49 protein-coding genes, 1 tRNA gene, 1 rRNA gene, 2 pseudogenes and 1 riboswitch (2 of these 54 cut by a window edge) are annotated in these 51814 nt (G+C 47.1%); of the genes and pseudogenes, 47 read left to right on the top strand and 6 right to left on the bottom strand.

Translation table 11 applies throughout. The features are described 5' to 3' along the window. From QOX44_RS03555 to QOX44_RS03545, 3 genes are all read right to left on the bottom strand, one after another. Window positions 1–587: ribosomal RNA gene (locus QOX44_RS03555) — 16S ribosomal RNA — on the bottom strand; it reaches 945 nt to the left of the window's first position. Window positions 588–883: 296 nt separating this feature from the next. Further along, a tRNA-Ser gene (locus QOX44_RS03550) sits at window positions 884–971 on the bottom strand. 263 nt (window positions 972–1234) lie between these two features. Then, on the bottom strand, window positions 1235–2347 hold the full coding sequence (locus QOX44_RS03545; RefSeq protein ID WP_283681300.1) for an ABC transporter ATP-binding protein: 1113 nt from the start codon (window positions 2345–2347) through the stop codon (window positions 1235–1237). A 244-nt stretch (window positions 2348–2591) separates the two neighbouring features. Here QOX44_RS03545 and QOX44_RS03540 point away from each other — a divergent pair, with 244 nt between their 5' ends. Further along, window positions 2592–3551: a 3'-5' exonuclease gene (locus QOX44_RS03540; RefSeq protein ID WP_283681299.1), complete on the top strand. Its 960-nt coding sequence runs from the start codon at window positions 2592–2594 to the stop codon at window positions 3549–3551. Between the two features lie 86 nt (window positions 3552–3637). Here QOX44_RS03540 and QOX44_RS03535 read toward each other — a convergent pair whose 3' ends face one another. After that, entirely contained in the window at window positions 3638–4375 is a 738-nt protein-coding gene (locus QOX44_RS03535; RefSeq protein WP_283681298.1) for a tyrosine-type recombinase/integrase, read from the bottom strand. Window positions 4376–4416: 41 nt separating this feature from the next. Further along, window positions 4417–6135, bottom strand: a complete 1719-nt coding sequence (locus tag QOX44_RS03530; protein WP_283681297.1) for a serine hydrolase — start codon at window positions 6133–6135, stop codon at window positions 4417–4419. A 546-nt stretch (window positions 6136–6681) separates the two neighbouring features. Here QOX44_RS03530 and QOX44_RS03525 point away from each other — a divergent pair. The 33 genes and pseudogenes from QOX44_RS03525 (at window position 6682) to QOX44_RS03365 (ending at window position 41986) form a co-directional block, all read left to right on the top strand. Beyond that, a complete protein-coding gene (locus QOX44_RS03525; RefSeq protein ID WP_129900155.1) occupies window positions 6682–7203 on the top strand; it encodes a DUF5720 family protein in 522 nt (173 codons plus the stop codon). Window positions 7204–7232: 29 nt separating this feature from the next. After that, the gene (locus QOX44_RS03520; protein ID WP_283681296.1) at window positions 7233–8105 is read left to right on the top strand and encodes a DUF6017 domain-containing protein; all 873 of its coding nucleotides are present in this window, start codon (window positions 7233–7235) and stop codon (window positions 8103–8105) included. A 10-nt stretch (window positions 8106–8115) separates the two neighbouring features. Further along, complete coding sequence (locus QOX44_RS03515; RefSeq protein WP_283681295.1) at window positions 8116–9159, top strand: DUF3991 domain-containing protein; 1044 nt, start codon at window positions 8116–8118, stop codon at window positions 9157–9159. Window positions 9160–9172: 13 nt separating this feature from the next. After that, entirely contained in the window at window positions 9173–9397 is a 225-nt protein-coding gene (locus QOX44_RS03510) for a hypothetical protein (RefSeq protein ID WP_029731778.1), read from the top strand. Between the two features lie 31 nt (window positions 9398–9428). Continuing rightward, entirely contained in the window at window positions 9429–9710 is a 282-nt protein-coding gene (locus QOX44_RS03505; RefSeq protein WP_005361060.1) for a helix-turn-helix domain-containing protein, read from the top strand. A 3-nt stretch (window positions 9711–9713) separates the two neighbouring features. Next, complete coding sequence (locus QOX44_RS03500) at window positions 9714–10484, top strand: DUF6674 family protein (protein ID WP_283681294.1); 771 nt, start codon at window positions 9714–9716, stop codon at window positions 10482–10484. A 31-nt stretch (window positions 10485–10515) separates the two neighbouring features. Next, window positions 10516–11418 (top strand): hypothetical protein, encoded by a 903-nt coding sequence (locus tag QOX44_RS03495; RefSeq protein ID WP_283681293.1) that lies wholly within the window; start codon window positions 10516–10518, stop codon window positions 11416–11418. A gap of 126 nt (window positions 11419–11544) precedes the next feature. Continuing rightward, window positions 11545–13473, top strand: a complete 1929-nt coding sequence (locus QOX44_RS03490) for an LPD1 domain-containing protein (RefSeq protein WP_283681312.1) — start codon at window positions 11545–11547, stop codon at window positions 13471–13473. A gap of 18 nt (window positions 13474–13491) precedes the next feature. Further along, window positions 13492–14322: a hypothetical protein gene (locus QOX44_RS03485; protein WP_283681292.1), complete on the top strand. Its 831-nt coding sequence runs from the start codon at window positions 13492–13494 to the stop codon at window positions 14320–14322. Further along, the gene (locus QOX44_RS03480; RefSeq protein WP_283681291.1) at window positions 14319–14735 is read left to right on the top strand and encodes a DUF3846 domain-containing protein; all 417 of its coding nucleotides are present in this window, start codon (window positions 14319–14321) and stop codon (window positions 14733–14735) included. The genes QOX44_RS03485 and QOX44_RS03480 overlap by 4 nt, the downstream gene beginning before the upstream one ends. A 17-nt stretch (window positions 14736–14752) precedes the next feature. Beyond that, window positions 14753–15568: a hypothetical protein gene (locus tag QOX44_RS03475; RefSeq protein WP_283681290.1), complete on the top strand. Its 816-nt coding sequence runs from the start codon at window positions 14753–14755 to the stop codon at window positions 15566–15568. 51 nt (window positions 15569–15619) lie between these two features. Further along, on the top strand, window positions 15620–16090 hold the full coding sequence (locus QOX44_RS03470; protein WP_029731785.1) for a PcfB family protein: 471 nt from the start codon (window positions 15620–15622) through the stop codon (window positions 16088–16090). Continuing rightward, entirely contained in the window at window positions 16087–17931 is a 1845-nt protein-coding gene (locus QOX44_RS03465; protein WP_283681289.1) for a VirD4-like conjugal transfer protein, CD1115 family, read from the top strand. Before QOX44_RS03470 ends, QOX44_RS03465 begins: the two co-directional genes overlap by 4 nt. A 245-nt stretch (window positions 17932–18176) precedes the next feature. After that, window positions 18177–18392 (top strand): Maff2 family mobile element protein, encoded by a 216-nt coding sequence (locus tag QOX44_RS03460; RefSeq protein WP_005361081.1) that lies wholly within the window; start codon window positions 18177–18179, stop codon window positions 18390–18392. A 10-nt stretch (window positions 18393–18402) separates the two neighbouring features. Continuing rightward, window positions 18403–19068: a VirB6/TrbL-like conjugal transfer protein, CD1112 family gene (locus tag QOX44_RS03455; RefSeq protein WP_118447554.1), complete on the top strand. Its 666-nt coding sequence runs from the start codon at window positions 18403–18405 to the stop codon at window positions 19066–19068. 575 nt (window positions 19069–19643) lie between these two features. Then, window positions 19644–21476, top strand: a complete 1833-nt coding sequence (locus QOX44_RS03450; RefSeq protein ID WP_283681288.1) for a reverse transcriptase/maturase family protein — start codon at window positions 19644–19646, stop codon at window positions 21474–21476. 102 nt (window positions 21477–21578) lie between these two features. Beyond that, window positions 21579–21854: pseudogene (locus QOX44_RS03445) on the top strand (VirB6/TrbL-like conjugal transfer protein, CD1112 family); the annotation flags it as partial. A gap of 38 nt (window positions 21855–21892) precedes the next feature. Next, the gene (locus QOX44_RS03440) at window positions 21893–22345 is read left to right on the top strand and encodes a SpoVG family protein (protein WP_283681287.1); all 453 of its coding nucleotides are present in this window, start codon (window positions 21893–21895) and stop codon (window positions 22343–22345) included. After that, window positions 22345–22902 carry an MT-A70 family methyltransferase gene (locus QOX44_RS03435; protein ID WP_283681286.1) on the top strand — a complete coding sequence of 186 codons (558 nt, stop codon included), beginning with the start codon at window positions 22345–22347 and terminating at the stop codon, window positions 22900–22902. The genes QOX44_RS03440 and QOX44_RS03435 overlap by 1 nt, the downstream gene beginning before the upstream one ends. A gap of 2 nt (window positions 22903–22904) precedes the next feature. Next, complete coding sequence (locus tag QOX44_RS03430) at window positions 22905–23645, top strand: hypothetical protein (protein WP_331488303.1); 741 nt, start codon at window positions 22905–22907, stop codon at window positions 23643–23645. A 36-nt stretch (window positions 23646–23681) separates the two neighbouring features. After that, window positions 23682–24116 (top strand): PrgI family protein, encoded by a 435-nt coding sequence (locus QOX44_RS03425; RefSeq protein WP_283681284.1) that lies wholly within the window; start codon window positions 23682–23684, stop codon window positions 24114–24116. Continuing rightward, a pseudogene (locus QOX44_RS03420) lies at window positions 24016–25038 on the top strand (VirB4-like conjugal transfer ATPase, CD1110 family); the annotation flags it as partial. The gene QOX44_RS03425 and the pseudogene QOX44_RS03420, both read left to right, overlap by 101 nt. Window positions 25039–25871: 833 nt before the next feature. Next, window positions 25872–27683 carry a group II intron reverse transcriptase/maturase gene (ltrA, locus tag QOX44_RS03415; RefSeq protein ID WP_442955375.1) on the top strand — a complete coding sequence of 604 codons (1812 nt, stop codon included), beginning with the start codon at window positions 25872–25874 and terminating at the stop codon, window positions 27681–27683. Between the two features lie 18 nt (window positions 27684–27701). Beyond that, window positions 27702–29228: a VirB4-like conjugal transfer ATPase, CD1110 family gene (locus QOX44_RS03410; protein ID WP_442955373.1), complete on the top strand. Its 1527-nt coding sequence runs from the start codon at window positions 27702–27704 to the stop codon at window positions 29226–29228. Between the two features lie 33 nt (window positions 29229–29261). Then, on the top strand, window positions 29262–31940 hold the full coding sequence (locus tag QOX44_RS03405; RefSeq protein WP_283681283.1) for a CD1108 family mobile element protein: 2679 nt from the start codon (window positions 29262–29264) through the stop codon (window positions 31938–31940). Between the two features lie 18 nt (window positions 31941–31958). Next, window positions 31959–32204, top strand: a complete 246-nt coding sequence (locus QOX44_RS03400) for a DUF4315 family protein (RefSeq protein WP_025577937.1) — start codon at window positions 31959–31961, stop codon at window positions 32202–32204. Beyond that, window positions 32194–33306 carry a DUF4366 domain-containing protein gene (locus QOX44_RS03395; protein ID WP_283681281.1) on the top strand — a complete coding sequence of 371 codons (1113 nt, stop codon included), beginning with the start codon at window positions 32194–32196 and terminating at the stop codon, window positions 33304–33306. Before QOX44_RS03400 ends, QOX44_RS03395 begins: the two co-directional genes overlap by 11 nt. A 39-nt stretch (window positions 33307–33345) precedes the next feature. Beyond that, window positions 33346–38247 carry a class B sortase gene (srtB, locus tag QOX44_RS03390; protein ID WP_283681280.1) on the top strand — a complete coding sequence of 1634 codons (4902 nt, stop codon included), beginning with the start codon at window positions 33346–33348 and terminating at the stop codon, window positions 38245–38247. Window positions 38248–38309: 62 nt separating this feature from the next. After that, window positions 38310–38792 (top strand): hypothetical protein, encoded by a 483-nt coding sequence (locus QOX44_RS03385; protein WP_283681279.1) that lies wholly within the window; start codon window positions 38310–38312, stop codon window positions 38790–38792. A 291-nt stretch (window positions 38793–39083) separates the two neighbouring features. Further along, complete coding sequence (locus tag QOX44_RS03380; RefSeq protein ID WP_283681277.1) at window positions 39084–40430, top strand: RNA-binding domain-containing protein; 1347 nt, start codon at window positions 39084–39086, stop codon at window positions 40428–40430. 65 nt (window positions 40431–40495) lie between these two features. Then, window positions 40496–40813 carry a hypothetical protein gene (locus QOX44_RS03375; RefSeq protein WP_334305519.1) on the top strand — a complete coding sequence of 106 codons (318 nt, stop codon included), beginning with the start codon at window positions 40496–40498 and terminating at the stop codon, window positions 40811–40813. Continuing rightward, window positions 40809–41576, top strand: a complete 768-nt coding sequence (locus QOX44_RS03370) for an FAD-dependent thymidylate synthase (protein ID WP_283681310.1) — start codon at window positions 40809–40811, stop codon at window positions 41574–41576. The genes QOX44_RS03375 and QOX44_RS03370 overlap by 5 nt, the downstream gene beginning before the upstream one ends. Then, window positions 41573–41986 carry a dUTP diphosphatase gene (locus tag QOX44_RS03365; protein WP_005361111.1) on the top strand — a complete coding sequence of 138 codons (414 nt, stop codon included), beginning with the start codon at window positions 41573–41575 and terminating at the stop codon, window positions 41984–41986. Before QOX44_RS03370 ends, QOX44_RS03365 begins: the two co-directional genes overlap by 4 nt. A gap of 119 nt (window positions 41987–42105) precedes the next feature. Here QOX44_RS03365 and QOX44_RS03360 read toward each other — a convergent pair whose 3' ends face one another. Continuing rightward, window positions 42106–42420, bottom strand: coding sequence for a helix-turn-helix domain-containing protein (locus tag QOX44_RS03360; protein WP_005361112.1), 315 nt, complete (start codon window positions 42418–42420; stop codon window positions 42106–42108). A 149-nt stretch (window positions 42421–42569) separates the two neighbouring features. Here QOX44_RS03360 and QOX44_RS03355 point away from each other — a divergent pair, with 149 nt between their 5' ends. The 13 genes from QOX44_RS03355 to QOX44_RS03295 all read left to right on the top strand — a co-directional run. Beyond that, on the top strand, window positions 42570–43079 hold the full coding sequence (locus tag QOX44_RS03355) for an SLOG family protein (RefSeq protein ID WP_283681274.1): 510 nt from the start codon (window positions 42570–42572) through the stop codon (window positions 43077–43079). A gap of 65 nt (window positions 43080–43144) precedes the next feature. Beyond that, window positions 43145–43300: a DUF3789 domain-containing protein gene (locus QOX44_RS03350; RefSeq protein WP_283681273.1), complete on the top strand. Its 156-nt coding sequence runs from the start codon at window positions 43145–43147 to the stop codon at window positions 43298–43300. Next, on the top strand, window positions 43297–44316 hold the full coding sequence (locus QOX44_RS03345; protein WP_283681272.1) for a DUF5688 family protein: 1020 nt from the start codon (window positions 43297–43299) through the stop codon (window positions 44314–44316). Before QOX44_RS03350 ends, QOX44_RS03345 begins: the two co-directional genes overlap by 4 nt. A 19-nt stretch (window positions 44317–44335) precedes the next feature. Next, the gene (locus QOX44_RS03340) at window positions 44336–46444 is read left to right on the top strand and encodes a DNA topoisomerase 3 (RefSeq protein ID WP_283681271.1); all 2109 of its coding nucleotides are present in this window, start codon (window positions 44336–44338) and stop codon (window positions 46442–46444) included. Continuing rightward, window positions 46441–46824 carry a hypothetical protein gene (locus tag QOX44_RS03335; RefSeq protein ID WP_283681270.1) on the top strand — a complete coding sequence of 128 codons (384 nt, stop codon included), beginning with the start codon at window positions 46441–46443 and terminating at the stop codon, window positions 46822–46824. Before QOX44_RS03340 ends, QOX44_RS03335 begins: the two co-directional genes overlap by 4 nt. A 5-nt stretch (window positions 46825–46829) precedes the next feature. Next, window positions 46830–47198 (top strand): cysteine-rich VLP protein, encoded by a 369-nt coding sequence (locus QOX44_RS03330; RefSeq protein ID WP_283681269.1) that lies wholly within the window; start codon window positions 46830–46832, stop codon window positions 47196–47198. 192 nt (window positions 47199–47390) lie between these two features. Next, window positions 47391–47984: a hypothetical protein gene (locus QOX44_RS03325; RefSeq protein WP_442955374.1), complete on the top strand. Its 594-nt coding sequence runs from the start codon at window positions 47391–47393 to the stop codon at window positions 47982–47984. A gap of 13 nt (window positions 47985–47997) precedes the next feature. Beyond that, on the top strand, window positions 47998–48918 hold the full coding sequence (locus QOX44_RS03320) for a DUF4316 domain-containing protein (protein WP_283681267.1): 921 nt from the start codon (window positions 47998–48000) through the stop codon (window positions 48916–48918). After that, window positions 48918–49616, top strand: a complete 699-nt coding sequence (locus QOX44_RS03315; protein ID WP_283681266.1) for a hypothetical protein — start codon at window positions 48918–48920, stop codon at window positions 49614–49616. Before QOX44_RS03320 ends, QOX44_RS03315 begins: the two co-directional genes overlap by 1 nt. Next, window positions 49613–49957 (top strand): plasmid mobilization protein, encoded by a 345-nt coding sequence (locus tag QOX44_RS03310; protein WP_283681265.1) that lies wholly within the window; start codon window positions 49613–49615, stop codon window positions 49955–49957. Before QOX44_RS03315 ends, QOX44_RS03310 begins: the two co-directional genes overlap by 4 nt. A gap of 85 nt (window positions 49958–50042) precedes the next feature. Then, on the top strand, window positions 50043–50333 hold the full coding sequence (locus QOX44_RS03305) for a CD1845 family protein (protein ID WP_283681264.1): 291 nt from the start codon (window positions 50043–50045) through the stop codon (window positions 50331–50333). Between the two features lie 297 nt (window positions 50334–50630). Then, window positions 50631–50746, top strand: a riboswitch (FMN riboswitch). A 118-nt stretch (window positions 50747–50864) separates the two neighbouring features. Further along, the gene (locus QOX44_RS03300) at window positions 50865–51509 is read left to right on the top strand and encodes an ECF transporter S component (RefSeq protein WP_069423984.1); all 645 of its coding nucleotides are present in this window, start codon (window positions 50865–50867) and stop codon (window positions 51507–51509) included. Between the two features lie 8 nt (window positions 51510–51517). Beyond that, a protein-coding gene (locus tag QOX44_RS03295) for a riboflavin kinase (RefSeq protein WP_283681263.1) crosses the window boundary here: on the top strand, window positions 51518–51814 show its 5' end (the start). 396 nt of this gene lie beyond the right edge of the window; 297 of the gene's 693 nt are visible here — the first part of the coding sequence; it begins with the start codon at window positions 51518–51520; its stop codon lies beyond the right edge, outside the window.

The following is a 51814-nucleotide window of genomic DNA, read 5'->3' as shown; positions in this document are numbered from 1 at the left end:
ACTTGCTAAGCCGTCTACGCTCCCTTTACACCCAGTAAATCCGGATAACGCTTGCTCCATACGTATTACCGCGGCTGCTGGCACGTATTTAGCCGGAGCTTCTTAGTCAGGTACCGTCATTTTCTTCCCTGCTGATAGAGCTTTACATACCGAAATACTTCTTCGCTCACGCGGCGTCGCTGCATCAGGCTTTCGCCCATTGTGCAATATTCCCCACTGCTGCCTCCCGTAGGAGTTTGGGCCGTGTCTCAGTCCCAATGTGGCCGGTCACCCTCTCAGGTCGGCTATGGATCGTCGCCTTGGTGGGCCGTTACCCCTCCAACTAGCTAATCCAACGCGGGCCCATCTTACACCACCGGAGTTTTTCACACCGTACCATGCGGTACTGTGCGCTTATGCGGTATTAGCAGCTATTTCTAACTGTTATCCCCCTGTGCAAGGCAGGTTGCCCACGCGTTACTCACCCGTCCGCCACTCAGTCATCTCAAAAATCCACCGAAGTCTCATTTTAAAATGCTTCGTTCGACTTGCATGTGTTAAGCACGCCGCCAGCGTTCATCCTGAGCCAGGATCAAACTCTCATAATAAATGTGTTTGATTCGGTCAGATAACGTCTTGGCTATCTTTCCTTTACTGTTTTTAAAGGTCAGTTCCTTGAAATCTTACAGAAAACCGCTTCGCGCTTTCCCATAAGCATGAATAAAACTTTTTCAAGAATTTTTCAAGGTTGTTTCACTGTTCAGTTATCAAGGTTCTTTGTTGTTGTCTCTTGCGAAGCAACTCTGATATATTATCATATGTTTTTTCGTTTGTCAACAACTTTTTCAAGTTTTTTTGATTTTTTTCAAATCTTTTTTCTTTCATATTTACTGGAAATATGAAACGGAGAAAGAGGGATTTGAACCCTCGCGCCGCGTTAACGACCTACACCCTTAGCAGGGGCGCCTCTTCAGCCTCTTGAGTATTTCTCCATGATTCTGAATTTCTGTTTCTATTAACTTGCCGCCTCACAGCGCATGTATTATTATATGCAGAATATCTCTATTTGTCAACTACTTTTTTATCACTTTTTTATTTTTTCTCTTTCACCTACATATTGTATCTGCACAAGTATATATACACTATATAGTGATATCCTGTCTAAAAATAAACTGTCGCTGTAAAATTCAGTATTTTAAATATGGGGGATTGCCAAACAGCAATCCCCCAATACCTGCTCAACATTTAACGGGTATTAGTTTGTAATTGTAAGCTCTGTCTCTTTATCGAAAACATGAATCTTCTCAAGATCCAGTGCAAACTTAACAACATCCCCTGTTCTGGTAGTTGTACGCGGATTTACTCTTGCTGTAAAGTTGCTTCCTTCTACTGTAAAGTACAGATAAACCTCTGCACCAAGCAGCTCATATACCTCAATCTTTGCTTCCAGTACGCCTGCGCCTGCTGCTGCAATTGCATCCGGATCATCTGAGAGATCCTCCGGACGGATACCCATGATGACAGTCTTGCCATTGTATCCTCCATCGATCAGCTTCTTAGCCTTTGCCTCCGGAAGCTTGATCGTTGTCTTGCCAATCTTCAGATATGCGTCGTTGCCCTTAACGTCAACAACTGCATCTACCATATTCATCTGCGGAGATCCGATAAATCCTGCTACAAACAGATTGCCTGGTGCATTGTAAAGATTCTGCGGTGTATCTACCTGCTGAATAACGCCATCCTTCATAACAACGATCCGGGTACCAAGTGTCATGGCCTCTGTCTGGTCATGTGTTACATAGATGATCGTAGCGCCCAGTCTCTGATGAAGCTTGGAGATCTCTGTTCTCATCTGTACACGAAGCTTTGCATCAAGGTTTGACAGCGGCTCGTCCATCAGGAACACCTTCGGTTCACGGACAATCGCACGTCCCATAGCAACACGCTGTCTCTGTCCACCGGAAAGAGCCTTCGGTTTACGATCAAGCAGCTTCTCAAGATCGAGGATCTTGGCAGCCTCTCTTACCTGTCTGTCGATCTCTGCCTTCGGAACCTTTCTCAGCTTAAGACTGAATGCCATGTTATCATATACTGTCATATGCGGATACAGAGCGTAGCTCTGGAATACCATTGCAATATCTCTGTCTTTCGGCTCTACATCATTTACAACTCTGTCACCAATCTTCAGCTCACCGCCGGTGATCTCCTCCAGACCTGCGATCATACGAAGTGTTGTGGATTTACCACATCCAGACGGTCCTACGAAAATGATAAACTCTTTATCCGCAATCTCGAGGTTGAAATCTTTTACTGCCTCAAAACCATTCGGATATGTTTTGTTAATATGTGATAATGATAAACTTGCCATTCTGACATCCTCCTACATCAGCTTACATTAGCTTTGATAGTAAAAAGTATACTAAATTTTTTCTTTTTCCGCTATACCACAACTACACAAATATTTTTCCTCCTCCTTGGTGTTTCTGCCTATGTTATTTTATAAATTTTGATAATAATAGCACAATGACGAAAATCGTTCTTTTTTCTATACAACTTGACGAAACACAAAAATTATGGGTATACTATCGTCAGCAACATACAGGAGACCGGATATGAATTATATTATTTTGGATTTGGAGTGGAATCAATGTCCTACCGGAAAAGAAGATGAAAACTCCTCCCTTCCATTTGAGATTATTGAGATCGGCGCCGTCCGACTTGATGAAACCTTTACTGAAACAGGGCAATTTCATGAAGTCGTCAAGCCCTCTGTTTATAAAAAACTTCATTATAAGACAAAAGAAATCGTTGCTCTTCGCTCCATTGATTTTGCATCAGCAAGAACCTTCACCGAAATTATCCCTGAATTTCTAAGCTGGTGCCAGGATGCCCTTTTCTGCACATGGGGTCCTGCTGATCTGACAGAGCTTCAGAGGAATCTTGCATATTACCATATAAAATCACCATTTCCATTTCCTCTGATTTATTTCGACATTCAGAAAATATTCAGCATTGTATACGAAGACCGGAAAACAAGGCGTTCCCTGGAATCTGCCGTTGATTTTCTCCGTCTCCCAAAAAACATTGCCTTCCATAACGCTCTGAGCGATGCATATTATACTTCTCTTATTATGAAGCATCTGACTGCAGAGCAGGTGAGAAATAATTCTTCCGTGGATTATTACCGGACGCCTCAGAACCGCCGGCAGGAAATCTATCTGACCTATGAAACCTATGTGAAGATGGTGTCTAAACCGTTTGACACAAAAACACAGGCCATGAAAGACCGTGTAGTTGCTTCTACAGTCTGTTATAAATGTAAAAAAAATGCACAGAAAAAGGTGCGGTGGTTTCCGGCCGGAAGCCGCAACTATCTGTGTCTTGCATACTGTGAAAAGCACGGATACTTAAAAGGTAAAATAAGGCTGCGTCAGCGCTCTGACGGCAAGTATTACGCGATCAAAACCTTAAAGGCAGTCTCACCTGAGGAAGCCTACGAAATCATCGAAAAAAAGGAAATTATAAAGCTAAAACGAAAACTCAAAAAAAGCTTTACAAACGGACAGAACTGACGCTGCCCTTTACAAAAAAAGAAAAAGCCAGAGATCTGCAATTTGCAGCATTCTCTGGCTCATCTTTTGCCTTATATATGGAGTACCTATTTTGTTCTCTTAAAATTCTCCACAAGCTCTTCCATTTCTTTTAACAGACAATCAACCTTTCCAAAATATGCGTCATTATTGAGTGGGTTATCCATTTCAGAGCTGATTTCTGAAAGCACATTTTGAAGCGTTTCAATACGCTTTTTACCGTTCCCGTTTTTATAAAGGATATAACGGCTCCTCTCATTCTCTTCCGGAGTCATTTTTCGCAGATACACCTCTACATTTGGTTTCTCCCCAATATAACGGTAAGTAATAGACGGTGATGCATGATTCAGCAGATTCTGAAGGTAATAAATATCCCCTGTTGATTTATAATATCTCCATGCAAATGTCTTTCTCATCGTCTGCGCGCCAATCGAAGTCAGCCCCATACTCTTCCCCGCACTCTTTAATGCACGGTAAGCCTGCTCTCTGGACAGAGCCGCCGGTGAACTGGCATGTCCCAGAATCAGGAATGCCTCGGGATCTTTTCCTTCTGTATATTTATTGATGATTTCTTTTAATTCAGGCGGTATTAAAAATGTCCTCTTGATATTTTTTGTACCTATATTTGCTTCAATGCTGTCTTTCCCTCTTATATCTTTATTTTTAAATTTGAGTATTTCCTGAAGCTGAAGCCCGGTTCCCACCCCGATTTCAAACATAATATAGTATTTATCATCCATCTCTCTTAGCTTTGCTTTAAACTTTTCCAGCGTTTCTTCATCTTTGATCGGCGCAACCCAGTTCATAATTTACCCATCCCTTCTATTAACTATTTATACTTCCCTTATTACTTTGATGCCCTTCGCTCCATGCGCTCCTTTTCCAGCTCATCGATCAGCCTCTCCGTCTCGTGAGCTTTCTCTTCCATAAGCCTGTCGTATTCTGCAGCCTTCTCTGCCTCTATTTTTGCAAGCTCCTCGCGTTCTTTCCTCTGACGCTCCTGCTCCATCACTGCCCGCAGCTCGGCCTCGATCTCTGCTGCAGTCATTCTTTCGATCTCTTCTTCCCGCTTTTTCCGTTCTTTTTCTTCCTGTATCCTGCGCCTCCTGATTCTGGATTCTGCTGTACACCGGAAAAACAGGACAATAATAAATATGATCAAAAGCACCAGCAATAAAGCCCCGCCCACTAAAACAATAAGAGGATTCCTTTGCGCATAGCGAACAGCTAATTCATATCCTGTCCGAAATACCTGGGTAGTCTGCGTCAGTACCTCATCCAGACTCTCAATCTGTATATTATCAGAAGAAGTCTGCTCTGCCTTCGGAAGTATTTCGACATCCCTTTCACAGATCAGCTGTGCCGGCGCATAAACCGCGCCGAATTTCCCCTCTGCTGTTCCTACTGGCACATCATTATATTTATAAGAAATTACTGTCTTATCAGAGGACTGTTCCCGTACCTCATACGACAGATCTCCCGTATCTGCCGTCTTGGGAACTGTAATAAGAACCGCTGCATTTTCTGCCGGATACCGTTTCCAGACATCAGACTGCAGATTGCCCGCTGTTCCCAGATATTTCAGACCCATTATATCATAAAAATTTCTGTTTGCACTGTCTGTTTTTCGATTCTCTGTCAAAAAATTTTTAAACCCATATTCCAGTATCTGCGTCGATTCCAGATACGCCTTATCTGCACCATTTACACGAAAAACAACGCTGACAAGACGCTTTCCTCCCTTTTCTCCGTAAGTTACAAGAGTGTTCAGACACTGCGATGTGTACCCTGTCTTTCCGGCTGTACACCACTTTTTATAATACGACTCATCCTTTTGCATCATTTTATGGTGATTTAAAAAGGATCTCGGCTCTTCCGTGAGATTTGTCTCCGGAATCGTATACTCCCGCGTAGTCGCTATCTCACGAAAAACAGGATTTTTATATGCAGCCTGCGCGATCAGGGCCATATCATAAGCACATGTATAATGCTCATCACTGTACAATCCATGCGGATTGGAAAAATGTGTATTTACGCACCCAAGCTCCTCCGCCTTCTGGTTCATCATATCTGCGAAACCACTCAGACTGCCCGCCATATATTCCGCTACACCATTTGAAATATCATTTGCAGAAGCCAGCATGATACCATATGCGGCGTCCCTGAGCGTCATCTTTTCTCCCGGCTGGATACCCAGATGGGAGCTTCCCTCTTCCAGATCATATACAATTTCTGAAAATGTAATTTCATCATCCAGATCACAGTTTTCCACAAGCAGGAGCGTTGTCATTATTTTTGTGGTACTGGCCGGATACATCTTCTCCGTTGCATTTTTACTGTAAAGAAATGTACCTGTATCTATATCCATCACCGCTGCCGCTGCCGACTCGATCTGCGGCCCCTGCGGCCAGCCTGGAATCTCATTTGATTCGATTGTATCATAATAAGCGTCCGGGAGCTGCTCCTCCTGCGTCTCTTCCTCCGCTGCAAAACCAACAGTGCCCGGTAAAAAAGGGATTAAAAACAGAACAAGCAGGCCTGTGATCAAATAGTTCCACTTTTTCATATCAACTCTCCTCATATTTCATTTTTCTTTTTATAGTTCCACTTTTTCATAAACAATATTAGTATAAAATATCACATAAAAAATTGCAAGATGCGTCATACGCCTTTTGCCGCGCAAAAAAACCGGAATCTCTGATTTTTCAAAGATTCCGGCAAACACAGCTTATTCAGACCGTTCCCTGCGGGAATCGAACCCACAACTACAGCTTAGGAGTATGGCATACCACCTTGCACGTCATACGGATATGTGACTTCCAATACTCTAAAAACCTTGTAACCACGGGCTTTTTCGAGCGTTCTATCTGTTAAAGAGTGCTTGCCTGTATAACGAGGTTTTTGCTAATTATACATCGTCCAATTAGCAAGGTATTAGCAAAATCCATGTGCTAATTATAATGCACTTTCTAACTTTGTATCAATCGTTACAGTAACGATTACTCTACCAAATACCTTATATTCGCAAATAAATCTGACTTTATAACGCCATAGGTTCATTTGAATCCTATGGCGTTTTATTATAAACATTTTCAAGAGAAAGGAGATCCACATGGAATTAAACGAAATGGAAAAAAAGCTGCTCTTTCAGGTGGAGGGCGATTATCAGACAAAGATCCTGAATGAACTTTATATGACCGTGCGGTATTCAAATAATTCCGAACAGCGGGAGGCGGCAGAAGGTCTTATGGCAAAACTTCGTGTTCTGTCAAATGCAGAGTGCATGGACTTGGTAAAAGATATTCAGAAGAATTACCGTCTGCCCTATCCAGCCCGGACGATTGGAGAAAAGATCGCCGAGGCCAGACAGCAATCAGGTGCAGAAAAATTGAAGGGGCATGACATCATGGCGCTTGAACGTTTTGACCCGGAGGTAAGGCACATGATCGTTTTTGATGTACTGTCTTACGATTCCCCTGTTGGCGACAAAGGCGATAAGATGCGCTTGTTCCTTACAGATGCCGGCTATCAGAAATTTTTAGAGAGCCAGGAACGGGGCGAAGTGAAACTGAAAAACCATGCGAAGGTCTCTGGTGGTCATCTCCATTATGACCACAGGGATCATGCCTTGTAACGGAATAATCGAAGAAAGGAGGCGATACAATGGCAGTATTCCGTGTAGAGAAAACAAAGGACTTTACGATAATGAGCAATCACCATCTGCGCAATACGGAGTTGTCCTTAAAGGCAAAGGGGCTTTTATCACTTATGCTGTCGCTGCCGGAAGATTGGGATTATACCACAAAGGGACTTGCCCATATCTGCAAGGACGGTGTGGATTCTATCACTACTGCCCTGAAGGAACTGGAGCGGCATGGTTATCTCACCAGACAGCGCCTCCGCTATGATAACGGGCAGTTGGGAGACATTGAATATACAATCCATGAGCAGCCTGTAAGTACCGAAAACACAGGGTTTTCACCTAAACGGGAAAATCCAAGACAGGTAAAACCTGAACAGGCAAAACCTAAACAGGTGGAACCTGAACAGGAAAAACCGGCACAATTAAATACTAATCCATTAAAAACAAAAAAATCAAAAAAAGATAAATCAATAACTTATCCATCAATCTATCCGGCAGAGCCGGAAACGGCAAGCCGCACGGATGGGATGGATCGGATAGAGCTGATAGAAGCCTATCGTGAAATCATCAAAGAAAATATCGAATATGACTTACTGGTCTTACGGTATGGCAGGGAACGTCTGGACGAAGCCCTTGAACTTATGCTTGAAGTGATTTTGTCGAAACGCCCTTACATTCGCATTGCCGGAGATGATTTTCCGAGGGAGATCGTCAAGAGCCGGTTCCTGAAGATCAATTCCGGCCACTTAGAGTATGTCTTTGACTGTATCGACAAGAACACGACGAAGGTCGGAAACATCAAAGCCTACCTGTTGGCGGCGCTGTATAATGCCCCGGCTACAATGGACAGCTATTACCGTGCCGAGGTCAATCACGATCTGTACGGCTATTAGGCACCTTTGGGTGTCTTTTTTCATTCCATCACAGGAGGTAAAGCACAATGAAAAGAAACACTGTGCCGGTACTATGCCCGGCGTAACCAAAGAACAGATTCAGGCAGCGCGGGAAGCTGACTTGTTTACTTACCTGCAATTCCATGAACCCGGCGTGCTGAAACGGGATGGACCTAATTTCCGGCATAAGGAGCATGACAGTCTGGTATATGTGACCGGGAAAAGGTACTGGTACTGGAACAGCCGTGGACGGAGTATCAATGCGCTGGACTACCTGATTCAGATTCGGGAATATGGTCTTGTGGATGCGGTTCATGCTCTGGTAGGTGGCGAAATCCGACATACACCGGCTTATCGAAATACGGCAGAAATACAGGTATCAAAAGAACCGGAAAAGAAAGCATTCTCTCTCCCCTGGGCCAGACGTTGCGCGACCGCTGCGGTCTCCTATTTGCAGAAACGGGGGATCAGCTCAGAAGTCATTCGCCAGTGTTTACAAACCGGGATTTTTTACGAAGCCCAGTATCATGGAGAACCGGTTTGTGTGTTTGTAGGGAAAGATGATTCCGGGAAAGCGAAGTTCGCCTGTATGCGCAGTATCAGCGGCAATCTCAAAAAGGATGTCTATGGCAGCGACAAAGGATATAACTTTTGTTATCCCCCGCAAAGTCCGGGCAGCCGGCATGTGGCAGTCTTTGAAGCCCCTATTGATGCGCTTTCCCATGCAACGCTTCAAGAGCTGGAGGGATGGAAATGGAATGGTTACCGCTTGTCTTTGGGAGGTACTTCCCATGTGGCGCTGACTTCTTTTCTGGAACGCCACCCGGAGATCCGGCGTGTTGCCCTTTATATGGACCACGACCTTGCCGGATTTGTCAATGCCCGGAAAATCAAGACCATGCTTCACGAGGATAAACGTTTCCGTCATATCCGGGTAAGTGTCAACCCTCCCCGGATAGGAAAAGATTACAATGAGAAATTGCTGCAGGTTCGGGAACAACTGCAAACCAGCCAGCACCAACGCCGCCTAAAAGAGGCGGCTGTTTCAATTTAGGGAGAATTTCAACATGAATGGATCTCAACAGATCTGCTTTACAGACAGCGCCGGAAAAGCGCTGTTTTCCATTCCTGACAATGGTTTACTCTGCCTGTTCTATGGAAACGGGGATAGGCACTTTGCTGTTTGCCATCGTCTGGATGACACCCATGCAGAAATTGACGGGGTAAATTATTCGCTGCCGGACTTTGCCAAAAGGATGAAACACAACCAAATCAGCTTTGCCCCGGCATAAGGCTGGCAAACAAATAACAGGAGGATTTGAAATGAAAAAAATTGAAAATACCGCTTTGCAGATGATCGCCGAGGCTTCCCGGTGTCCAGACTACGGCCCCGATATGGTGAAATCGCTGATGAAAAAGCTGGACATGAACGAAAAGGGCTTTGCGCTTTTGATGAATGTTGCCCCATCCACAGTGCGTCTTTGGACCAGCGGAGCTGCACAGCCCTGCGGCACAGCAAAACGCCTCATGCAGATTTATGAAACCGGTCCGGAAATTGTCGGCAAGATTGCCGGAGGGCAGCTACCGGCAGATGGGAGGGATTGATGAATGACGGAGACAGATAGCCAGCCGATTGCGGAAAATGAGCAGGTCAAAGAGCTGCTTGCTCTCCTAAAAGACAACAATACACCGGGATATGAAGAATTTGCCAAGCTGATCGAGCATGTGACCGGGATGGAGCAGCGTCTTTTGGAGGCAACCGAGGAATTAAAGGCAGTGCGTCAGGAAATGCAGGGATTACAGAACCATTCCCTGAAAGATGCTCTCCAAAAGAGCTATACAGCTATGGAGGCGAATATTTCCGTTATGCGTCACCGTCTTTCCGAACTCAAAGGCCAGATCATAAACGGGTGCAGGAATATCCTTGCCGATTTCAGGGAACGCGGTACTGTTGCTTTGAATGGGATCACACAGTTTTTACATGTCAGACCGGCGTTGGAATCCATTCAAAATGCAGCAGAAAAAAGTATGCAGGCCAGCAACAGGGCTGTTGCCAGAATTGACGCTTTCAGTACGGAATACCACGAAATGGGGCGGCATCTCAAAAATATGGGCCGTATCCTTCAAGGAAAACCTGCGGAGACAGACGCAAAAGAAAATGGGAAGATTGCCAGAGTGTTCAAAGGTGCTTTCAAAGTGGAGGGCGCCCTTATATCCTCCATTAACCGTAATGCGGAGTGGGCACTTAATACCCTTGCCCGGTTGGAACAGACTGCGGAAAGGCGCCCTTCTGTTTTGGAAGCAATGCGGGAACAGGCAGCAAAAACGGAACCGACAAAAAAGCAGCCGGCACCTTCCCATGATAAGGAAAGCCGGTAATTGTCAGGTTCACATGAAAGGAGGAATTTGATTGAATCAGGAACCACTACCGCAGATTTATTTGATCCGCGATACAGATTTATCCGTCTTTGCGTATGAGATCCATATTTTTGCCGGAGATTTTCTTAGGGAATGCGAATTTAATATGCGTTCTCTGGCGACAAATGCCGGGGCTGATTCCATTGCCATCATGGGGAAAAATCACATGTGGATTTCCGACACCTTGTTTGCTTATTGTTCTACGGCGGACCTTCATCAAATGATCTTAACAACGGAGTTCATCGGAGCGAGGGCTTTCCTGTTTCATACGGATCGGAGCGAGGGCGGTCACTTGTACGGGGATGTCCTGATGATGGATTTAGACACGCTACGGCAGGATATAAAAAGAAATATCCTCTATCCTTGCGGCGTCAATATCGAACGCAAAGATGGTTCAGCGGCCACGGTCAGCCTGAAAGAATGGACTGAAATGGAGCTTTACGAAAAAGATGCTCTGAAAAGCTGGGGATTTTCTTATGCCCCGAATCAAGTTACGGAATGGCAGTACCACTATTCCACGATGTTCAGACAGTGGATGGATCAGGCATTTCGTTATATGCCCCAGGATTTAGAAGAACGCCTGAATATGCAATATATGGAGGCAGCCCAGAACCCGGATATGGATAAGTACCGCATACCACAGGGAACGGCAAAGCAGATGCTTCTTTATGACGAAGCCCCTGTGTATCGGCTTCTTCCAGCCGGTTCGGAGAAAATTGCGCCCATCGCGGCAATCTCTACGGGCCTTTGGTATGAAAATTACCGGGAGTTTGCCATTGCACCGGAGGATTTAGGCGCTCTGGACAAACTGATCCGCAGGGAAACTGACCGGCTCACAGGAAACCTCCCACAACTTCACAAAAACGAAGAACGCCGCCCTGCCGCGGAGCGATAAGAATTTTACACTGACTGGAGGTGATGAAGATTGGCAGGGGTGCATGAAGATTTCGGCGAAAAGATTGGCGGTGCGAAAAAAGACCTGTGGAAAGACCGCGGGCTGTATGCAGATGATCTGGAAGCCATGAATGAGCGCGAAGCCGAAAAATTTGTGAAAAAGGATAATGTCTGGAAAAAGCCGGACTATGCAGCCATGATGGAGGAAGGGATTCCTCTTGGCGTGGTCTATTTTATTAAAAAAGCAAGGGACGGCTTAAACGCTTCCCCTCAGTATTACCGCACGGATGACACCCCGGAAAAACGGACCGCGAGGCAAAAGGAATATATAAAAACAGTCCGGGAATTGCAGACAGTGCTTTCAGATGTCCGTACTGTGGAGGATGCTGTGAGAGCTTATGACCGCTTTTTCGTTGACAATGGATATTTAGAAAAGGTACAGGGCTGGGGAAGCGGAATCCATTACCGGGCAACGAAAAAGGGACAGGAAAATACCGTGATTACAAACAAATTGTCCAATACCATGCTGATCCGCTCGGCTGAATATTTTGAGCGCAACTTTACTCAGAAAGCAAAAAAGGAACAGTTTTGTGTTTCCAAAGAGCAGAAAATACCGAAAGGTTATGCGATTCACTTCAACGACGGGAAACATACCTATTCTAAAAATGAGGACTGGAAACCCGGTACCTACTATGTGACAAAAGGCTATTCGATCCTGCAAACCAATTTTGAGACCAAAGAAGCTGCCCTGAAATGGGTGCAGGAACTTGCCAAAGACAGGAACAAAAACGGAAAGATCCGGTTTGTCCCTCCCCAGCTCGCCCATGTCAAACGTACCGGGCCGGATTACCGGAATGGTGTGGAGATCACCGGACAGCATTATCTTGATACATTTGGGTTCCGCGGCGGCGAGTTTGGAAACTGGATGAACCAGAACGACCGTCAGACCTCCTTTAACATGGGATTTGAAGCACTAAAGGATTTGGCGTCAGCCCTTAAGATCAGCGATAAAGATATTGCTTATCAGGGAACGCTTGCTATCGCTTTTGGTGCAAGAGGCAGCGGCAATGCTGCGGCTCATTATGAACCCTTGCGTACAGTCATCAATCTTACGAAAATGCACGGGGCCGGTTCGCTGGCACATGAATGGTGGCATGGACTTGACGATTATCTTGGTACAAAGATGGGCGCAAAAGGAATGCTGTCAGAACAGCCCCGCCTCTATGCGCCGTTCCAAAAACTCATTGACACCATGAAGTATAAACCTGAAACACCGGAACAGGCAGCAAAGCGCACGGAAGCACAAACAGAACGCACCCGGAAAAATGCGGCAAGCTGGCTGGATTCCTCGGTTCTTGCCTCCCTGAAACGGTATGGCAATGAGGAACAGATGGAAACCTACGCAGTCTTGCGGGAAGCATTTTTGTCCGGCGAACCCGGCTCTTTGGAACAGATCAGCGCATTTAAGAAGAATGTTACCGGCCGGGTAATTCCCAAAAGTGAACGGGAACGGCTGGAAATTTTTGAGCGTATGCTTTCCGGGATGCAGGCGCAGGAAGCTCCGCAGATTGGACGGACGGAAACTGATTTTTACTGTAATTCGGTACGCATGGGAAAAGAATGTGAAAAAGACGGCGGTTATTGGGACAGCAATGTGGAAATGACAGCCAGAGCCTTTGCCTGTTATATCAAGGACAAACTGCCCTACACATCGGATTATCTGGCAGGCCATGCCGACTGTGCCCTTACCCTGGTTTCCGGTAAAGACGGAGAAATGGAGGTATTGAAAGCCTTCCCTGTGGGGGAAGAACGCCGTGCGATTAACGCTGTTTTTGACGAGATTATTCAGGATTTGAAACGGGAACAGCTATTGACCCATGCCGATGTAACGCTTCCCCTCTCTGTTTCTGAACTTCGTGAGGCAGCGGACGGTCAGCTATCCATGTTCGGCGTCGGCCGTCCTTCCGTGATGGATCAGCTTGCGGCAAACAGACCGGCAGATAAAAAATCACTGGCACAGACGGTTTCCAGAAAAAACCATGAGCCGGAAATATAGCAGGAGGTGAACAGCATTTTGGAAGAAAATAAAGATTACCATGCCTACCGGTATGGCGACCACTTGACGCCGGGATCGGAGCTTAAAATTGAGCACAGCGTAGTTTGTGAAAATGTGGATATTTCTACACTGATCACAATGGGAACAGATAGCCTGGAAGCCATGCGCCAGGGAAGTATCGACGGGGAGCAGAAAGCCTATGAAATCGTGGTGGCTGCCGCAAAACAGTGGGAACAGCAGGCAGCGGCAACACAGACGATCAACCGGGCTTTGGAATATCTTCGTACACCGGAGATCGAACATACAGGCAACCAGTGGAAAGACACCGATAACTGGAGGGCAGATCAGAAAATCAGCAACCGGGTCTATCAGATGACCTGCAGTATTTGGGAAGATACGAAATATGACCGGGAAACCAAACAGAGTGTTCCGATTGCCTGGTATGTGACATGGGAAGTCCGTATTCATTCCCCGAAGCAGGGATATGGAGCAAAGATTGCCGGACAAAACCAGAAACGATATACAGATAAGAACGCAGCCATAAAATATCTGGACGGGCGAAAGAAAGCCTATTCCCATTTATTCACGGAAATTTCCCCGCCGATCCCGAAAGAATATGAGCACCATTTCATGGTTCACGGCACTCTTTTACCTGGCTATACGGTTGAAGGACTGGAACAGGCCAAAACGGAACATGCCGCCGCCGAGGTTTCGGAGGGCGGTATTTTTACACCCAAAAACCGGGAGAAGCCTTCCGTCCTGGGGAAGCTCTCTGTGGCAAAAACTCAGGAAAAAACGCCAACCGCTCCCGGTACGGCAATGAAAAAGAAGGAGGATATACAATTATGAAAGTGTTAATGGTAGAGCCGGGCAAGTCCCCTTATGCTGCGGAGATCGAAAGTGGTCTGAAATCCTTGCAGGCGGCAGTGGGCGGAGATATTCAAGCGGTCTATCCGTATGAGGACCCGGTGACTCTGATCTGTAATGAAGAAGGCAAGCTGATGGGGCTGCCTCTGAACCGAGCTCTCTTTGACGATGACGGCCACATCTATGATATTGTGTCCGGGAATTTTCTGATCGTTGGTCTTGGCGAGGAAGATTTTACAGATCTTTCCCCGGACTTGATGGAGAAATACGGGGAGCAGTTCAAGTACCCTGAAAAATTTGCAAGGATTGCCGGCGAGATCATTGCAGTCAAGCAGCCTGCAACCAATGAACACCGGGAAAAACCGATGATGCACCATTCCGGCCCGGATTTGTAGAAAGAAAGGAGCCAATTATGTTAATGGCAGTAAATGAACCTTATGCCCTTATGGTGCAGCCGGACGATATTCTGATCTCTCCCCGTGAGGTAGATGAACATTTTGGGACGATGGTATGCTTCCATCCCCGCTATGCGCTGGGCGACCATCACAACTATATGGACAAAGATGACTTCCTGCGGGAAATGTATTTAGATACCGTAGGACATGATGAAGCCGGCATGAAACGCTATGAACGGATGGTAAACATTGTAAGCAGCCGTTTCCGGTATGGACCAAAGACAGAGGAACGGGCGATCGATGAAGCAATGCAGAACGTAATTTCGGAAAAGTATCTGATGCTCCCCCTCTATCTCTACGACCACTCCGGTCTTGCCATGAGTACAGAAAGTTTCTCAGGCAGGGCTCCTCATGCAGAATGGGACAGCGGACAGGTTGGCTGGATCTATGTTTCCAAAGAAGATGCCCTAAAGGAATTTGACGCTGACAAGATGACCGGCGCCATCCGGCAGAAAGCGGACGCACTGATGCGCAGCGAAGTCGCCGCTTATGATTCCTATCTGCGTGGCGAATGTTATGGGTTTGAGCTTTATAAAAACGGGGAGCTGTCGGATAGCTGCTGGGGCTTTATGGGTAACTTTTCCGATGTGTTGAAAGATATGGCGGAATACCTCCCGGATGAGTGCAAAGGGATGGTCGATCATCTGGAGGAACAGGAACGCCCGGCTACGATCATCAAAACGCTTTTGAAACACGCTAAAATTCAGGTCGTTCAGGCAGCAAAAGCCTTTGAACACGCTTCCCGACAGCAGGTTCTTGGGGAAAGCCGGTAAAAAGTTATTTCCATATTATAAATACCGATTTTATCAGAAAGGAGGATGCTCTTGCAGGAAGATCTCGAACAACGAACGGTTTCTGTTTCTATACAGGCAGCAAAACTGTCAGGGCGGGTACTGCGTGCGGCTATTGCTGCGGTACTCCAAAAGATGGAACAGGAACGCACAATGCCAAAAGTCGGGCGCAACAGCATGAAGCGGCTGACTTATAAAGACCCCGGAGCCAATACCATTGAAGTTTCAGGGCGAATCCGCTCTTTTGAACGGTATGCCAGGAAACATCAGGTACGCTACCATATAGAAAAGGAACTTGGAACAGATCCCCCAAAATGGACGGTATATTTCAAGGCAAACCAGGCGGATGCACTGACGGCAGCTTTTAAGGAATATACAAAGAAAGACCTTACACGCAGCACCAGACCGTCGCTGCTTACACAGCTTCATAAGTTCAAAGAACTGGCGCAGTCGCTTGGCCGTGACCGTGTAAAGAACAAAGAACACGGAGGACCGGAACGATGAAAATCGATGCAGAAACACTGAAAAAACAGGTCATTCTCCATCTGCCTTATGTTCTGTTCCTTCTGGTATTTGCCAAGCTGGGCGAGGCGGTGCGTTTGGCTCCCGGAGCAGACGCTTCCCAAAAGCTGTTAGGACTGTCCGAAGGCTTTGCCCTTGCGTTTCAGAGTATGTGGCCGGGGGCGGCAATGGACTGGCTGATTGGTTTATGCGGTGCAGCCATTATGCGGCTGGCAGTCTATCTTAGAGGGAAAGACGCTAAGAAATACCGCAAAAATGTGGAATACGGTTCAGCCCGTTGGGGGACAGCAAAAGACATTGCACCCTTTATCGACCCAATATTTGAGAACAATATCATTCTTACCCAAAGTGAAGGACTGATGTTAAACGGAAGGCCCAAAAATCCGGCCAATGCAAGAAATAAAAATGTACTGGTAGTCGGAGGATCAGGTTCGGGAAAAACGCGCTTTTTCATCAAGCCCAATCTGATGCAAATGCACAGTTCCTACGTCGTCACCGATCCGAAAGGTACAGTCCTTGTGGAATGCGGAAAGATGTTGCAGCGAGGCATGCCAAAGCTGGACAAGGACGGAAAGCCTGTGCGTAATGAAAAAGGAAAGATCATCTATGAGCCCTATAAAATACGGGTATTCAATACGATCAATTTCCAGAAAAGTATGCACTTTAACCCGTTCGCCTACATTCATTCCGAGAAAGATATTCTGAAGATCGTCACTACCCTGATCGCCAATACCAAAGGCGAAGGAAAAGCCGGAGACGATTTCTGGGTCAAAGCAGAAACCCTGCTTTATACGGCACTGATCGGATATATCTACTATGAAGCTCCGGTAAACGAACAGAATTTTGCCACACTGGTAGAAATGCTGAACGCAATGGAGGTCCGTGAGGATGACGAGTCATTCAAAAATGCCGTTGACCTTCTCTTTGACGCTCTGGAACAAAAAGACCCGGATCATTTTGCCCTGCGTCAATATAAGAAATATAAGCTCGCTGCCGGAAAAACAGCGAAGTCGATCCTTATTTCCTGCGCTTCCAGACTGGCTCCTTTTGACATTAAAGAAGTCAGGGAAATTACCATGTATGACGAACTGGATCTGGATATGCTGGGAGATGAACGGACTGCTCTTTTCCTTATTATGAGTGATACGGACGGAACCTTTGCATTTTTGATCAGTCTGATCTATTCCATTTTGTTTAACCGCTTGTGCGAGCGGGCGGATGATGTGTATGGGGGCAGGCTTCCCATCCATGTGCGCTGCCTGATCGACGAGGCGGCAAATATCGGGCAGATCCCGAACCTGGAGCGTCTTATGGCGACCATCCGAAGCCGTGAGATCTCTGCCTGCCTGGTGCTGCAGGCGCAAAGTCAGCTCAAAGCCCTGTATAAAGACAATATGGACACCATCATCGGTAACTGTGACGCCTCTCTTTTCTTAGGAGGCAAAGAAGAAACCACCTTAAAAAGCTGGAACTCCCTATTGGGGAAAGAGACCATTGACCTGTATAACACCAGTGTCACAAAGGGCAATCAGGAATCCCACGGACAAAATTTTCAAAAGCTGGGAAAGGATCTGATGTCGGTGGATGAACTGGCAGTTATGGACGGGGGCAAATGTCTGCTGCAGATCAGGGGTGTGCGGCCGTTCCTCTCCCGGAAATACGATATAACCAAACACCCAAATTACAAACTGCTTTCCGATTTTAATGAGAAGAACGCTTTTAATATCGAAAAGTTTCTTTCTACCCGGATGCCGATGCGTCCCGGTGAACGATACCGTAATTATGAAGTCACAGCCGAAGATCTGGCTTCCCAGACTTTATAGAGTTGTTCCTGCCTGTCAAAGCATGACGCCCCAGCAGGCTTTGTTTTTGTCACGATGAAAGGAGGATTTTTTGAGGATTCGTGATTCTCCCTGAAAAGTAAATAACCGCAGGATTTTTCCTGTCCCATGCCGCCGTGCTGTTTGAAACAGATTTTTTTCTAAAAACAGTGCGGCGGCTTTTTTTGTTTCCGGCCTGATACGGCCATATCACAAATTAAAATTTCTGAAATTAAAGGAGGAACATTATGGCATTTTTTGCAAGCGCGATTGATACTTTGAAGATCCTTGTGATCGCCCTGGGCGCAGGTCTGGGCGCATGGGGTGTTGTAAACCTTCTCGAAGGTTACGGAAATGATAACCCAGGTGCAAAATCCCAGGGGATCAAGCAGCTTATGGCAGGCGGAGGTATCGCTCTGGTTGGTGCAACGCTGATCCCGCTGCTTTCCGGTCTGTTCGGTTAAGGGCTGACTTATGGGCAGTCTGTTTGAATGGATAACAGACTGGATTAAAGAGGGCCTGATCGATGCGATTACCGGACAGTACACCAGCATTTTCAACTCCGTCAACAACCAGGTTGCGGATGTGGCAAATCAGGTAGGACAGACCCCGCAGGGCTGGAATGGCGGCGTGTTTTCCATGATCCAAAATCTTTCGGAAACCGTCGTCATTCCCATTGCAGGCATGATCCTGACCTTTGTTCTGGTGTATGAACTGATCCAGATGATTCTCGAAAAGAACAACATGCACGAATTCGATACATTCAACATCTTCAAGTGGATTTTCAAGACTTTTGTTGCCACTTACCTGCTCACCAACTGTTTTACGATTGTGATGGCGGTCTTTGATGTGGCCCAAAATGTGGTGTCGCAAAGTGCCGGTGTCATAAACGGGAATCTGGATGTGCAGGCGGCGTTGTCTGATCTGGAAACCCAGCTTGAAGCAATGGGAATGTGGGAACTGATTGGACTGTGGCTGGAAACCAACATCATCAATCTGTGTATGTGGGTACTGTCCATCGTGATCTTTGTCATTGTATATGGCCGTATGATCGAGATTTATTGCGCGTCCAGAAGCGCCGCTTTTCATCCAAAGGCGGTGTGCGGGCATTTTGGGAACCCGGCTTTAGCAAGCCGGTAAAGAAAAGTATCAAAGACGTGAAAAGCGTCACTTTAGCGTCATCCGATTTACCCCGGAGGGAAACCACAAGGGGGACAATAGCGTATCGGAAAAATCGCAAGTTGGGAAAACCATCTACCCACGACTGAGCGGCAAGACGCAACATTGTGAATGAGGAGCAAGGCTAAACTGCTTTAAGGGCAGTCCGAGGCGGGATACTCGACCCGGCGGCGCAGGATGGTTGTATTCGCCGTATGTCATAGCGGAATGTGACAGGTAAACACAGACCGCACGATACTTATGACAGCCAGCCGCAGTAAGCGGAAAAGGACGAAAACCCACTACCGACATCACAATACGCTTTTTCCAAAGTGTCTAACTGGAGATTGCCTAAACCGGAACGCCGGAACTATCCGGCTATGCGTAATGCCGCAAGGCGATAAATTTCAAGGGGTAAAAACCCAAGAAAGATGACGCTGAATATCCGGCATGGCAACGGAGCCTCCGTAGTAGTCCGAGGGCGGGAAAGCCGTCTACATGGCGAAGGGAGGCAGGATGTCAACCAATTCATAAAAAGGAAAGGTGCGTGAGGCATTATGAGAAGTCCTGAAAATGTGTTGGAAAGCCTAAAATCCAAGGCGTGTAACAAGAGCTACAAGTACGAGCGGTTATACCGCAACCTGTACAATCCACAATTCTATCTGCTGGCATATCAGCGGATACAGGCGAAACCAGGCAACATGACAGCCGGAACAGACGGCAAAACCATTGACGGAATGGGAATGGCAAGGATAAACGCCCTCATTGAAAAGATGCGGGATTTTAGTTATCAGCCTAACCCGGCAAGGAGAACGTATATCCCGAAATCCAATGGGAAAATGCGTCCTCTGGGGATACCGTCATTCGACGATAAACTGATACAGGAGGTGGTGCGGCTCATCTTAGAGAGTATTTATGAGCCAACCTTTAGCGACTATTCCCACGGTTTCCGTATAAACAGAAGCTGTCATACGGCACTCAAATATGTGCAGAAATATTTTACGGGGACAAAGTGGTTCGTTGAGGGAGATATAAAGGGCTGTTTTGACAACGTAGACCATCATGTGTTGATTGCTATTTTGCGAAAGCGGATTGCAGATGAACATTTCATCGGTCTGCTCTGGAAGTTCTTGAAAGCTGGATATATGGAGGATTGGAATTATCACAATACTTATTCCGGCACTCCGCAAGGCTCCATCATCAGCCCTATCCTTGCAAACATCTACATGAACGAACTGGATAGCTATATGGCAGAGTATGCAGAGAAATTCAACTGCGGAAACCGCCGTAAAATCAATCCTGCGTTCAAGAAGAAGCTGGATGTCTGCCGGGGGAAAGAACAAAGGCTTAAAAGAAATCTCTCTAAAATGAGCGAGGAAGAAAAAGAGGGCTTAATTGCAGAAATCCGGGAACTGCGGCGTGGTCTGAAATCTATGCCGTATAGCGACCAGATGGACGATAGCTATAAACGGATTTGCTATATCCGATATGCCGATGATTTCTTAATTGGAGTTATCGGCAGCAAAGAGGACGCAGAACAGATTAAACAAGATGTAGGCTGCTTTATCCGGGACAAACTCCATCTGGAAATGTCCGAGGAAAAGACATTGATTACTCATGGACACGACGCTGCGAAGTTCTTGGGATATGAGGTCACAATCGCCAAAGGCGAACACAACAAAAAGACCAAAACCGGGGCTACCAGACGGGTAAACAATGGAAAAGTCTTACTTTATGTTCCCCATGATAAGTGGGTAAAACGACTGTTCTCCTACAATGCCCTCAAGATTAAATACGACAAACAAAATGGAAACAAAGAGGTTTGGGAACCTGTCCGGCGCACTCGCCTGTTGCACTTGGACGATTTGGAAATCCTAAACCAATACAACGCAGAAATCCGTGGATTGTATAACTACTACCGACTTGCAAACAACGTGTCTGTACTCAATAACTTCTACTATGTAATGAGATACAGTATGCTCAAAACCTTTGCTGGAAAATATCGGACACGAATCAGCAGAATTATCCGCAAGTACCGTCAAGGAAAAGATTTTGTTGTGGAATATCCGAAGAAAAACGGCAAGGTCGGAAAGGTATTGTTTTACAATAATGGGTTCCGCCGGGACACTAAAGTAGAAAGCGGAAATCCTGATATAGTAGCAAGAATTTTTGAGAATTATGGGCGTAATAGTCTTATAAAAAGACTGCAAGCAAACAGGTGTGAGTGGTGTGGCGCAGAGAATGTGCCGCTTGAAATACACCATATACGAAAACTCAAAGATTTAAGTGGCAGAAAACAATGGGAAATCGCCATGATTGGGCGTAAGCGCAAGACAATGGCACTCTGCGTCTACTGTCACGACAAGTTACACGCGGGGAAATTAGACTGACATCTGGAGAGCCGGATACGCTGAGAGGTGTAAGTCCGGTTCGGAGGGGAGTTCTCGGAAACCTGCCATAGTGATATGGTAAGGCGCCGGGTTCTTACCCTACTAACCGTGAGCCTTGCACCGATCCCGTTTTCCACAATGGCAAACCGGGAATGGGGACAAATGGGAACCGGGTATCTGCGTTCCCTTTTTGCCCTGGGTTTTCAGGGTTTTTTGATCCTGATCTGTGTTGCCATTTACGCAGTGCTGGTCCAGTCTATCCCATCGTCCGGCGACGTGCACGGCGCAATCTGGGGAACGGCGGGTTATACGGTACTGCTGGCCTTTGCCCTGTTTAAGACAGGTTCGTTATCCAAATCCATATTTAATGCAAGATAGCATGAACAAAACCAATTCTAAAAAGGAGGATTTTATATATGAGTAAAACCAATACAGAAAAAATGGTGCCGGAGACACAGACACCGGAAATGGCAAACGGCATGAAGCTGGATGTCCGCGTGCGTCCGATCGCCCCAATGGGAAACCTGCTGGCGTTTGCCAATGTTACGATTGGCGGATGCTTTAAGATCGACGGCTTCCGTATCTGTTCCAGTGAAAAGGGGCTGTATGTCAATATGCCCGCAACCCAGGATAAGGGAGGCAACTGGAAAGATGTCTGCTGGCCGGTTACGGCAGAGTTCCGCAAGCAGCTCAACGATGCCCTGATTGATGGGTACGGGCAGGCTATTGAAAATTTGCAGGCAACTCTTGAAGCAACAAAGGGAGCTGCGGAAAAGCCTTCCCTGACCGGTGCATTGAAGGAAAATGCCGGTAAGGTCAAGGAACAGCCGGCCAAACCTGCCCCAGCTAAGAATGAGCAGGCGCGCTAATGTCGGAAACGAAACAGTACGGCATTATCTATGCCGATCCGCCCTGGCGTTATGACCGGAAACATGGAAGCGGCGTTGCGGAGAACCATTACCCCACAATGAGCATTGAAGAAATCTGTGCCCTGCCGGTATCGGAACTTGCCGCAAAAGACAGCGCCCTCTTTCTGTGGGCGACCTTCCCGCAGCTTAATGAAGCCTTCCGGGTGATCGACGCCTGGGGATTCAAATATAAAACACTGGCTTTTCTATGGCTCAAACAGAACCGGAAAGCGGATAGCTGGTTTTATGGCATGGGCTTTTGGACCCGATCAAACGCGGAGGTCTGCCTGCTGGCAACCAGAGGCCGGCCGAAACGCCAGTGTGCGGGAATCCATCAGTTTGTGATCTCCCATATTGAGCAGCACAGCAAGAAACCGGACGAGGTGCGGGATAAGATCGTAAAACTCATGGGCGATCAGCCCAGAGTGGAACTGTTTGCAAGACAACAGACACCCGGCTGGGATGTATGGGGCAATGAAGTGAACTGTACGCTGACTATGCCGGAGCGAAAGGGGTGATTTTGGTAGAACAAGATGCAAAGCGGCTGCTTATGGAACGGCTGGACGAGTGTTTGAAGGTTCATGCGGATATGCTGGATGCACAGAACATCGGAAGTATTTACGAGTTGCAGGGACTTTCGGAACTCCACTATTATCTGAAGGTTGAGCATGTATTTACTCCGGCGGAAGTAGAGGCACTTCTTTCTTTTCAGGACCCGTTGGATGTAGCCCGATGGTGCTGGGAAGAAAATAACCATGAACATAGTTTCCCGATCTGCGATCTTCTCAAAGAAATTGATGCAGAGCAAAAATTTGAACATTTCACAAGCGAGCCTTCCGCACAGGACAAATATACGCTCCTGATGAAACGACTGGGACAGAATTACTTTGCCTACCGGGAAAGCCTTATGTCAAGGGATAAGGAATCCTTAATTGAAAAAGCTGCTGAAATTACAGCCATGCAGGAGGCGTATTCCTATCTGACAACAAAGTTTGAGTTCGGGGATGAAATGCTGGATGATGTGCTGGCGCTTGAGAATCCTTTGAAATACTTTGCAGACCGTTGGCTTTTACCGGTTTCGGATGTGTTCGACGTGGATATGGATATTCGGGAAAATATTGCCGGAATCCGAGATAGTCAGGAATACCTGTGTCAGAGAGGACCGGCTGTTTCTGTCCTGGCACGGCTGCAAAATGCGGCTCAGGAAGTGCGGGAATGTCCGGCTGCGGAGAAAGCGGTACGCGATTTTGGTGCACGGTAATGGACCGGAAACTATATTACGATGGGAGGTGTATAGATGCCTTATGTACCTGTACCAAAGGATTTAACCAAAGTTAAGACCAAGCTGGCCTTCAATCTGACGAAGCGCCAGCTTATTTGTTTCAGCCTTTCCGGGCTTGTCGGCCTTCCGGTGTATTTCTTTACCCGCGGGGCGATCGGCAATTCGGCGGCTGTACTTTTGATGATCGGGCTGATGATGCCCTTTTTCTTCTTCGCCATGTATGAGCGTGACGGGCAGCCGGCAGAAAAGATCTTGAAGAACCGGCTCCGTTATAAGCTCTGGCCGAAGGACCGTCCATACAGGACGGATAACCTGTATAAATCTATGTCAAAGAAGGAGGTTACAAAGATTGCCAAAAAACAAGCAGCAGGAAGCTCAGGAAAAGCGTCTGCAAAAAAATATCAGGCAGGCCAAAAAGACCAGAGCCGATGCAAAGCAGGGCAAAACTAAGTCTGCCCGTTCCAAGCCGTCTAAAAAAGGCGGCTTTTTTGCCGGGCTGAAAGCAGATGCCCCGCAGACGGTCCAGCAGAGCATTCCCTACCGTGAAATGTACCGGGATGGGATCTGCCGGCTGACCGATACCCTTTACACCAAAACGGTGCAGTTTTTTGATATTAACTATCAGCTTGCACAGGCAGATGATAAAGCACAGATCTTCGAGGGTTACTGCGATTTCTTAAATTACTTCGATGCCTCGATCCATGTGCAGCTTACCTTTATCAACCAGCGGGCCAATATGCAGGATTTTACGAAAAGCATTGACATCCCTCCCCGCGGCGACGAGTATGACGGAATCCGCAAGGAATACGGGGATATGTTAAAGAACCAGTTGCAGAAAGGAAATAATGGTCTCACCAAACGAAAATACATCACCTTTGGGATCGAGGCAGATGACCTGCGTACTGCGAAAATGCGTCTGGAACGCATTGAAACGGATGTGCTGGCAAATTTCAAGACCCTTGGAGTCCAGGCAAGATCCTTAAACGGACTGGAACGTCTGGAGCTTCTTCACAGCCAGCTTCACCCGGACGGTCAGGAAAAGTTTCATTTCCAGTGGTCGGATCTGCCTAAGACCGGTCTTTCTACCAAAGACTTCATTTCCCCATCCGGGCTGTCTTTTTCAAAGGATGGAAAGACATTCCGGGTAGGCGACCATTCCGGTGCTGTCTCCTTTTTGCAGATTTTGGCGCCGGAGCTTACCGACCGGCTTTTAGCGGATCTTCTTGACTTAAACGACGCCGTGACCGTCAACCTGCATATCCAGTCTATCGACCAGGCACAGGCAATCCGAAACATCAAGCGTAAAATGTCGGACCTGCAGAAAATGACCATTGAGGAACAAAAGAAAGCGGTCCGATCCGGGTATGATATGGGTGCGACACGTTCCTTGATAACTGCATAAGCAGGAAACAAGGCATATACAAAACTTTTGTATAGAGAACTGATATTCCAAAGAGTGGAATGAGGGGGTAACGTCCCGAAACGCTCTCCTTAATACTCCTACATGCTGTGCAACTGCTGAAATGCACAGTATGAAGCTAGGTGAAGTCGGCAGAGAGATACCGTAAGGCATGAAAATGCCACGAAAGCTGTCCAGCGGTGGGCGGTGTATCCTATATGCCGGAGGTCTATAAAATATCTATGGTGAGAATAACTTAGAGATAAGTTTGACGAACTTGTGAAAGTAAGGGTCTAAACGTAGCTTATGTAGAAATGCATAAACCGTGGTCACGGGGTATGTGGGGTAAAGTAAGAATCCATGTTATGAAATACCCTATTGTGTTACAGGCACAATCAAGCATACAGGCTCATAGCAAGCACCTACGGATATATGGACAGATAGGAATATCGGAACGTGGGAAGCTGTGAATACAAATGGTAAGGATTCAGCAGTCCAATGTTGTAGTGATAGAAAAAATCGAAAGCCAGTAGCAAATACTGGCAAGCCAATAGGCTTTCCGCTATCGAGATAATCTATCTTTATCACAGTGAAATTAGGGGCACGAGCATTGATATTTCCTGTAATGGGAAAAGGAGCAACAGCCCCAAGACAGGATTTAGTTTCATTATTATTTCTAAATCTTTCAAGGTTCTTGTATGACTAATAGAAACCAAGTCCGAAAGGAGGCGGTTGACTTGACTGTCGATACGAACTTAGAGAGGCAACCAAAGCAACAAAAACTGCGAAATGCCGAATATTACGATATGCAAGATGTTATGGATAAGCTATATGAGGAATCCTGCAAAGGAAAATCATTCCATAATCTAATGCATCTTATTACCAGTAAAAACAACATACTTTTAGCGTTCAGAAATATCAAAAACAACAAAGGCTCAATGACTAAGGGAACAGACGGCAAAACAATTATACAGTATAAAGGGTGGTCGGAAGAACAGTTTGTCAAATACTTTCAAAGTAAATTTGCAAACTATCACCCCAAAAGTGTACGCAGAACAGAAATTCCAAAGGTCGGACAGCCTGATAAAATGCGTCCGTTGGGTATTCCCTGTATGGACGACAGGATTATACAGCAATGTATTATCCAAGTATTAGAACCGATATGTGAAGCAAAGTTCCATGCTCATAGTTATGGTTTTAGACCCAACAGGTCGGCAAGTCATGCTATTGCAAGGGCACAATCCCTGATGAATGTCAGCAAGCTGCACTATGTTGTAGATGTTGATATAAAGGGATTCTTTGACAATGTAAATCATGGCAAGCTGCTCAAGCAAATGTGGGCAATGGGCATACGGGACAAAAATCTAATCTGCATAATCGGCAAAATACTAAAATCTGAGATTGAGGGAATTGGCAGACCAGATAAAGGAACGCCACAGGGCGGTATCATCAGCCCGTTACTCTCAAACATTGTTCTGAACGAACTCGATTGGTGGTTGAGTGACCAATGGGAAACCAAAAGCACAAGATACCCCTATACGCACAGTCACAAATATGAAGCCTTAAAGAAGTCCAAACTCAAAGAATTTTTCTTCGTGCGTTACGCAGATGATTTTAAGATTCTCTGTAGGGATTACAAAACAGCAAAAAAGATATTCATTGCTGTAAAGGAGTGGCTTTGGGAGAGACTGGGGCTTGAAATCAGCCCTGAAAAATCCAAAATCACAAATGTACGCAAAAAGAAAACGAATTTTCTTGGCTTTGCATTGTATGTGACGAAAAAGGGTAAGAAGTATGTATCAAAAAGTAATATTTCGGAAAAAGCGAAAAAGGCAATGAAAACCAAGCTCAAAGAGCAAATCAAAGTAATACAGCACGACACATCACCCCATCAGGTAAGTCAGTTGAATGCCATGATTCTTGGTATGCACAATTATTATAATACTGCCACAGGGTGCAGTCGTGACTTCCGAGAAATCAATTTCGTTGTCAGCAAGAGCCTAAAGCATAGGCTTAGAGTAAAAACCAAAAAGGCAAAGCGAAACAAAAATAGCAAATCGCCATTGCCTGAAAAAGTGCTAAAGTCCAGAACGTATCAGAAATTTTACGGCAGCTATGGCGGAAAGCCTAAAGTCGTGGCTGGTGTACAAATCTTCCCGATTTACGGTTGTAAGTTTGTTACTCCGAGAATGTTCACACGAGAGGTTAATAAATACACTCCACAAGGCAGACAGCTTATACACAAAAATCTGTCAACCGTTCACTCCCTTATCCAGTATCTATTGGAAACAAAGGAGTATGGAAAATCTGTGGAATATAACGATAACCGTATTTCACTTATGGCAGGACAAAACGGTAAATGTGCGGTAACAGGTGAACCACTCTGCATATTTGACATGGAATGCCATCATAAAAAGCCTAAAAAGCTGGGTGGTACGGACGAATATAGGAATCTTGTGTGGTTAAAATCCGACGTACATAAACTTATTCATGCTACTGAAGAAGATACGATTGCAAAATATCTTGACATTCTTAAACTTGATGACAAAGCACTGAAAAAGGTCAATTCTCTAAGGCTATCAGCAGAGAATTTAGAAATAGTAGTTAAAGCAAACTAAATTTTGTTGGAGCGCCGTGTGCGGGGAAACTCGCACGCACGGTGCGGAGTGGGGGAAAATTCGGAGATAACTTCAAAGAATTACCTATCACTATACATCATTCCCACCGACCTTGCCACCTATGGAGAGGAAGCCAAAAATCTTTTGCAGGATTTACAGAGCCGCAATGAGCGCATGTTCCTTGTGACGGTACTGGTGGAAAATATCGCTGCCAAACGACAAAAGCTGTTCAATGATATTTTTGCCGCTTCGGGTGTGGCACAGAAATACAACTGTGCCTTAAAACGGCTGGATTACCAGCAGGAACAGGGGCTTATGTCCTCGCTTGCTCTTGGTACAAACCAGATTGAAATTGAGCGCGGGCTTACGACCAGCAGCACAGCGATCTTTGTACCGTTTACCACCTGTGAATTGTTCCAGGAGGGCGAGGCGTTGTATTACGGCCTGAACGCCCTTTCCAATAACCTGATCATGGCGAACAGAAAAACGCTGAAAAACCCCAATGGGCTGTTTCTCGGTACCCCAGGAAGCGGCAAATCTTTCTCTGCCAAGCGTGAGATCGTCAATGTGTTCCTTCTGACGGAGGACGACATCATTATCGCTGACCCGGAAAATGAGTATGGGCCGCTGGTACAGCAGTTCGGTTCCCAGGGGCAGGTCATTGATATTTCCCCTACTTCCACGAACTACATCAACCCTATGGACATCAATCTGGACTATTCCGATGATGAAAACCCGATCACTTTGAAAAGTGATTTTATCCTGTCGCTGTGTGACCTTATCATCGGGGGCAAAGAAGGGCTTTCCCCTATCGAAAGGACGATCATCGACCGTTGTACCAGACTGGTGTACCGGGAATACCTGCAGGACCCATGCCCGGAAAATATGCCGATCTTAGGCGATCTTTACGAGCTGCTTTTGAAACAGTCTGAACCGGAGGCACAGAATATCGCAACGGCGCTGGAAATCTATGTCAATGGTTCCCTTAACGTGTTCAACCACCGTTCCAATATCCAGATGGATCAACACCGGGTACTGTGTTTCCAGCTTAAATCACTGGGAAAAGCCTTAAAGGAAATCGGGCTTTTGATCATGCAGGACGCGGTGTGGAACCGTGTCACGGCCAACCGTTCCAAACATAAAACAACCTGGTTCTATATCGACGAATTCCACCTTCTTTTGAAAGGGCAGACAGGAAGTTTCAGCGTGGAGATCTGGAAACGCTTCCGTAAATGGGGCGGAATCCCATCAGGTTTAACACAGAACGTCAAGGACCTTCTGGCTTCCCGTGAGATCGAGAACATTTTTGAGAACTCAGACTTTATCTATATGCTCAACCAGGCCCAGGGAGACCGTCAGATTTTGGCAAAGCAGTTGGGGATCTCCCCGCACCAGCTTTCCTATGTGACCCATTCTGGTCCCGGCGAGGGGCTTTTGTTCTTTGGAAATGTGATCATCCCCTTTGTGGACCACTTCCCGAAGGACACACTGTTGTACAGTGTGCTTACCACAAGACCGGATGAAGTAGCGGGGACCAAAGCGTGAGACAAAAATTAAAATGGATCGGAGGTGAGAACAATGGCACACGACAGGGAATTTCAAAGGAAGCGCAGAGATACCCGGATGCCGGTGCGTGATTCCCACGGGGAAGATCAACCGGCAGCCAGGCAGACCGAACAGGATTTTGACCTGCGCAGGGCACGGGACACCCCTTCTTCTGTCACCGGAAAAACACACAGGCAGGACATCCCTGTACAGACGGAATTTTCCCAGCTATCACCGGAAACACCGGTGTCCTTGCTGGAACAGGGCGAGGCTTATGCAGCCGCTTTGGATGGTTTTTCGGATCACTTTGAGACGCCGGATGCTGCCGGAACAGAGTCCCCGATACAGGAAAACGGGCGAAGCAATTTCCGGCAGGAGGTTTCCAGGCGTTCTCTTGTAACAGAGGATGGGACAGGCCATGATACCGGACAATATGCACCTTCTTCCGAAGGATTAGCCCCACCGAGCGGTACAGACAGATCCGGTCAGGAACATCGTTACCGGACACATCAGCACGGGAACAAATATCAGCAGCGTTTTCAGGAAGCGGCACAGGCGGAGGAACAGGCAGCGCAAAAGGAAAAGGGTGTGGATAGCGAACCGCCGAAAACATCCAAGCTGGAATTTACTGCGGATGAACTGCCGCCGGAGACAAAGGATAAAAAGCTCACCCATGCAAGACGGAAGGCGGAACGGACTGCACAAAAAGCAGAGCAGGTGCAAAATCGTCTGCCGGCCCGGAAGAAACTGCGTATGGAGACGGTTTCCGACCCGGAGACCGGAAAAGCCAAAAAACACTTAAAATTTGAAAAGGAGGTTAAATCCCAAAAGGCCCATGTAAAAGGACCTGTACCCCTGCGTCCGGTCAAGGCAGGTGCAAATACCGCCATTGGTTACGCCCATAAAAAGATTTATGAGGCAGAGGATGAAAATGTGGGGATCAAGGCAGCCCACCGCTCTGAACTTGTGGGCGAGGCGGGGCTTCGCACAGCATATCACCGGCATAAAACCGCCCCCTACCGAAAGGCAGCGAAATTACAGCAAAAATCAGCAAAGGCAAACGCAAGACTTGCTTACCGGCAGGCTCTTAGCGACCACCCGGAGCTGAAGAAACATGCGATTGCCCGGATATGGCAGAAACAAAAACTGAAAAGGCAATATGCCAAGGCTGCCCGTGAAGCCGGGAAACAGGCAAAAAATGCCGCAGTCGCAACAGAGAAGGTCAGCGTCGGTATTGTCCATGCGGTCAAACGGCACCCTGTGATCTGCCTTGTCCTCCTGCTTCTCCTTTTGGTAATTTTCCTGATTACGTCCCTGTTTTCTACGTTCTCCAATATCGGGACCGGCGGTCTGGGAAGTCTGGCTGCTTCTACCTATCTTGCAGACGATCAGGACATCAATCAGGCGGAGCTTACCTATACCGAGTGGGAAACAGATCTGCAAATGGAAATAGACCGGGTGGAATCAGACCGCCCCGGCTATGACGAATACCGGTATAACCTGGGTGCAATCGAGCATGACCCGTATGTGCTGATGGGGTATCTGACATCGGCTTATCAGGGATTTACTTACGATGAAGTGGAAAGCGTGCTGCGGCAGCTTTTCCAGGAACAATATACCCTGTCCTTTTCAGAAGAAACTGAAATCCGTTACCGCACAGAAACTTCCGTTGACCCGGAAACCGGGGAAGAAACCCAGGAGGAAGTGCCTTATGAATGGCACATCTTAAATGTCAAGCTCACGGTCACACCTTTGGAAAACCTGGTCGTTTCCCGGATGAACGCAGACCAGAAAGAGATCTGCGAGATCCTGCTGCAGACAAAAGGAAACCGCCAGTATGTCAAAAATGTCTTTGGCACCAACTGGCTCCCTTATGTGACCAGCTACTACGGCTACCGGGTACATCCCATCAGCGGGGAAAAGAACTATCACACCGGTGTGGACATCGGGATGCCGGAGGGCACAGAGATCCTTGCCGGGCATGACGGAACAGTTACCCTTGCGGGAAATGCCGGCGGTTATGGCTTATGTGTTGCCATTGAAGGCGAGGCATACGAAGGACATACTCTGACGACCAAATACGGGCACTGTTCCCAGATCCTTGTTTCTGCCGGGCAGAAGGTCAAAGCCGGGGATGTGATCGCAAAGGTCGGGAATACCGGAAATTCCACCGGTCCCCACCTGCATTTAGAAGTCCTGGTTGACGGTCAGTATTTGAATCCCCTGTATTTTGCCGATACCGGCGATACCAGCGAACGGCACCTGCCGGAAGTTGGTTCAGGCGGCACAGGAAACTACTTCGATTATGACATTCCACCGGAAGCCCTTGCGGATGAACAGTTTGCCGCAATGATGGCCGAGGCGGAAAAATATCTTGGCTATCCGTATGTATGGGGAGGCGCAAGCCCTTCCACTTCCTTTGACTGTTCCGGCTATGTGTCCTGGGTGATCAACAACTGCGGCGTCGGCTGGAATTTTGGAAGGCTGACTGCGGACGGTCTTTTAGGTGTATGTACGCCGGTATCAAGCGCAGATGCAAAACCGGGCGACCTGATCTTCTTCCAGGGGACCTACAATACCAGCGGTGCAAGCCATGTAGGGATCTATGTGGGAAATGGAATGATGATCCACTGCGGAGACCCGATCTCTTATGCCAATATCAATACAAGCTACTGGCAGCAGCATTTTTATACATTTGGGCGTCTGCCTTAACAGATTGGAGGTAATAAATTGAATCCTAAAATTGAAAAACTGGAAAAGGAAATTGAAAAGACCAAAACAAAGATTGCGGAAATGCAGGCAAAGCTCCATAAGCTGGAGGAACAGAAAACGGAGCTGGAAAATACCGATTATGTGGCGGTGGCGCGCAGTTTCAAACTAACGCCCCAGCAGCTTGCGGATTTTTTGAAATCACAGCAGGCAGCCCCTTCGGAAACTGTTTTGCCGCAGGAGAAGGAGGATGTGCATGAGGCTTAAAAAACTTTCCCTGCTGTTGGCGCTTACGCTTCTTGTAAGTGTCAGCGCATTACCTGTAACGGCTCATGCCGGCGGTTCCAAAGACACCACACCGCCAACGCTGACTGCTTCCCTGGAGGGCGATGCCCTGAAAATAGAAAGCAGTGACGATCTATCCGGCGTGGAGGCGGTCTTTGTTGATGAAAACCGTATCAACTCCCTCACCGATGGGAAAGCGTCGGTTGCACTAAAAGATTATGCAGGAACAGAAAAACAGGTAAGCATATACGCAAAAGATTATGCAGGAAACCGTTCTGATGCGGTAAAGCTGGATAATCCGTATTACAAAGAACCGGCTCCTGAAAAGAAACCTGCTGCGGCAGCACCCCAGAATCCGTCCGGTACACAGACAAAACCGCCTAAGGAAGAAAAACCTTCCGGCTCAGACGCTGCACCCCCTTCCAGCGGCGGAAATTCTTCCGGCTCAGATAACAGTACCGGACAGCAGGAAAATACTTCTGCGATCCCTGAAGGTGCATTTACCCCGGAAGGCACCGGAACGGTACAGGACAACATCAGCGGTACAGATGGGGAAAAACAGTTTTACACCATCACTACGGACGCTGGCAATGTTTTTTATCTGGTGATCGACGGGAAACGGGAAGATAACAATGTCTACTTCTTAAACGGCGTCACAGAGTCCGACCTGATGGCGCTTGCAGAAAAGAACAATGGCAGCATGAGCATGATTCCCCAGGAAGAAAGCTGCAACTGCACAGAAAAATGTGAGGCAGGAAAAGTCAATACCGGCTGTCCGGTCTGCAAAAATGACTTAAATGGCTGCAAAGGAAAAGAAAAGCCGGCGGAAACTGAAAAACCGGCAGAACCGGAAAAGCCGAAGAAAGAAACCGGCAGCGTCGGCACGATCCTGTTTATCCTTGCTGCCTTACTTGCGGTCGGTGGGATCGGTTATTATGTAAAAATCGTGCGTCCGAAACAGCAGGCCGAGGACGATGCGGAATTTGAGGATGACGGTTATGGCGAAGGCTTTGACCCGGATGAGGCATACGGGGACCCGGAATATCTTTCCGAGGATGATTTTGACGACAAGGACAGCAAATAAGGCTGTCCTTTTAGATTTTATGAAAGTGAGGATTTTTTCATGGAACATATCATAACCAGACGCCGCGGCTTTCGCAAGCTGTTGGCGTTTTTGCTTTGTATGGCAAGCATTTTGGGGCTTCTTCCGGCTCAGGCTTTTGCCATGTCTGTCGGACAGACAGCAAGCTCCTGGCTGGGCGATCAGTATGTAGGCTCTGATGGGAACCACTACCGCGCCCCGGCGCCTTACACCTATCTTGCCTACCATGCAGACGGAACCATTGACATACACACCAGTTCCGGGGGCAATGCTTACCGGCATTATATGCTGACGGATTCTGACGGGATCAGCCATCAGGTTTACTGTGTGGAGAGCGGGATTCCTTACCATACTTCGGAAAACACCTATGTTTCGGAAAGCGGGACCAACAGCCAATACCTGAACCTGCTTCCTGCCGAGGCAAGGAGGGGGATCACCCTGACTGCGATCTATGGCTGGAAACCCGGTGCGGCGCTCCCTGTTTCCGGGATCAACGAGGACGACTATAAGATGGCGACCCAGATCATCCTCTGGGAATACCAGCAGCAGCTTAGAAGCGATCCGTACAGCCGCCACGGAAACGGCCACGCAGATGCCGACCAGTATTTCAGCGTGATCGCCGGACGACCGGCAGAAAAAGCCTATGACTGGATTCTGGCACAGGTTGCTTCCCATTCCACAGTCCCTTCCTTTACTTCTTCTAAGAAAAGCGAAGCACCGGAACTGGAACTGAAATGGGATGTAGAAAAAAAGGTCTATACCTTGACGGTCACAGATACCAACAACTTGAAGATCGACCTGGAGGCTTTGAAAGGCAGCGGCGTTTCTGTGACAAGAAACGGAAATGAATACACCTTTACCAGCAGGCAGATGATGATGGACCCGGTGCTGTTTGAATTCCGAAAGAATATCCCGGTGGCAAACGACATGCTGATCTGGGGCAGACCCGGCTACCAGACCATGATGACCGGCGCCAGCGATCCGGTTTCCTTCTTTGTAAAGATCAAAACAGAAACTTACGGTACCGCAAAACTTGTCAAGACCAGTGAGGACGGCATTGTTTCCGGTATCACCTTCCATATCTCCGGTACGGACATTTTGGGAAATGAAGTCAATGAGGAAGTTACGACCGGAGAAAACGGCCAGATTGAAAAGAAGCTCCTGCCGGGAACCTATCTGGTAAAAGAACTTCCGGTGGACCGCTATGTGACCCCTTCCGCACAGTACGTGACCATTGAAAGCGGGCAGACTTCTTCGGTACATTTCAGCAATATCCTGAAGAAGTTCCGCGTCCATGTGGTAAAGAGTGATGCTGACACCGGAAATGCCCAGGGGGATGCTACTCTTGCAGGGGCGACCTATGGGATCTTCCGTGATGGCGAACTGATCGACACTTATACTACCGGGCCGGATGGCAGCTTTATGACCCGCTATTATGTATGCGGGGATGGCTGGACGATCTGGGAAATCGAACCGAGCACCGGGTATCTTCTGAATGAAACCATTTATGAAGTGGGTGCATCCCCTTCCCTGTATGAAGTGGAACTCAATACCACAGAAAATCAGGTGACGGAAACGGTTATTTACGGAAATATTCAGCTTGTCAAGCACACCGATGACCTGGACCCGGATGTGCCTGAGGGTGAAAATACCGACGATCCCAATGCCGGCATCATCGAACGCCCAGAAGCAGGCGCAGTCTTTGAAGTTTACTTAAAGGCAGCCGGAAGCTATGACGCGGCAAAGGAAAGTGAACGTGACCTTCTTACCACGGATGCGGATGGTTTTGCTTCCAGTAAACCGCTTCCTTATGGGCATTATACGGTCCATCAGATCGCAGGCGAGGAAGGCAAAGCCTTTGTCCCGGACTTTACGGTATTCATTTCCTCTGACGGAAAGACTTACAGCTATATCCTGAACAACCGCACCATCACAGCCCGTCTGAAAGTTGAAAAATGTGACGCAGAGACCGGAAATATTATCCCTGTGACCGGAACCGGTTTTCAGATCAAGGATCTTTCCACCGGGGAATTTATCACCCAGACAGTCTACTATCCGAACCCGGAAACACTGGATACCTTCTATGTTTCTGACGAGGGCTGGCTGATGCTGCCGGAGCCTTTGGCCGCCGGGGATTATGAACTTTATGAGGTGGCTGCCCCTTATGGCTATGTGCTTTCCGATCAGCCGGTACCGTTTACCATTGACGGCAGCGAGGCGGTTGTGACGGTCACTCAGTACAATATGCCGCAGAAAGGCCAGCTTACCATCACAAAGACCGGAGAAGTATTTGCTTCTGTCCAGGAAAACGACGGACTGTACCAGCCGGTGTATGAGGTTGCCGGACTTCCCGGAGCGGTCTATGACGTGATCGCAGATGAAGATATTTATACCGGTGACGGTACCTTGCGGGCAGCAAAAGATACGGTTGTGGAAACCCTTACGACCGGCGAGGACGGCACAGCGAAAAGCGGGCTTCTCTATCTTGGCCGTTACCGTCTGGAGGAACGTCAGGCTCCTTCCGGTTGTGTGCTGAATCCTCAACCGGAATATGTGGAACTGACCTATGCGGGTGAGACCGTGGAGGTCACACAGGCAGCAACAGGTCTTTATGACGAACGACAGAAAGTGGATGTCACACTTTTCAAGGCAATGGAGACCGATGACCTGTTTAGTCTTGGCATGAACGAGGAATATAAGGATATTTCCTTTGGACTTTATGCTTCCGCAGACCTGACGGCGGCAGATGGCAGCGTGATCCCGTCAGATGGACTTCTGGAAGTGGTCTCTGTTTCGTCTGATGAATCCGGCGGTTACAGCGCTTCCTTCGCCTCCGACCTGCCTTTTGGCAGCTATTATGTCAAGGAACGCACGACCAACGGCGCCTATATCCTTTCGGATCAGAAATATCCGGTCGTCTTTGAATATGCCGGACAGGAAACCGCCCTGGTACAGATCCTTGTCAATGAAGGCGAGGCTGTTTCCAATGAACTACTCCGCGGGCGTGTAGACGGTGTAAAAGTTGGGGAAAACCCGGAAGGCGGCGAAGATGTCACGCTGGCCGGTGCGCTCATGGGACTGTTTAGACCTGATACAGAAGAATTTACCGAAGAAAATGCACTGCTTACTGCTGTTACAGGAAAAGACGGCAGTTTTTCCTTTGAGAACATTCCTTACGGACACTGGATCGTCAAGGAGATCTCTGCCCCTGACCTTTATACAGTAAGCCCGCAGCAGCACCATGTATATATCGGTGCAGACGGACAGCATATTGAGATCCGTGTGGAAAACACCCTGATCCGCGGCAGCGTGCAGGTAACTAAAACCGAAGCTGTGGAAGAACCGTCCCCTGTGGAAAAGGAGGATAAGAAAGACAAGAATTCTTTCCTGCGTTTCCTGCCCGGTGCGGTGTTCGACCTGTATGCGGATTCCAACGCCAACCAGAAATATGATCCTGACGATCAAAAGATCGGTACGCTGAAAGAAACCGATGCAGGCTATCATACGGCGGAAAACCTTCTGGCTGGCGGCTACTTTATAAAAGAAAGCAAAGCGCCGGAGGGCTATCAGCCTGATCCAAACGCTTACTATTTTTCCATCACAGAAGATGGACAGGTCGCAGTTGTGGAAAATGGAGAAGCCGAGCACGGATTTACCAATGAGGCTTACCGCGGCAACTTAAAGATCACAAAGGATTCCAGCGACGGGCGCAAAGATGGTTTTGCCATCGAGGTCAAGAGCGCGGACGGCTCCTACTGCGAGACATTCACCACTCCAAAATCCGGTGTAATTGAAGTAAAGGGCCTTCGTGTCGGTATTTATACCGTAACAGAAGTTGCAAACCGGGCAAGTAAGGATTATATCATCCCTGATGCCGCTACGGTGGAGATCAAAGCTGACCAGACATCTACGGTCCAGTTCTTTAATGAAAAATCGGAAAAGCCGGAGAAGCCGGAAAAACCTTCTGTTCCGTCCAATCCTTCCACCCCTCAAAAGCCGGTACCGCAGACCGGGGATGATCCGTATATTTTCCTATATGGCGGACTGTTGGCAGCCGCACTGATCGGTGGCAGCGTATTTGCTGTGTATTATTTCAAAAAGGGAAAATACAGCAGGACTTTCCCCAAAAGAACGGCTGTCGGGGCTTCTGTCCTTTCACTCTGCGCTCTGGTGGCTCTTGGCAGCGGATTTTTGGTGTTCCGTGACCTGAACCAGTATGCCGAGAGTAAAGATGCCTATCAGGATCTTGCCGGATATGTGGAAGTACCGGAGCAGACAGACTCCCCGGAGCAGGCAACCGATCCAACGGAAACAAAACAGGACGATGCCGATATTGTCCTGCCTTCGGTAGACTTTGAAGCGCTCCGTGAAAATGGACCGGACATCATCGGATGGCTTTCCCTTCCTGATACGGTGCTCAATTATCCGGTGACGCAGACCGACAACAACGAGTATTACCTGAACCATCTTTATGACGGAACCTATAACAAGGTTGGCTGCCTGTTTGCCGATTATGAAAACCGGGCAGATTTTTCAGACCGCAATACGATCGTCTACGGCCATAATATGCGGGATGGTTCCATGTTTGCCCTGCTGAACCGGTACGATGAACAAAGTTACTTTGATACCCACAGGCAGATGTATCTTGTTACTCCGAAGGGCGGTTATGTCATGGAGATCTTTGCGGCGTTTGCAGCAAAGCCAGAAGAATCCGGCAGTGAAACTTCTCCCTGGCAGCTTTCCTGGAAGGATGACGGTGCTTATACTACCTGGCTTACAGCTATGAAGGAACGTTCCGCGTTGGAAAGTGATGTGACTGTGACCTGCAGCGATAAGGTACTGACCCTTTCTACCTGTACGCCGGGCGGCACAGGACGCTTCCTTGTCATGGGAAAACTCGTGAAAATAGATAACGAAATATAGATTTTAGACGGTGCGGGGGCAAAAGCTCCCGCACCTGTTGTTTACAAGGAGGATTTTATTTTATGGTAAATACCATGATTTCCATTCCCGGCTACGTCCATCTTTACCGCTCGCTTTTGCGGTTTTACGACATGCCGGAAAATGAAGTCCGGGAAATGCTCTATCTTCTGAATACGGCAAACCTGGACTGCTATGAGTATTATCATCCGAACCGCAGTGTGATCCAGAGCGGACCGGTCGCTTTTTGCGGATGGCTGGAAACGAAAGACTGCCGCCCTTACCGCACAGAGGTACAGCTTTACAAATCGCTGCTGTTTTTGAAGCGCAGCATTGACCGTGACCTGATCGTATCAGCTCAGAGGGAGGCTCTGCAAACCCTGCGCTGTATCATCTCCAATCTGGAATACCGCTTTTATAAAGCCTATGGCATGGAAATCGAGGACAAACGCACGGTCTATGGGGAATGTACCTACCGTCTGGTTCCCAGGGAGGATGAACCCGGCGTGTGCCTGATGCACGACTGGATCTACCTGCCGAGTGCTTAAAATGCAATGAATAATATATATAATTCGTTGCAAAAGCCATCTCTGGATCATTCCATCGTGTCATTTATCGGGTCAATCGTATCATGCTTTGGTTAGAAAAATAAGAGTTTCTAACACAATCCTTTCAAAATTTATGAACTTGTAGGAACTATCACGTAATTATTTCTTGAGTTTGCGGGTACAATGAGAATATCGTGTCACAATCAAATCATAATCGTGTCAGCTTTATTGACATGATTGACACGATTTGATATGATAGACTTACAAATTTGAAATAAAGGAGATGGCACTATGCTTTTTCGGGAAAGCGAAACCGTAGAACTGAAAGAAGTTGTGGTAGACGACATAAAAAAAGAAATCATTGCTTTTGCAAACTGTGATGGCGGAAAACTGTATATAGGGGTCAGGGACGATGGCACGGTTATCGGATTGGATAATGCGGATAGTGTTTCCCTTCAAATCAGCAATATGGTAAGGGATGCGATAAAACCGGATATAACCATGTTCCTGCATTATGAAACCATCGTGGAAAATGGGAAAAATGTTGTTGTTGTAGATATTCAGCGTGGAACGGATCGCCCCTATTACCTTGCCAAAAAAGGAATGCGGCCGGAAGGTGTGTATGTTCGGCAGGGATATTCTTCTGTTCCGGCAACTGATACGGCAATCCGGCGCATGATAAAGGAAACAGACGGAGATCGTTTTGAAGCGATGCGCTGCTTAAACCAGGACCTTACATTTGAGGCAACAAAAAAAGAATTTGAACTTCGGAAAACTGACTTTGGACCACAGCAGATGCGTACTTTGAAATTGATCGATCAGGATGGGCTATACAGTAACCTGGCGCTGCTTCTGTCAGACCAATGTGTCCATACCATTAAAGTTGCGGTCTTTCAGGGAACGGACCAGACCATTTTCAAGGATCGTCGGGAGTTTACCGGATCGCTGATGCAGCAGATGAACGAAGTATATGATTTTATTGACTTCCGCAATCAGACCCGCGCAACCATAGAAAAACTATACCGGGTTGATGTCAGGGATTACCCGGAAGTCGCTGTCAGAGAAGCATTGCTAAATCTGCTGGTTCACCGTGACTATTCTTTTAGTGCCAGCGCTTTTATCAGTATTTATGAGGATCGGATTGAGTTTGTATCTATCGGAGGGCTGATGCCAGGCATAGACCTGGAGGATGTTATGGTTGGCATTTCTGTGTGCAGAAATCAGGACCTTGCGAATGTATTTTACCGATTGCACTTAATTGAGGCGTATGGAACCGGAATGGGTAAAATTATGAAGGCATACGAAAGTATGCAGGTAAAGCCTGTGATTGAAACCACGAAAAATGCCTTTAAGATCATATTGCCTAATATCAACGCAAAATACGAAACAGAAAATGCAACTGTAAAAACGAAATCCGGCACACCGGTTACGGTTCATACTGAAAAGAAGCTAAGTGACGAAGAAGAAAAAATATTGGAATATGCCAGAAAACATGGTGCAATTACAAGAAATGATGTGATAGAATTGCTTGAAGTAAGCGCTTCTACTGCCGCCAGAGTGATCCGAAAAATGGTAAAAACTAACTTGTTAGAACAGAAAGGAAAAGCACGAAACACCCATTATACTATTGCAGAATAAATGATTAAGCCAGACAGCCGATTGGGGAAATCCAGTCGGCTGTTTTCAGTTAGGAGGGATGCCATATTACACAAAATGAAGTCAATGTCGTTTTTGACGAACAGGTACGGCTTTGCGCTGATACCTTGAAACGGAAAAACAAAGAATACACCGGGGATGACCCGGACCGGCTGGGTGCATTTAAGGCAGCGGCAGCTTTACAGCATACAACGCCCCAGCGTGCCCTTGCCGGTATGCTGGCAAAGCATATTGTTTCTCTGTACGATATGTGCTTTGCCGAGGAAGCGGTTTACCCGATGGACACATGGGATGAAAAGATCACAGACAGTCTTAACTATCTGTTCTTACTGAAAGCGATTGTAAAGGAGGGACATACCAATTAAACGAATCGAAGTAAAAATTTTGAACTGCCAGGCGGTAGCGGAAGCAGAAAAAAACATGGTCTTTGCGGCAAGACTTACCCAGCAGGGACATAAGATTGCCTCAATGGACGACCTGATGGAGCTCTACGAAAAATCATTCAGCGTTCAGACAGTAGCAGCTATGGGGGCGCTTCCCCATCCTACCATCCAGAAATTTGCGGTGATCACGGTAGCCATTGTCGGCGCCAGCAGGCGTTTTCTGGCGCAGATCACCCGCCACCAGAACGAAGTAAAATTTATGAGTGCATCGCTGCAGTACAGCAACTATACGGGACAGGCGGATTTTGCTGTCCCGTATTCTATTATGACGGCTCCGGCAGTGGTACGGGAATTGTACTTAAAAAGCTGTAATGAAAGCATGAAATGTTATGAAGCCCTGTGCACTGCCGGAAGCGGGCACGATGCGGCCGGCTATGCCACGCCCCAGGGATTACGGAATGTACTGCTCATCAGCGCCACCCCTTATCAGTGGAAACATATCATCAGCCAGCGGGTATGCCGGAGAAATACAGATGAAACAAGGATCGTGCTGCTAAAGGTCTGGAAAGAACTTTATGAACTAAGCCCTGCTTTGTTTGCCCCGTCACTGACCGGGCCTTTTTGTCAGATAGATCGATGTCTGGAAGGTAAAATGACCTGTGGACGAAAACTGCAGGCAGATATGACGCCAAAGGATATTTTAGAAAAAGATTATCCTGCTCTTTGGGAAGGAGGCTGCCGATGAAAATAAAACTGATCGATTTTGGCGTGCCGGAGCACCAGCGTCCTTACCGCCCGCATGGCAATGATGCCGGAGCAGATGTTTATCTGCCCTATGACTGTACCTTACAGCCCGGAGAAATCGCCAAAATTCCTCTTGGTTTTGGACTGGAAATACCGGATGGATATGCGGGATATATCTTTCCCCGTACCAGCATGGCGGTAAAAGGTCTGGTCTGTGAACTGCCGCCTGTGGATTCCGGCTACCGTGGAGAGATCCATGCGATCATCAGCAATGTAAGCAATCAGGCGCAGTCTCTTTTTAAGGGAGCCCGTATCGGACAGCTTGTGATCACGCCGATCGTCATTGCGGATTTTGTAACCGATCTGGGAACAGAGCGAGGAACCGGCAGCTTTGGCAGTACCGGCGAATAGAAAAAGGCTGTTTGGAGAACAGTTTTTGAATACTTATCGGTATAGGGATCGGACATTTCGAGAACATTATAAAATATAATAAAGAAAGTCACGAAAAAAGCGGCCATTACCGTGACCGCTTACTTTCTGCTATTGAGTTCTTTCATAATACCGAGGATATATTGCATGGATTGAGGATCAAGCTGTCTTGCCTCTGCAATGAATTCCTTTAAGGTTTCCGGGTAGGTATTTCCTTCATCAAAGAATTCCTGCGGTGTCACACCCAGATATTCGCAGATGTAGAAAAAGGACTGCATAGCGGGAAGTGACTTTTTATTCTCAATATTATTGATGTAGTTGTTTGCCTGACCTAACGATAAAGACATATCGCGTGCGGAAACTCCTTTCTGTGTCCGCAGCTTCGCTAATCGTTCCGGGACAAAATCTTCATACATCGCCTTCACCTCCCATTCTGTAATAGATTGTACCTTACACCCCTTTATTATCCGCAAAGAGAAAAAGGGTATTATCGTTGACTTGCTAAATAAAATCTATTACTATGTGAAAAGTGAAGAATTTGACCTATCAGATGGAGGGATGACCGATGAAAGGAAAGACTTGCTGTGTTACCGGACACAGGGATTTGCCGCAGAATGAGATCAACAAAATAAAAGCCACTTTGGAACATGAGATCGATGCTGCCGTTACAGATGGATTCACCTGTTTTATGAGTGGCTTTGCAGATGGCGTGGATCAGTATTTTGCAGAGCTGGTGTTGGAAAGAAAGCAGACCAATCCGGCGTTGGAGCTGATCGCAGTGATCCCTTACCGCAAGCGTCTGGACAGCCTGAATAAGAAAACAAGAACCCATGAACTGCTGGAGGCTTGTGCGGATGTTGTTGTCATACAGGAAAAATATCTCCCAAGCGTCTACTCCCACAGAAACCGCTATATGGTGGAGCACTCCGACCGAGTGATCGCTGTATATGACGGACGGGAAACCGGCGGTACGGCAAAGACGATCCGCTTCACCCATCGGATGAAGAAGGAACTGCGGGAAATCCCGGTTGGAGAGATCGTCCTGCCGGATTGCTTGAAACCAAAAACAAAATAGATACCTGTTGATGCGCTCACTTTGAAGTGGGCGTTTTTCTTTACCTATTTTTAGGAGGAATGCTTATGTGGAACCTGATTTCACATTTTCTTACCTTTGCTGGAGGAATGGCTTCTGGCGTTATGCTAATGTGTCTTATGCAGGTCGGAAAAGAGAACACGGAACATTCCGAAACCAAACACAACGCAAATCTGACGGACAAAAAGGAGGACAACGATTGAATCAGAATTTTGTAGAATATGTAAAAAGCCATATCAAGGAATACCTGCCTATGGAATACCAGAACGCAGTAATTTCCGTCAATGAAGTAACAAAAAGCAACGACCGGCTGCTGACGGGACTGACGCTTCTTTTCCCCAGAGAACGGGCTGCACCAACAATCTATTTGGAAGCACTCGCCGAGCAGGTGGAACGCGGGATGCCTTTAGATACTGCCATGAAACAGATTGCACAGATCCAGTTGGAAAATTACAACCGGGTTCCGCTGGATATCTCTATACTGGAAAACTATGAGGCGGTCCGTCCTATGCTGGCGGTACAGATGTGCGATCCAGAAACAAATCAGGAATATCTGAAAGGAAAGCCTTATACTTCCTGCGGGGAGCTGGCGGTCTATTACAGAATTCAGGTTGCGGCAGATGAGGAAGGAACTGCTTCTGTTGCTGTTACCGAAAGCATGATGCAGATGTGGGGGATCACAAAAGAACAGCTCCATAAAGATGCCATGCAGACCGCAAATGCCAGAAGTCCTGTCTGCCTTTATGACATGGAAGAAGTCATGGCAGAAAGTATCTTCTCTGTAAAACCTGAAAACCTCTTTAACCGGGAAGAACCGCTGGATATAGGTTTTGTACCCATTTATATCCTGACAAATCAGGAAAAATTAAACGGTGCGTCTGTGTCAGTACAGGAAGGCGTTCTGGAAAAAGTCGCTGAATTGCTCGGCACCAATTTTTATGTCCTTCCTTCATCGATCCACGAGCTGCTGATTTTGCCGGATAATGGTTCCATGCAGCTTTCTGAATTGGAAGCTATGGTACGGGAGGTCAATGCTACCCAGGTAGCCCCGGAGGACCGCCTTTCGGATAAGGTCCAGTATTATGACCGTGAGACAAAGCTGCTGCAGCGTGGACAGGAAAAAAGCGTTTTAGGACGGCTCTCGGATAAAAAAGCACAGCTTCAGCAGGCAGATCACGCAATACCGAAGCAGCCCAACCGCAGTGAAGTAAGTTTGTAAGAAATGGAGGTTACAAAATATGAAACTTGTGATTGCAGAAAAGCCCTCTGTTGCTATGTCACTGGCAGCAGTATTAGGAGCAACAGAAAGAAAAGACGGTTATCTCGAAGGTTCCGGCTATCTGGTGAGCTGGTGCGTGGGACATCTTTTGGAACTGGCACAGCCAGAGGCTTACAAAGAACAGTATGCCAAATGGCGGTATGAGGACCTTCCGATCCTGCCGGAAAACTGGAAATATGAAGTTCCAAAGGATAAGAAAACGCAGCTTGCTCTTTTGTGCCGGCTGATGAAGGACAAACGGGTTGATTCCGTGGTATGCGCTACGGATGCCGGGCGTGAAGGAGAACTAATCTTCCGTCTGGTCTATGAATATGCCGGATGTAATAAGCCTATGGAACGGCTTTGGATTTCCAGTATGGAGGATGCGGCGATCCGTGAGGGTTTTGACCATCTCCGTCCCGGCAGTGATTACGATAAGCTCTATGATGCGGCAGTATGCCGGGCAGGAGCCGACTGGCTGATCGGGATCAATGCCACCCGGCTTTTTTCCGTCCTGTATGGTGTCACACTAAATGTCGGCCGTATTATGTCACCGACGCTGGCACTTTTGGTACAGCGTGAGTCGGATATTGAATCCTTCATCAGCAAGCCTTTTTATGTGCCGGAAATCACCTGCGGAGGTTTTACTGCTTCCGGCGAAAAAATGACGGAACGATCCGAGGCTGAAAAAATCCGTATAGACTGTGACCACAACTCCGCTTTTGTGCGTTCTGTGGAAAAGCAGGTAAAAACCATACAGCCTCCCCGCCTTTATGACCTTACAACTCTGCAAAGGGAATGTAACCGTATTTATGGCTATACGGCTCAACAGACTCTTGATTATGTGCAATCTCTCTATGAAAAGAAGCTGGCAACCTATCCGAGAACGGACAGCCAGTATTTGACGAAGGACATGCAGGCAACCGCCGCTTCCCTGATCCTGTGGATGCGTGACAATATGCCCTTTGGAAAAGGCTGCGCCGGAGAGCCGGACATTGACCGGGTAACAGATGACAGCAAAGTGACCGACCACCATGCCATCATCCCAACTGTGGAGATTGCACGTACAGACCTGTCAGAGCTTCCTTCCGGGGAGCGGGATGTGCTTACCCTGCTTGCCGTCAGACTGCTTTGTGCCACAACGCAGGCAAACCGGTTTGAAGCGGTCACCGCTATGTTAGACTGCCAGGGATATACTTTTACGGCAAAAGGAAAGACCATCTTACAGTCCGGCTGGAAAGAGGTGGAACGAATTCACCGTATGAGTATCAGGCAGAATGAAACGGAACATAGAGAAAACGAAGATGCCGCTCTCCCTGTGCTGAAGGAAGGACAGACTTTTGAAACTGTGTCAGCAAGTCTCCGTGAAGGGAAAACTTCACCGCCAAAACACTATACGGAGGACACGCTGCTGTCCGCTATGGAGACCGCCGGTGCGGAAGATATGCCGGAAGATGCCGAGCGTAAAGGATTGGGTACTCCGGCTACCCGTGCGGCAACACTGGAAAAGCTGGTTTCTTCCGGATTTGTACAGAGAAAGAAAAAGCAGCTCATTCCTACGGAAAAAGGAAGGAACCTGATCGCAGTCCTGCCGGACAATATTAAATCTCCCATTTTAACTGCAGAGTGGGAATCCATGCTGAAGCAAGTGGAACATGGCGAACTGTCGGCAGCATCTTTTATGGATCAGATTGCAGATATGAGCCGGACGCTGGTAAAAGAACATACTGCCCCGGAGGAACGTTTTGCGGATCTGTTCCCTTCTTCCAGAGAAACTGCACATGAAGCCGTGGGGGTATGTCCTCGCTGTGGTGCCCCGGTATATGAAGGAAAGAAAGGTTTTTTCTGCGACAACAGGGAATGTTCTTTTGCTCTTTGGAAAGATAACCGTTTCTTTTCCAGCAAGAAAAAGTCCATCACAAAGTCTGTGGCAGCGGCTCTTTTGAAAGAGGGCCGTATTTCTATGTCCGGGCTTTACAGTGAAAAAACAGGAAAGACCTATGATGCGGAAGTGATCCTGGATGATACCGGCGGTAAATATGTGAATTTCAAGCTGGAATTTCCCGTAAAGAAAGGCAGGCGTAAATGAGTGATCGAAAAACCTTTGAATATGGCGGTTATCACTTCACGCCCATACGAAAATTTCACAAAAAAGAAGGCGACTTTTTCGCCATATCGAAACGACTGGCAAGTGACACAAACTTAGGGCTGTGTACCTATCAGGATCGGCAAAAAGCACCTTATGATTACAAAAACTTTTATACCGTCGCAACCGACAAAGAATGTGATATTTTCCGGTGCGAAGAAAATGGCTTATTGTATGTGCCTGGAAAAAACGAACTTTTTATTTACCATGAACCGAAACAGAAAAAGCGGAACTCTATCGCCGATGCCCTTTCACAGCCCAGGAATGTTACTGATACAACCGGAATTTCCAGTGACCGGCAAAGCAGTGCCCCGGAAAGGTAGGCGTTATGGCAGAGAGAGAATTGAACCGCTCGGAGCGGGCTGCGATCCGAAAGCTGGTTACGGAGCTTTGCGCCAACTATGACTCTCAGGATAAGATCTGCCTTCCTTTGGACAGTCCTTGCTATATGCTGAATAAATCGTGGACCGGCGCTTATTGCAGGTACTTTGAAAAAGCGGTACTGCCGGTGGATGCAGCACTGGAATCAGCCATTACCGGCGAGGACACCTCCATGAGACAGAAAATATGCCCTGTGTGTGGAAAGGCGTATCTTCCTACAACCAGTCAGGCATATTGTTCTGATGCCTGCCGGATCTATGCAAGACGGAAATCCGAGCGGGAACGCAAACGCAGGAAGCGCCAAAACCAACCATGATATGTACGCAACTTAGCCCCAAAAGCCCTTGATTTTCAAGGGCTTTTTGCACCTGTTTTTAAGGGAGCTGTATAAGAATACTCCGGTGCTTTGAAATAAGGTTAAGTTGCGGACAAAACATATATTTTAACAAAAACGATAGGAGGCGATTTTTTGAATATCAACACGATTACTGCGGAGGATCTTCGCCGTATGCCGGATAAGGAAGGACTGATTTTACAGGGCTGTGGCGGGGATCTGACAGAGTGGGTGGACGGGATCAATGAAATGCTGACACATGCAGGCATATTGAAAGATGGCTGTCAGTTTGAGAATGTGGCTACTTTTCAGCACGGCGAACTGACCTGTTTGCTTTACCCGTTTGATGATGTGAAACTGGATATAGGAAAACTTGCCCTGTGGCGTTTACAGACCCATGAAGTCTATGGCGGCACATGGCTGTCGGACTTTGTGCCGAATTATTTAGGCGGATTTATAGAAACACCGGAAGAGTTGGCAGATAAACCGGATTGTCCACTGATTGGAGCAGATGGGAACATTTTTAATCTGCTGGGTATTGCTTCCCGTACTTTGCGGGAGCATGGTCTGAAGGAACAGGCAAAAGAAATGTCTGACCGGGTATTTGCTTCCAGCAGTTATGGAGAAGCGCTCTGTATCATTGGTGAATATGTCAACATCACAGATTCCGAACCGGAGCATAAGAATTCTCTCCGTCAGCAGCTAAAAGCAACAAAACCGGCAGACCCGGTAAAAAAGCAACAAACTTCCAAACAGCAGGAACGATAAGGAGGGATGCGGAATGGAAAAGAGACTGACTTATGGTGTATGGGCAGTACGAAGCAGCACTTCTATTTTCGGACCGGCACAAAGCTGGTGCAAGGAAAATGGAAAACCGTTGGAGTTTGATACCAAAGCCGATGCTGAAAACTATGCAAAGGAAGCCAACGAGCATACGACAGCAAATGTCCGATACTATGTGAAAGAAAAAGAACCGGAACCCGGTGCTGTTCGGAAAGGAACATCTCAACCGGAGCTGGATGCACTCAGCCATGAAGAAGTGACACCAAGAAATGATGCAGCGGAAAAACAAAACGAGATTCCGGGCAGACAGATTCCTTCTCCAACAGATCCGCTGGTAGAAATCCGCTCTGCGGTTCATAGTAATTACGAAGGCATGGTCGCTATGTTGGGTGCGGACAACCGTGTATATTTGGGGCGTGAGGAACGCTGCCATTATCAGGATATGCAGCCATCTTACTATGACAATCAGGACGGCTCCCTGTGCTTTGTCTGTAATCAGCCAGACATGTATTATTTTCTTTATGGAGAAGGCTGGGCGCATACCCAGGCGGAAATGCTGGAACGAGGGCTTACCCTGCGTCAGTATGAAGAATTTGCGAGACTGCAAAATGGCGTCCTTGCACAGTTTACCACCCAAAGAGAAATTCTGTTTGCCGGACAGCCATTTCAGGCGCCGGAGAGTTATCTGCGCAATGCGGAACTTTATGAGGAAGGCCAGACCGGCAACTACAATATGCTGGATGGCAGGCTGAACAACGAACCTCCTGTGCGTCCGGATCTAACAGATGGACAGACAGATGAAGAAATCCGGGAGCTGGTGCCGGAAGCAAAGCCGTCTTTGATGGACCGTCTGAAAGCAGATAAACCGGAGCATGAAGCAAGGCAGATGATCCCTCCTGTACCGGAAAGGGAACGCTGATGGCTGGGGTAAGATTTGAGGATGTAGATCTTCTGGGTGCTCTTTCCCGTATCGTAGATCTTCATACCCAACATTATAAAGAGGACTTTGACCTGGATAAAGAACTGATCTCAAAACTGGCTGTGTCAGACCGTTCAGAGGATAAACAGCTTCTTTGGATGTCACGCCCCTGCGGAACCTATACCCTGCGTGAACGGGAAGTTTATCTGGAGGGCAGCCATGAAAACAAAGTGTGGCGGTTTTACCAGGAACAGACAAATGATCCCGTTTTGGCTTATGCTATCTCTTTGAAAGAAGTCAGGGACGGAAAAATATTTGGCGATCTCTATCCGCTAAATTACAGAGAACATGTGGAACGGATGAAAAAACTGACCTGTCCAATCGGAAATGTAGCCGTTGCATTTGAGGATGGAAATGTTATCACGATTCCCTATCAGGAACGGAGACAGCTTATGAACCGGCTTATGCCAGAGCATGGAGCACCTAAAACAATGACTTATCTGCCGGAAAATGAGCCGGAGCTGATGATGATCCTAAAACGAGAACGCCTCAAACGCAGCTATCATACGACAGCCGGAAATCTGGAGGAATATCTTGATAAGCTGGAAAAGACCACCCTGCGGGAAAAACTCAAAAAAGCAAAGACGGCGGTTTCGACGCAGGAGGTCTCATCTCATAAAAGAGGGTTGGAACGATGAAGGGCGGGTATAACAAAAAATCCGTCCGCGTCGAATTTGTCATGTCCGAACCGGAGGCCGAACTGGTAAAAGAACGCATGGCAGAACTTGGCATTACCAACCTGTCGGCATATCTGCGAAAGATGGCCGTAGACGGTTACATCATTCACCTTGATATGGGAGATATTCAGGAAATGATCCGGCTTCTCCGCATTTGTTCCAATAACTTAAACCAATATACCAGACGGGCCAATGAGACCGGCAATATTTATGCCGCAGATATAGAGGACATCCGCACCCGTCTGGACAGCCTTTGGGATGGCATGGATAAACTGATCCGGGGATTTGCAAACATTTCATAAACAGCCGGAAAGCCGTTGCTTTCTTTTTGCCGTCACGGTAAAATTTTTATAAGGGCAGATGCCCTTCTGAAAGGAGGCAAAGCGTATGCGTTTGATAGGTAAATTACTGGCACTTCCCTTTATGCTGATTACGGGGATTCTTTATCTGGTATGTAAATTTTGGGTGGTCCTTTCCGGTGCGGTACTTGGGATTCTTTCCGGGATCATCTTTCTGGCGGCATTGGTGCTGTTCTTTGTCGCAGGTTTTTTGCCGGGTCTTGCATGGCTTATGATCGCCTTTCTTATCAGTCCATACGGTCTGCCTCTGGCGGCTGCATGGCTGGTAGGGATCATTGGCGGGGCAAACAGTGCCTTAAGGGATTTTATATTTGGTTAAGCAGATTTGGCGGGGCGCATAGGCAGCCCCGCTCTTTTTCTGCAATTATAACTTCTCTGATTGGCGGGATTTTATTGAGAGATACAATCCCTGTTTATTATCATGCTGCCTCTTATGCCAGGGAAAAAGACGAACTGGATCAGCTTCAATGCTCATGTGTAAAAGTAACATGGTAATTGAATTGATGGTAAGTCCCATTTCATAAAATGCAAGTTTCCGAAATATTTCCGAACTTTCTTCAACTCATTGCCTCCTCAAGTAGTTGATGTTATAATTTCAGGGAAAACAACTGAATAAAAGTGTCTTCGGGGCAGGGTGAAATTCCCGATTGGCGGTAAAGTCCGCGAGCGTAAAACGCACGATTTGGTGTAATTCCAAAACCAACAGTATAGTCTGGATGAAAGAAGATATGGTTAGATTTCCGCAGATTTTGAGAGGGTTACTTTCTTTTCTGTGGCCTAATTATAATGCTAACACCTGAAAGACATTTTTCTTTTGGGTGTTAATTTTTTGCCACGGAGGAAAGCAATTATGAACAGTAAAACAAAAAGAATCACAGTTATTGGTATGCTATGTGCGATCACTTATGTCACTATGGTTGTTGGCAGGATTCCTATTATTCTATTCTTAAAGTATGATCCATCCGATGTTATTGTAACTTTGGGCGGCTTTATTTGGGGACCGATGACTTCCTGCATTGTATCTGTTATTGTAGCAACCCTTGAAATGATTACAGTAAGCGATACCGGAATATTAGGTTGTATTATGAATATCGTACAAACACTATCTTTTGCGTGTACGGCATCTGTCATTTACAAAAAAAAGCACACTTTATCTGGTGCAGTGATTGGTCTGGCATCGGGATGGCTAATAACGGTTATCGTTATGCTGTTGTGGAACTATTTGGTAACGCCGCTTTATATGGGGTATCCAAGAGAAGCAGTTGTAGAATTGTTACTTCCTGCCTTTCTTCCATTTAACTTATTGAAAGGTGGGTTAAATGCGTCCATTACATTTTTACTGTATAAGCCCATAGTTACCGCTTTGAGAAAAAGCGGATATGTTGCTACTTTGGAAAATGAAGCAAGACAAAAGCATACTGGTCTGCTTATGCTGGCAAGTTTTATTATAGTAACTTGTGTTTTGATTATCCTGTCAATGAATGGGATTATATGAGGATTGAAATGAAAGAAAAAATAAATGAGCCTATTTACACACTAACAGGGATCGTTATACATGGCCGAGGTATTGGAAAGCATGTGGGGACACCTACCGCAAACATAGAAATAGCAAAAAATACATTTTTGCCAAAGACAGGGGTGTATGTGGCAGATATTATTTTAAGTGGCAAGATATATTATGGTGTTACCCATATTGGGACGCGCCCTACACTTGATAATGATAGCTTTGTTTCAATCGAAACACATATTTTTGATTTTGATAAGGACATATATGGGTGTACGATAACTGTTAATCTATAT

The organism is Parablautia sp. Marseille-Q6255, assembly GCF_951230155.1.
GTDB lineage: Bacteria > Bacillota > Clostridia > Lachnospirales > Lachnospiraceae > Choladousia.
The sequence above is the reverse complement of the archived record's forward strand: the minus strand, read 5'-3'. Positions and strand labels throughout refer to the sequence as shown.

Bases quoted from the DNA above. Each gene is read 5' to 3' on its own strand.
- QOX44_RS03545 (WP_283681300.1), bottom strand. From the start codon at position 2,347: ATGGCAAGTTTATCATTATCACATATTAACAAAACATATCCGAATGGT.
- QOX44_RS03540 (WP_283681299.1), top strand. From the start codon at position 2,592: ATGAATTATATTATTTTGGATTTGGAGTGGAATCAATGTCCTACCGGA.
- QOX44_RS03535 (WP_283681298.1), bottom strand. From the start codon at position 4,375: ATGAACTGGGTTGCGCCGATCAAAGATGAAGAAACGCTGGAAAAGTTT.
- QOX44_RS03530 (WP_283681297.1), bottom strand. From the start codon at position 6,135: ATGAAAAAGTGGAACTATTTGATCACAGGCCTGCTTGTTCTGTTTTTA.
- QOX44_RS03525 (WP_129900155.1), top strand. From the start codon at position 6,682: ATGGAATTAAACGAAATGGAAAAAAAGCTGCTCTTTCAGGTGGAGGGC.
- QOX44_RS03520 (WP_283681296.1), top strand. From the start codon at position 7,233: ATGGCAGTATTCCGTGTAGAGAAAACAAAGGACTTTACGATAATGAGC.
- QOX44_RS03510 (WP_029731778.1), top strand. From the start codon at position 9,173: ATGAATGGATCTCAACAGATCTGCTTTACAGACAGCGCCGGAAAAGCG.
- QOX44_RS03505 (WP_005361060.1), top strand. From the start codon at position 9,429: ATGAAAAAAATTGAAAATACCGCTTTGCAGATGATCGCCGAGGCTTCC.
- QOX44_RS03500 (WP_283681294.1), top strand. From the start codon at position 9,714: ATGACGGAGACAGATAGCCAGCCGATTGCGGAAAATGAGCAGGTCAAA.
- QOX44_RS03490 (WP_283681312.1), top strand. From the start codon at position 11,545: ATGAATGAGCGCGAAGCCGAAAAATTTGTGAAAAAGGATAATGTCTGG.
- QOX44_RS03480 (WP_283681291.1), top strand. From the start codon at position 14,319: ATGAAAGTGTTAATGGTAGAGCCGGGCAAGTCCCCTTATGCTGCGGAG.
- QOX44_RS03475 (WP_283681290.1), top strand. From the start codon at position 14,753: ATGTTAATGGCAGTAAATGAACCTTATGCCCTTATGGTGCAGCCGGAC.
- QOX44_RS03465 (WP_283681289.1), top strand. From the start codon at position 16,087: ATGAAAATCGATGCAGAAACACTGAAAAAACAGGTCATTCTCCATCTG.
- QOX44_RS03460 (WP_005361081.1), top strand. From the start codon at position 18,177: ATGGCATTTTTTGCAAGCGCGATTGATACTTTGAAGATCCTTGTGATC.
- QOX44_RS03455 (WP_118447554.1), top strand. From the start codon at position 18,403: ATGGGCAGTCTGTTTGAATGGATAACAGACTGGATTAAAGAGGGCCTG.
- QOX44_RS03450 (WP_283681288.1), top strand. From the start codon at position 19,644: ATGAGAAGTCCTGAAAATGTGTTGGAAAGCCTAAAATCCAAGGCGTGT.
- QOX44_RS03440 (WP_283681287.1), top strand. From the start codon at position 21,893: ATGAGTAAAACCAATACAGAAAAAATGGTGCCGGAGACACAGACACCG.
- QOX44_RS03435 (WP_283681286.1), top strand. From the start codon at position 22,345: ATGTCGGAAACGAAACAGTACGGCATTATCTATGCCGATCCGCCCTGG.
- QOX44_RS03425 (WP_283681284.1), top strand. From the start codon at position 23,682: ATGCCTTATGTACCTGTACCAAAGGATTTAACCAAAGTTAAGACCAAG.
- ltrA (WP_442955375.1), top strand. From the start codon at position 25,872: ATGCAAGATGTTATGGATAAGCTATATGAGGAATCCTGCAAAGGAAAA.
- QOX44_RS03405 (WP_283681283.1), top strand. From the start codon at position 29,262: ATGGCACACGACAGGGAATTTCAAAGGAAGCGCAGAGATACCCGGATG.
- QOX44_RS03395 (WP_283681281.1), top strand. From the start codon at position 32,194: ATGAGGCTTAAAAAACTTTCCCTGCTGTTGGCGCTTACGCTTCTTGTA.
- srtB (WP_283681280.1), top strand. From the start codon at position 33,346: ATGGAACATATCATAACCAGACGCCGCGGCTTTCGCAAGCTGTTGGCG.
- QOX44_RS03385 (WP_283681279.1), top strand. From the start codon at position 38,310: ATGGTAAATACCATGATTTCCATTCCCGGCTACGTCCATCTTTACCGC.
- QOX44_RS03380 (WP_283681277.1), top strand. From the start codon at position 39,084: ATGCTTTTTCGGGAAAGCGAAACCGTAGAACTGAAAGAAGTTGTGGTA.
- QOX44_RS03365 (WP_005361111.1), top strand. From the start codon at position 41,573: ATGAAAATAAAACTGATCGATTTTGGCGTGCCGGAGCACCAGCGTCCT.
- QOX44_RS03360 (WP_005361112.1), bottom strand. From the start codon at position 42,420: ATGTATGAAGATTTTGTCCCGGAACGATTAGCGAAGCTGCGGACACAG.
- QOX44_RS03355 (WP_283681274.1), top strand. From the start codon at position 42,570: ATGAAAGGAAAGACTTGCTGTGTTACCGGACACAGGGATTTGCCGCAG.
- QOX44_RS03350 (WP_283681273.1), top strand. From the start codon at position 43,145: ATGTGGAACCTGATTTCACATTTTCTTACCTTTGCTGGAGGAATGGCT.
- QOX44_RS03340 (WP_283681271.1), top strand. From the start codon at position 44,336: ATGAAACTTGTGATTGCAGAAAAGCCCTCTGTTGCTATGTCACTGGCA.
- QOX44_RS03335 (WP_283681270.1), top strand. From the start codon at position 46,441: ATGAGTGATCGAAAAACCTTTGAATATGGCGGTTATCACTTCACGCCC.
- QOX44_RS03330 (WP_283681269.1), top strand. From the start codon at position 46,830: ATGGCAGAGAGAGAATTGAACCGCTCGGAGCGGGCTGCGATCCGAAAG.
- QOX44_RS03325 (WP_442955374.1), top strand. From the start codon at position 47,391: ATGCCGGATAAGGAAGGACTGATTTTACAGGGCTGTGGCGGGGATCTG.
- QOX44_RS03320 (WP_283681267.1), top strand. From the start codon at position 47,998: ATGGAAAAGAGACTGACTTATGGTGTATGGGCAGTACGAAGCAGCACT.
- QOX44_RS03315 (WP_283681266.1), top strand. From the start codon at position 48,918: ATGGCTGGGGTAAGATTTGAGGATGTAGATCTTCTGGGTGCTCTTTCC.
- QOX44_RS03310 (WP_283681265.1), top strand. From the start codon at position 49,613: ATGAAGGGCGGGTATAACAAAAAATCCGTCCGCGTCGAATTTGTCATG.
- QOX44_RS03305 (WP_283681264.1), top strand. From the start codon at position 50,043: ATGCGTTTGATAGGTAAATTACTGGCACTTCCCTTTATGCTGATTACG.
- QOX44_RS03300 (WP_069423984.1), top strand. From the start codon at position 50,865: ATGAACAGTAAAACAAAAAGAATCACAGTTATTGGTATGCTATGTGCG.